The organism is Gemmiger sp. (assembly GCF_057431175.1).
The window spans coordinates 1-56508 of sequence record NZ_DBMDDV010000001.1; the positions used below are offsets into that span (position 1 = coordinate 1).

Sequence of the window (56508 nt, forward strand, 5' to 3'; positions counted from 1 at the left end):
GTCTGCCGGACGCATAACCGAGTATAACTTCAATATGCTGTCCGAGAAGTACCAGAACGAGCAAAAGGAGCTTGAAACAAAAATAAGACAGCTTCACGAAATGATGGAAGCCGCCGTACAGACCGCAGCGGATGCTGAAAAGTGGATTGCCCTAATGAAACAGTATGTCAACCCTGTGGAGCTGACCGCCGAACTTCTGAACACTCTAATTGAAAAAATAACCGTCCACGAAGCTGTCAAGGGCGAGGATGGAAGCCGTGAGCAGGAAGTAGAAATCTACTACCGCTTCATCGGCAAAATCGACTGACCTTTCTTTTTTTACCCAACAATATCTTTAATTAAGGGAAACGGGCAGCGCAGACCCCAGCACAACAAATTTGCTGGCTGTGGCAAAGTTATACGATGTGCCAGCAGAGGAGCTTCTGCGGGAAGTAGAAAGGTAGGGGGGCGTCCTCGACGCCCCCCTACGACTAAAGGATAAAGTTGTACTAAAGGCAAGATGCGGCGGCCAGGGGGCTGGCCGCCCTACAACTCTATATCTTTTACCGCAGCCCCAGATCCGCCAGAATATCCGTCCGTGCGTCCAGCGCCAGCGTCGCAATTCTGCGTATCCGCTCGGGTGTCATATAGGGCGCTAACCCGCTGATGGAAAACGCACTTTCCGCGCGGCCGTCGGCGCCGGGGATGGCCACCGCCACGCATCGCACACCGACTTCGTTCTCCTCGTCGTCGATGGCGTAGCCGTTGGCGCGCACTTCCACAAGCTGGCTGCGCAGCTCCTCCAAATCGGTGATGGTCCGGTCGGTCAGCTTCTGCACGTTGCTGTGGGTCCAGATATCCTCCAGCTCATCCCCTGGCAGCGTGGCTAAAATAGCCTTGCCCACGCCAGTGCAGTACAGCGGGCTGCGCAGGCCCACGCGGCTGGACATCCGCATGGGACCGCTCTCGGTCTTATAAATGTAGACGATGTCCCGCCCATCGCGGATGACCAGGTGCACGGCCTCGCCGGTGCGCTGGGAGAGGCGCTCCAAATGCGCCTTTGCCACGCCCATAATATCCATGCTGTCCACAATGCCGCTGGACAGCTCAAACATTTTTAAGGTCAGCCGGTAGTGGCCATTCTCGTCGTTCTGCGCCACATAGCCCAGCCCCACCAGGCTTGCCAGCAGGCGGTGCACGGTGCTTTTGGCAAGGCCGGTCTCCCCTGCCAGCTTTTGCAGGCTGACCCCCGTGGGGTGCGCCGCCAGCTGCTCGATCAGCTGAAAGATGCGCTCCACACTCTGCACGCCGGTCTTTTCTGCCATGATAAGGGCCTCCTGACGAAATTTAACAAAAATTTCATAAATTTAATTTGCGGGACGGAACGCATAATCGTTCCGTATTATGGAACGATTATAACAGAGTTGGCCGATTTTTTCAAGCTCTTTTCCGAATTGCGGAATCCTTGGCAGATACAACAAAAATCGTGCGCTTTCTTTCACATTTCTGCCCGATTGACGCCCACCGACCCAGTGGATATAATAAAAGTAACCAAGTGCGTGACCCCGCCGCAGTGTGTGAACTGGGTGGCCCGCACAGAATCAGTGAAGGAGAATTGCTATGAATTCTGTTTTGCAGCGTGTTTACGAGATCGGCATTATCCCGGTCATTGCTTTCAACAGCGCGGACGAGGCCCTGCCCCTGTGCAAGGCCCTGATGGACGGCGGCCTGCCCGCCGCCGAGGTCACCTTCCGCACCGCTTGTGCTGAGGAGTGCATCAAGAAGATCCACGAGGAACTGCCCGATATGCTGCTGGGCGCTGGCACTGTCCTGACCATTGATCAGGCTGACCGCGCTATGGCCGCCGGCGCTTCCTTCATCGTTGCCCCCGGCTTTGACCCCGAGGTCTGCCAGCACGTCATCGACAAGGGCGGCATCATGATGCCCGGCACCGCCACTGCAGGCGAGATGCAGCAGGCCATGAACATGGGCTGCGAGTGCGTTAAGTTCTTCCCCGCAGAGGCCAATGGCGGCGTGGACAAGCTGAAGAACATCGGCGCTGCCCTCAAGACCTGCAAGTGGATGTGCACCGGCGGCGTCAACGCCAAGAATGTCAACAACTACCTGGGCTACAACCAGATCATCGCCGTCGGCGGCACCTGGATGTGCAAGAGCGACAAGATCAAGGCCGGTGCTTGGGACGAGATCGCCGCAATGAGCCGCGAGGCCGTTGATGTCATGCTGGGCCTTGAGCTGGGCCACATCGGCATCAACTGCGAGAACGAGGCCGAGGCCGCCAAGACCGCTGAGACCATCGCCAGCCTGCTGAGCATGGCTGTCAAGCCGGGCAACTCCAGCATCTTCGTGGGCAAGAAGGAATTCGAAATCATGAAGAAGCCGGGCCGCGGCACCAATGGCCACATCGCGATCCTGACCAACAATGTTGACCGTGCTATCTATCACCTGGGCCAGCGCGGCGTCAAGTTCGACATGGACAGCAAGAATGTCAAGGACGGCAAGACCGTTGCCATCTACTTTGCTGACGAGATTGCAGGCTTTGCCTTCCACCTGGTCCAGCGCTGATTTGGCGTAATCCCAATGTAAATCCAGGGGGTGGCGTCCTCGACGCCCCACTCCCCTATCTTTAAAAAATATTGAATTAAAAGGAGTTCACCATGAAAGTCGTTACTTTTGGCGAATTGATGATCCGTCTGCAGCCGTTCAACTACGAGCGCTTTGTCCAGGCCAACAACCTGGAGTTCACCTTCGGCGGCGGCGAGGCCAACGTTGCTGTTTCTCTGGCCAACTACGGCATTGACGCTGCTTTCGTTACCAAGCTGCCCGCCCATGCCATCGGTCAGGCCGCTGTGAACAGCCTGCGCCGCTACGGCGTTGACACCAGCAAGATCACCCGCGGCGGCGATCGCGTTGGTATCTACTTCAACGAGAAGGGCGCTTCTCAGCGTGGTTCCGTCTGCATCTACGACCGCGCCAACTCCGCCATTCAGCTGGCTTCTACCGCCGACTTCGACTGGGATGCCATCTTCGAGGGCGTGGACTGGTTCCACTTCACCGGCATCACCCCGGCCCTGGGCGAGAATGTTGTTGAGATCTGCCGCGAGGCCTGCAAGGCTGCTAAGGCTCATGGCGTCAAGATCAGCTGCGACCTGAACTACCGCGGCAAGCTGTGGACCCGTGAGCAGGCCCGCGCTGCCATGACTGACCTGTGCCAGTACGTTGACGTCTGCATCTCCAACGAGGAGGATGCGAAGGACGTCTTTGGCATTGAGGCTGAGGCTACCGACATTTACGCCGGTGAGATCAACCGCGAGGGCTACAAGAGCGTTGCCAAGCAGCTGGCTGACAAGTTCGGCTTCGAGAAGGTCGCCATCACCCTGCGTGAGAGCCATTCCGCTTCCGACAACGGCTGGAGCGCTATGCTGTACGATGTCGCTTCCAACGAGTACTGCTTCTCCAAGAAGTACGAGCTGCGCATCATCGACCGCGTTGGCGGCGGTGACTCCTTCGGCGGCGGCCTGATCTATGCCCTGCTGAACGGCAAGAGCACCCAGGATGCTGTTGAGTTCGCTGTTGCTGCTTCTGCCCTGAAGCACTCCATCGAGGGTGACTACAACATGGTCACTGTCTCCGAGGTCGAGAAGCTGGCCGGTGGCGACGGTTCCGGCCGTATCCAGCGCTAAGTTTAGACTTTTCCCACTAAATCTGTTTGCATCATAGCAAAAGCCCCGCAGGCGAGAGCCTGCGGGGCTTTTGCCGTTCCCGCCTCCCCGGCGGGACATTTTTTGCTCTGATTGTCAACCATGACGCCGGGAAGGCGTTGACATTCCGGCCCCCGCCGCGGTATACTGGCTTACAGTCGGGCCTGAAAGGGGGGCGGCAGTATGGTCAAACAGGAAGTTCTCGCAGCGCTGGACGGCGCACGGGGACAGTATATCTCCGGTCAGGAGCTGGCCGCTCGGCTGGGCGTGAGCCGCACCGCCATCTGGAAGGCTGTGGCTGCCCTGCGCAGCGACGGCATTCCTATCGAGGCCGTGACGAACCGCGGCTACACCCTGTCGAAAAATGTCGATGTACTGAACACTGCCGCCGTAGCGGCCCTGCTGCACGAAGCACCCCTGCAGGCGCTGCAAATCGAGGTCGTTGACCGCTTACCCGGCACCAACAGCGTACTGCGTGCCCGTGCCGACAACGGTGCCCCCGAGGGGCTGGTGCTCATCGCCCAGGCGCAGAGCGCGGGGCGCGGACGCGGCGGGCATAGCTTTTATTCGCCGCCCGGGGGGCTGTATTTAAGCGTGCTGCTGCGGCCCGAGATCGGTGCCCGGCAGGCCGTGGGCCTGACCGCCATGGCGGCGGTGGCAGCGGCCCGCGCAGCGGAAAAGCTCTGCGGCACGCCCATCCGGATCAAATGGGTCAACGACCTGTGGAAGAACGGCAAAAAGGTCTGCGGCATCCTGACCGAGGCCGCGCTGAATCTGGAATCCGGGATGCTGGACTACGCCGTGCTGGGGCTGGGCTTCAACGTCATTGCCCCGGCCGAGGGCTGGCCCGACGACCTGCGGGACGTGGCGGGGGCACTGTATGATGGCACCCCGGCCCCCGGGGCGCGGGCTATGCTGGCGGCGGCATTCTTGAACGAGTTCTGGCCGCTCTACCGCGCCGGGCCGCGCAGCGGCTGCCTGGACGAGTACCGCAGCCGCCAGGCCCTTGTAGGGCGGCAGGTGCTCGTCACGCCGCGCCAGGGCGAGCCGCGTCAGGCCGCAGCGCTGGGCATCAATGACGAATGGAAACTGATCGTGCGCTTTACCGGCGAAAGCCGCCCCACCGCCCTGAACAGCGGCGAGGTCAGCGTACGTCTGTTATAAATGTAAGAGGGGTATTTTATCATGACAAAAACTTCCAACAATGTCCGCCGCATGGTGCTATGTGCCATGTTCACCGCGCTGGTCGCCGTGTGCAGCCAGATTGCCGTGCCGATGCCGTGGGGGGTGCCCATCAACCTGGCGCTGTTCGCCGTTTATATGGCGGGCACGATGCTTGGCCCCGTGTGGGGCACGGCCAGTCAGGTCGTGTTCATTGCGCTGGCAGCCATCGGTGTGCCGGTGCTGGCCAACTTCCAGGGCGGCCCGTCTGCCATCTTCGGCAAGACCGGCGGCTATGCCATCGGCTACATTCTGACAGCGCTCATCACGGCCCTGCTGTCCAAGGTGCTGGGCCGCAAGTTCTGGGCGCTCTGCGTCGCCATGGTCGTGGGCTGCGCTGCCTGCTACGTGCTGGGCACGATCTGGTTCATGATCCTGACGGGGGCTGATTTAGTCAGCGCTTTGGGCTGGTGCGTCCTGCCCTACCTGCCCGGCGACGCCGTGAAAATCGCCCTCGCCTCCGCTTTGACCATCCAGCTGGATAAGCGGCTGAAAGGCTCGCTGGTCTGAGTTCGTAGGGGGGCGGCGTCCTCGACGCCCCGCGGGTCGATGCAAGCATCGACCCCTACAGTACCCCAAGGGCTTCCCCCACGGGGGAAGCTGTCACCGAAGGTGACTGATGAGGGCAGAGCTGATCAGGCTGACCCGTTTACGGGCAACCGTAGCAAGCCCGCCCCTCATCCGGCCCTGCGGGGCCACCTTCCCCCCTCGGGGGAAGGCAAAGCAACAAGGCAAACAAAATCTCCCGTCCTGCTGGTCAGGGCGGTTTTTTTATGCTATAATAACCCTATACGACGAAATGTAAAGGAGCCTGCCCATGAAATGGCTTGCCGTTGACTATGGCGATTCCCGCACCGGGCTTGCCGGGTGCGACGCCGGGGAGACGATCACCTCCCCTATCACGCCGCAAATCGAAGAAAAAAGCATGAACAAGGTCGCTGCCGCTGTGACTGAGGTGCTGACCGCTCGCGGGGCCGAGGGCCTTGTCTGCGGTCTGCCCAAAAACATGGATGGCACCGAGGGCAGCCGCGCCAACAAGAGCCGCCGCTTTGCCCAGCGCCTTGCCAACACCGCCGGTGTGCCGGTTGTGATGTGGGATGAGCGCCGCACCACCGTGTCCGCCGCCGCCATCCTGGCCGATAACGATACCTTCGGCGCCAAGCGTAAGGAACGGCTGGATTCCGTGTCCGCCGCCGTCATTTTGGAGAGCTTTCTGAACTGGCGCGCCCACCACCCCGGCGAGGAACCGCCCGAGCTGGTGCGCCCCGAGCAATAAAAGGAGAACGATTATGCCGAATGCAGCTGAACCCCGCTTCCCCACCCATGTGGCTATCATTGTGGACGGCAACCGCCGCTGGGCCAAACAGCGCCTGATGCCGGTCAGCATGGGCCACAAGGCTGGTTTTGACCGCCTGCGCGAGATCACCCGCTACGCCGTTGGCGACCGCGGTGTCTATGTGCTGTCCCTCTATGTTTTCTCCACGGAGAATTTCAGCCGCGACGCAAAGGAAGTCGGTTATCTGATGGACCTGTTTGCCAACAACTTCCGCACCATTGCCGACGAAATGAACGAGCGCGGCTGTAAGGTGCTGTTCAGTGGCCGCCGCGAGGGGCTGCAGCAGCGCGTGCTGGATGCCATGGACTACATGATGAACCTGACGAAAGACAATGACAAGGGTATCGTCAACTTCTGCCTGAACTACGGCAGCCATGCCGAGCTGACCGACGCCACCCGCGCCATTGCCGCCGAGGTCAAGGCCGGTACGCTGGAACCCGAGGCCATCGACGAGAAGGTCATCGAAAAGCACCTCTACCGTGACCTGCCTCCGGTCGATCTGATGATCCGCACCAGTGGTGAGGAGCGGCTGTCCAACTTCCTGCTGTGGCAGTGCGCCTACGCGGAGTTCTACTTTACCCAGACGCTCTTCCCCGATTTCACGAAGAAATGCTTCGACGAAGCTTTGGCCGAGTATGCCCGCCGCGACCGCCGCATGGGCGGGAATACGAAGAAATAATTTCTGCAAAAACCACAACCCGCCCCCGCAAAGTTTGGTACATCTGCCAAACTTTTGCGGGGGCGGGCCTGCATATACTAGGGTATGTCAGCCGACATTATTCTCGCTGTCGGCGGTATCGGCACCCGGGCCGGGGTAGGTCGTGATGGTCACGCTGTTGATGGTAATAGCGGTCTCCTCCGTCGGGCGGAAGGTGTCGTTGCCGTCCTCGTCCTTGACGGTGTCCACGCAGGCCATGGCGTCCACGACGTCCATGCCCTGGTAGACCTGGCCGAACACCGTGTCTGTGTTGTCCAAATACGGCAGCCCGCCTACGGCGGCGTAAGCCGCGACCTGGGCGTCGGTGTAGCCGTTGGCGGTTAGCTCAGCCTGCTGGTCACCGGTGCTGACACTGTCCGGCAGGGCGGTCACAAAATAAAACTGGCTGTTGCCGCCGGTCACGTCGCCGCCCGCAGCAAATGCCGCACAGAGCGCCCCGGCGTAGTGCTTCAAATTGGCGTCGGCTTCCAGCGGGTAGGGGTTGTTGCTCCAGATCGTGGAGCCGTCGGTGCCTGTACCGGTGGCGTCGCCGCCCTGCACGGCGAAGCCGTACTCGCTGCGCCAGATGATCGTGTTATCGTAATATCCGCTGCGGGTCAGCCCCACAAAATTGTACACTGCCATCGGCGCGGCGTCCGGGTAGAGCACGGCGCGCACCTCGCCTAAGGATGTATCAAAAATCGCGATCGTGTCGCCGTCGCTGGGGGCAGTGAACTGCCGCTCGGTGCTGATAAGGTCAGCCGGGCGGGTGGGCGGCGTTTTTGTATCGGCTTTGCCGCAGGCACACAACAGCGCCAGGGCCAGTGCGGGCAGCAGGCAGAGTGATTTGCGCATAGCGTTTCCTCCGTGAAAAATCCAATTAAATTGATTATACCACAGAACTTCCCGCTTGAACACCCTTGACGTTTGGTAAAAAAAAGGGTACACTATAAGCATCAAATACGAACGACCACAGGAGGTCACTTATGTCTGACGAACTGAGCCCGGAAATGCTGGAAGAGGCAACCCCCGACCTGCTGACGCTGGAAGATGAGGATGGCAAGGAGGTCACGTTTGAAGTGATCGATGCTACCGAAGTCAACGGCACCCGCTATCTGGCTGTCATCCCCTACCAGGAGGATCCGGAGAGCCTGCAGGAGGACGCCGAGCTGATTTTGATGCGCATTGGCACCGACGACGAGGGCGAATATATGGACATCGTGGACGACGATGAGGAACTGATCACCGTCGGCAAGGTGTTCGAGGAGCGCCTGCGTGCGATGTACGACATCGACGACTCTGAATTGCAGTAAGAGGCTGCAAGGCCTCACACCCTGCGCGGTTCGATTTGTTGCGGCCTTATAAAATCCTACTAATCAAATTTAGGGAATCCGGGTCTGGGACTGGATTGCAAACCTTCCCGCCTTTGGGCTGAAGAAGGGAGCGTGAACGCCCCCGTAGGATACCCACCTGCCTATACCGGTAGGTTTTGATTGGCTGCAGACGGCTGTGCGGGGTTCTTACAGCACACATCCCGGGCAGGGCTTTTCCTGTCCGGTTTTTTGGGTTATAATTTTTGGGAAAGGGGTGTTTGACCATGGCGGATAGGATTCACGTCGGGGACAAGCTCCCCTTCTTTTTGTACGATACACCGTACAGCGCGAAGAACCGCTTCCGCGACCTGCTTTCGCAGCGCGCGCCGCTGGTGCTGGTGTTTATGGCAAACTTCGGCCACCCCATCACCCGCACCTTTGCCAGCCGCTACGCCAATACATACGCAGCCTTGCAGGACGGCGGCTTTGCGCTGGTGGTGCGCTCCCGCGCGGACAAGCTCTCCCGCAGTATCGGGCCGAACACCCTGCCCTATCCCCTGCTCTGCGACGCGGCCGGTGTTTTGTACGAGCATCTGAACATCCCCACGAGCAAAAGCACCCTGATGAGCTACTCGCTGGAAGGCTGGCGCATCCTGCGCGAAGCGAAAAAGCAGGGCTACAAGCCCACAAAAGGCGCAGAACAGCAGCTGCCGCTGACACTGATTCTGGATCGCGACGGCACGGTGCTGTTCTGCCACTACGGCGCAAGCCTGACCGACGTGCCCGAGGATTGCGCGGCCATCCAGAGCCTGTTGGAGGAACTGGAACTGACACCCGAACACAGGGAGGATGCGTATGAGGAGGAACTGCAGGCCGCCATGGCGGCGGCCCCCCGCCCCCGCTCCCACCATGGCCGCGGCGCCCCCGAGACGACCGACGAGTTCCAGCCTGTGCGCCCCGTGCGGGAGTACAACGCGCCTGATCTGGAGAAAACCTCGATGTTCGGACTGTTTGACGACCCTTATGATGAAAATTAGACCCCGTCTGCCGATGAAACAATCGGCAGGCGGGGTTTGTCTTTTTGACTGAATAAAATGGCTTCCCTCTCGTGGGAAGCTGTCCGCTAAGCGGACTGATGGGGGGGGCGGCTTTGCCGCTATCGCCCGTTAAAAGAGGCTGCTGCGTGAACCTGCCCCTCATCCGGCCTTCGGCCACCTTCTCCCTCGGCAGAAGGCTCGGAAAATCACCGCATCACCGCATCCTTCGCCGCTCTCACGGTCTCGGCGTCAGTCTGCTGGATGTGCCACTCGTCCAGGCCGGGCAGGCCCATGGGTACGCCCTCGCGGCGGAAGGTCATGCCGCTGTCCAACAGCGTTTTGCAGCTGGCGTGGAAAGCACGCGCCCCGGGCAGCGCAGCCCGCAGTTCGTCGATGATAGCAGCGTTGACGCCCGCGCCAATGAGCACTTCCGGGCCGTGCAGCTCGTCCCGCAGGCGCAGCAGCCCGGCCAGCTGGGATGCACCCTTGCGGCAGTTCTCGGCCCCGCCGCTGGTCAGCACTGTGTCGATGCCAAGGGCCGCCGCGGCACGGTAGGTTTCGCGCAAATCGCGGGAAACATCGATGCAGCGATGTAATGTGACCGGCGCACCGTCGCAGGCATCCAGCAGCGTGTGCATGGCGGGCAGATCCAGCGTGCCCTCCGGTGTCAGTGCGCCGATGACGAAACCGTCCGCCCCGGCGGCATGCAGCGTCTTGATTTGATGGCAGAGCAGGTCGATCTCCTCTTTTGTGTAGAGAAAATCCCCGGCACGGGGGCGCATCAGGCAGCGCACTGGCAAGGACATTTCGGCCTTGACCTGCCGCAAAAGGTCGGCGTAGGGCGTCAGACCGCCCACGGCCAGCGCACTGCAAAATTCCAGCCGGTCGGCCCCGCCCTGCTTGGCGGCGCGGGCGGAGGCCAGGCTGTCAACACAGACTTCCAACAACTTCATGTGTGGTCACATCCCCTTTGGCGTTTTCCTCATTGTAGCATGAAATTTTGGATACGGCAAGCCCCGCACAGCCGGAAAGCTGCGCGGGGCTTGCCGCAGTTATATGTGTATCACAACGAATAGGAGTAGGCAGAGTTTTACGCCGCGTGGCCGCCGCGCACGACGCGCAGTTGTACCGCAGGGTGTTTGCGCGGCGCGGGGGCAGGCTGGCCGGCCGATTCCTCCGGGTGGGGCAGGAGGATGCCGCAGACGGCGTTGAGCATGATGACCGCCGCAAAAAGCCCCAGAATGGCCGCCCAAAGCGGCATGGAGCCGGAGGCGGCAGCACTGAGCATAGCCCCTCCCAACAGGATAGCCGCCGTGGCGACAAGACGGCACAGCTTGTTTTTGATAAGTTCCCAGTTCATACCGATACCTCCAAATCAGTCGGCCCCGCGTGGCCGACTGCCGCAATTTTAACAACGGACAACAGCGTTTTGTTCGTTGCTCTTATCATAATACACCAGACGGTTGTTGTCAATGCCTATTTACAACTTATTTTTGAAAATGTTTGCAAAAAACTCTTTACAAAAACCACGGACAGTTGTATAATGAGACTAAAGAATCAGAGCCGCATACAAGATGTGGTTTACCCTACTATAAAAAGGAGATTTCCGATGTTTGCAGAGCGCTTGAAAGAGGCCCGCAAGGCCAAACGGTACAGCCAGGCCGAGGTTTCCAAAATGCTGGGTGTGACGCAGCAGGCTGTCGGCAAGTGGGAGACCGGGCGTTCCACCCCGGACCCACAGACCGTCGCGCGTCTGGCAGAAATTTTGGATACCCCCTCCGATGTGCTGCTGGGCCTGCGTAAGGAGCCGGGCGTTTCCGCTGCCGTGGGCCGCAACGCCTTCAGCCGCTATACCGAATCCCAGATCCCGGTGGTGGGCACCGTCCGCGCCGGGTATGGGGCCCTCGCCTTTGAGGAGGACTACGGCAAGGAGTACGCCTGCGTCAAGGATCCGAAGAACTACTTCTTCCTCGTGGTCAAGGGCGACAGTATGGAGCCGCGCATTTCCGACGGCGACCTGGCCCTCGTTCACCGTCAGAACACGTTGGACAACGGCGACCTGGGTGTGCTGGTCTATGGCGCAGACGGCGAGGGTACGCTGAAAAAGTATATCCAGCGCGGCAACTCGGTCGTGCTACAGCCTTTCAACCCGGCCTATGACGAAATGGTCATCAAGGGTGAGGAATTGGATCACCTCTACATCGCCGGCAAGGTCGTGGAAACCAAGGCAAAGTGGTAAAGCCCTTTCACGATTCTATTGTAGCATAAGCGAAGTCCTATAATTTGGACTTTCAATGTAGAAATTGAATTATTTCACAAAAATGCTGCCCGCGGCACACCTTGCAAAACAAGGATATGCGGCGGGCTGTATTTTTTATACCCTTTTTTAGGAGACAGGTGCGATGGACCTTGCGGAAAAACTGGAAATTCTGGCGGACAGCGCCAAATATGATGTGGCCTGCACGTCCAGCGGCGTTGACCGTCCGGGGCGGCATGGCAGCCTGGGCAGCTGTGCGGCGGCGGGCATCTGCCACGCCTTTACGCCAGACGGGCGCTGCGTTTCCCTGCTGAAGGTGCTGTACTCCAACGTATGCAGCTATGATTGCAGCTACTGTGTCAACCGCCGTACCAACGACCGGCCCCGGGCAACTTTCACCCCGCGGGAGCTGGCCGATTTGACTATCGGGTTTTACCGCCGCAATTATATTGAGGGGCTGTTTTTGTCCAGCGCGGTGCTAGGTACGCCCGACCGCACGATGGAGCTGATGATCGAGGCACTGCACATCCTGCGGGAGGAATACCACTTCAACGGCTACATCCACGCCAAGACGATCCCCGGCGCGGACCCGCTGCTGGTGGAGAAGATCGGGCGGCTGGCAGACCGCCTCTCGGTCAATATCGAACTGCCTAGCGAGACGAGCTTGACGGCGCTGGCCCCAGACAAGAAAAAGACCGCCATCCTGCGCCCCATGGGCCAGATCGCGGTGCAGAGCGCCCAGAGCAAAAAAGAGATGGTGCTCTACCGGGGCGCGAAGCCCTTTGCCCCGGCCGGGCAGAGCACCCAGATGATCATTGGCGCTACGCCGGAAACTGACCGGCATATCATGGACCTGACAGAAGGGCTATACAAAAAATATGCGCTGCGGCGTGTGTTTTACTCGGCCTATCTGCCAGTGGTAGCGGACAGCCGTCTGCCCGCGCCGCACACCGCCCCGCCCCTGCTGCGGGAGCACAGGCTATACCAGGCGGATTGGCTGCTGCGGTACTACCATTTTTCGGCGCGGGAACTGCTGACCGAGGATGAGCCGAATTTTGACCCCTACCTCGATCCCAAATGTACCTGGGCCGTGCGGCACCCGGCGTTTTTCCCAGTGGAGATCAATACTGCCGCGAAGGAGGAGCTGCTGCGGGTGCCTGGCATCGGCCCCAAAAGCGCCCTGCGTATCATTCAGGCGCGGCGCACGCAGAATCTGGGCTTGGCCGAACTCAAGCGCATTGGCGTGGTGGTCAAGCGGGCGCAGTATTTCATCACCTGCAAGGGCCGGGCAGCAGCTCACGCAAACCGTGCGGAAATTGCCAACGCCCTGCTCGACCCCAAGGCGTTCAGCGTAGGGATGCAGCAGCTTTCGCTGGACGATTTTGTACCCAAGGCCCTACCGGATGCAGCCCCGGCTGTGCAAAAACTGGCCGCCCGCGGTATGGCGGCTGACGTGGCCGCCAAAACCGTGCGGCAGGAGGCACTGCAATGCCTTACGAAGCGAATGTGACCGACGTTGCCTACCGCTATGACGGAAGTTTTGCAGGCTTTTTGTGCTGCGTGTTCGAGAGTTATGCCCGGCACGAGATACCGTCGGAGGTTTGCCCACCTGAAGAAGGCCAGCTGAACCTGTTCGGCACGCGGGAAATCCTCACTGACCGGCAGCGCGCGAAGCGGGTGGCGGTGGGGTTGGACCGGCTCGGGCCACAGGTCAAGGATCGCATTGTAACAGGGTTCCTCAGCACTGACCCGGGCAAAGATCTGACTCTGCTGCGGTTTGCGCGGCGCTGTTTTGCCCAGGGGCCGCAGGCCGTGCAGATGCTGGGCGACCCGGATGTGGCAGCGGCGTTCGCCATCGAGCGGGCCGTCAACAACGAGGCGGGCAAGTTCATCGAGTTCATCCGGTTTGAGGAGCGGGACGGGATGCTGGGCACGGTCATCCACCCGAAGCACCAAGTCTTGCCGCTGCTGCGCGGGCATTTTTGCAGCCGCCTGCCGGATGAGGATTTTCTGATTTTTGACGCGACCCACGGCACAGCGCTGGTGCGGCGCGGCGGGCAGGTGCAGTACCTGACGATGGAACACTACACCCCCGGCACAGACGAGGACGAACTGAACTGGCAGCAGTTGTGGAAACGTTTTTTTAAGGCGCTGACCATCGAGGAGCGCCGCAACGAGAAAGCCCAGATGAACCACGTGCAGAAGCGGTTCTGGAAAGACATGGTGGAGATGCAGGGCAGTGTATGACTACTCGTAATCGTACTCCGGGTTGGCAGCTTGGTACTCGGTCAGGAAGCGGAGCAGGCGCTCGGTGTCGGCGTAGCTCATGCGGCCGGTGTCAGCCAGCGCCCGCACCATGGCGCGAATGTCCCCGTCGTAGAGCGTCTGCAAATGCGCCTGGCTGACCGCGCCGCAGTAGGTCAGGCGGCGCACCAGCGGTGTGTAGAGGTTCTTGTTCCCCTGCTTCTCGGTGCGGACGAAGTTTTTCTTTTCAAGGCGAAGCAGAAAATTGAGCAGCGTCGAGTCTGCCCAGTGGCACTCCGGCGGCAGGTGTGACGCGATCTCGCGCCGGGTGGCGGCGCGATTGCAGGCCCAAAGTGCGGCCATGACCTGTTCTTCACTGCGGGAAAGTTGTTCCATGATAGGCTCCTTTTTCATAGGCGACGATGTAGGGGCCGGGCATGCCCGGCCCGGTCGTATAAGATAAGTAGACGATTGCGGGAAAACAGCGCGGGCGGAGCAAAGCCCCGCTCCTACGGGCTGCAATTTTACAAATGTGGAAGTAATATCTATATTTATTTTACATCTGTGGTAGATTGAAATGCAACAGGAAATATTGCACAAATCTCAGGGACTTATTTTGGCATAAACAGCAAATAACTTTTACAAATGTCGTGCATAGTGTCCTTGCAAAGAAAACAATTTGTCACTTTACAGAAACACTTGCCGGATTTTGGGCTTTTTTCGTAACTTTGCCCGCTTGCTGGGGCGGGGGCAAAATTCCTATAATATTGGCATACCGCAACGGCGCGGCAAGATGCGATCCGCCGTGTGCGGGTCGCATTTCATTTACTGCCAGGGAGGAAATTACGATGGCTAGAGTTTACAATTTCAGTGCCGGCCCTTCGATGCTGCCGGAGGCTGTTTTAAAGACCGCACAGGCTGAACTGCTGGACTACCATGGTTCCGGCATGAGCGTGATGGAGATGAGCCACCGCAGTAAATGGTTCGATGAAATCATCAACAATACCGAGGCCGCCATGCGCCGGGTGCTGAACATCCCCGCCAATTATAAGGTGGGCTTTTTCCAGGGCGGCGCGACCCAGCAGTTTGCCATGGTGCCGCTGAACTTTATGACCACCGGCACGGCGGATTACCTTGTGACCGGCAACTTCAGCAAAAAGGCTGCCGAGGAAGCCGCCAAGTTCGGCACGGCCCGCATTGCCGCCAGCAGCAAGGACAAAAACTTTACTTATATCCCCGACGTGAAGGCCATCGACTATGACCCCAACGCCAGCTATATCCACATCTGCCAGAACAACACGATTTTCGGTACGAAATTCGTCGATGTACCGCAGGTGGACGGCGTGCCGCTGGTCGCGGACATGAGTTCGATGATCTGCTCGGAGCCGGTGGATGTCAGCAAGTACGGTGTCATCTACTTCGGTGTGCAGAAGAACATTGCCCCCGCGGGCATGGCAGTCGCCATTGTGCGGGAGGATCTGTTGGGCAAGGCCGCCAAGGGCCTGACGCCCGACAAGATCCCCACGATGATGAACTACACCACCCTGCTGAACGCCGACAGTATGTACAACACCCCGCCGTGCTGGTGCATCTACATGACCGGCCTGGTCATGAACTACCTGGAGAACGAGATCGGCGGCCTGGAAAATATGCAGAAGATCAACACCGCCAAGGCGAAGGTGCTTTACGATTACCTCGACGGCCAGGACTTCTACAAGAACCCGGTGGAGAAAAAGTACCGCAGCATGATGAATGTGACCTTCACAAGCCCCGATGCCGACACCGACAAGGCGTTCTGCGCCGCAGCCACCGAGGCGGGCTTTGTGAACCTGAAAGGCCACCGCCTGGTAGGTGGTATGCGGGCGTCCATCTACAATGCCATGCCGCCGGAGGGCATCGATAAGCTGGTCGACTTTATGGAGAAGTTCCGCAAGGAGCATTGAACGGCCGCTTTGTAGGGGCCGGACATATCCGGCCCCTACAAAGCAGAATTAAGGGGAACAGGGAGTAATCTATATGTATACAATCAAAACTTTGAATGCTATTTCGCCGGTTGGGCTGGCCAAACTGCCTGCCAACCAGTTTGAAATCGACAATGAGGCCGCCGCGCCCCACGGCATTTTGGTGCGCAGCGCCGATATGCACGACGCGCCGCTGCCGGACAGCCTGCTGGCCATCGCCCGCGCGGGTGCAGGTACCAACAACATCCCGGTGGAGGAATGCACCAATGCCGGCATCGTCGTGTTCAACACGCCGGGTGCCAATGCCAACGCCGTGGCAGAGCTGGTCATCGGCGCGCTGGTGGCGGGCAGCCGCAACATGGTGGACGCTGTGAACTGGGCGCAGACCCTCAAAGGCCGCGACACCATCGCCAAGGATGTGGAGAAGGGCAAGAAAGCCTTTGTCGGCCCCGAACTGCGCGGCAAGACGCTGGGCGTCATCGGCCTGGGGGCTATCGGTGCCCGCGTTGCCAACGCCGCCGTGGCGCTGGGCATGGAAGTTCTGGGCTATGACCCCTACATTTCCATCGATGCAGCGTGGAGCTTGTCCCGCAGTGTGCAGCACTGCGTCACGCTGGGCGATATGCTGCCCCGCTGCGACTACCTGACCATCCATGTCCCCTACCTGCCCACGACCCGCCACACCATCAACGCGCAGACGCTGGCCATGTGCAAGGACGGTGTCCGCGTGCTGAACTTCGCCCGCGGTGAGTTGGTGGACAACGCTGCCCTGCTGGACGCGCTGAACAGCGGCAAGGTCGCGCAGTATTTCTGCGATTTCCCCACCGAGGAACTGCTGGGCGTCAAGGGCGTTTACTGCACGCCGCACCTGGGCGCCAGCACGCCGGAGAGCGAGACGAACTGTGCCGTGATGGCAGCCGCCGAGCTGAGCGACTACCTGAAAAACGGCAACATCACCCACAGTGTCAACCTGCCGGATGTCAGCCAGCCCCGCGTCAGCGGCCGCCGCATCTGCATCATCCACAAGAACGCACCGGGTGCGATCTCGGCCATCACCGGCATTCTGACCGAAGCCCACCTGAACATTGAGAACATGGTGAACAAGGGCAAAAAGGATGTGGCCTACACCCTGCTGGATGTGACCGGCAACGTCACCGACGACCTGGCCACGAAGCTGGGAGCTATTGAGCCTGCTATCCGCGTGCGAGTTTTGTAAACTGTAAAATGTGTGAAAAACACCCTCTGCCGTCATTTCGCGGCAGAGGGTGTTTTTGTGAAATTGGATGTAGGGAACATAATCGCTATGAGAGGTCAGACCTTATTGCACTGGACTGACGAATCCCTTATAAGGTACGGGTATGTGGAGAACTGCTGCGGCATACAAGGAAAATCAACCTCGACTGCGTACAGGCTCAGGCCGCTGTGCGCGGCTTTTTTGTGGTCTTTGCCCAAAAACCAAACAAATCGGGACAATCGACCCAATACGGCTTTTTTTGCGGCGGGTTTTATGGTAGAATCTATGAGAACTCAAAAAAGCGGGGAACGAGTGCTGACGGAAAAGCTCTCTCCCCCGGCCGCTGCGGCGGCAGCCCCAGAGGGGGCCGAGAAGGGAGGAACACGGCATGACCAACGCACCGAAAACCGTATTAGCCATCCACGACCTGCCGGGCTTTGGCCGGGCGGCGCTGTCGGTCATCGCACCGGTGCTCTCGACGCTGGGGGTGCAGACTGTGGCACTGCCCACGGCGGTGCTGTCCACCCATACCGGCGGACTGGGCGCACCGGCCAAGCTGGCCGACCCCAGCTACGGCCCTGCCGCGCTGGCGCATTACCACCGGCTGGGTGTGAAATTCGACTGCATCTACTCTGGGTATCTGGCGGACTCCGCCCAGGCCCGGCTGGTGGAACAGGCGTTCGAGCTGTGGCCGAAAGCGCTCAAGGTCGTGGATCCGGTGCTGGGCGACGGCGGGCGGCTGTACAGCGGGCTGGGGGCCGACATGGTCCCGGCTATGTACAATCTGTGCAGTAAGGCTGATTTGATCGTGCCCAATGTGACCGAGGCTGCCCTGCTGCTGGGCGACCCGCTGCCCGGTGTGGGCAGTGCTGAGCAGGCCGCCGCCCAGGCGGCACGGCTGGTGCGCATTGCGCCGCAGGTCGTTGTGACCGGTGTGACCGGGCTGAACGGCGGGCGGTACATAGGCTGTGTGGGCGCGGCCCGCGGCGGCGAGGGCTACACCGTCAAAACGCCGCTGCTGCCCCGGATGTTCCATGGCACCGGCGATATCTTTGCTGCTGTGCTGGTAGGGCGCATTTTGCAGGGCAACGTGCCCCAGGCTGCCGTGCAGGCAGCCGCCGCCTTTGTGGCCGAGTGCATCCGCCAGACCCCCGAAGGTGCGGATGAGCGCCTGGGTGTCTGGCTGGAAAATGCGCTGCCGAAGCTGCGGCAGGAGTGAAGCGGCAGACAGGCGGGGCGTCGGGGACGCCGCCCCTGCAACAGGGCGGCGATGTGGCGGCCAGAGGACTGGCCGCCCTACAAAGCTGCCACCACACAAAATTCAAACAAACAGGACTGTAAACATATGCCAACCTTAAACATTGTATTGGTCGAGCCGCAGATACCGCAGAACTCCGGCAATATCGCCCGGACCTGCGCGGTGACAGGTGCGCGGCTGCATATGGTGGGGCCGATGGGCTTTACTATCGACGATAAAAAATTGAAGCGCGCCGGGCTTGACTACTGGCACCAGCTTGATATAACATATTATAAAGACCTGGCGGACTTTTTCGCCCGAAACAAGGGTCCGTTTTTCTACTTCACATCCAAAGGCCCGCGCCGCCATGTGGATGTACACTATCCCGACGGCGCATACCTCGTCTTTGGGCGCGAGGACGCCGGCCTGCCTGAGGAACTGCTGGCGGCCCACGAGGCCGACTGCGTGCGTATGCCCATGCGCCGGGGCGAGCGCTGCCTGAACCTGTCCAACGCTGTGGCCGTGGGCGCGTATGAGGCCCTGCGCCAATGGGATTTTGCCGACTTAGAGACTCGCGGGCAGCTGACCCGCTACGAATGGAGTGAGGATGTAAAATGAGCAAGATCGGTTTTCTGACGGATTCCTGTTCCGACATTCCGCAGGAGCTTGCGGACAAGTACGGCATCGAGGTCGTGGGCTTCCCCATCAACCTGGACGGCGTGGAATACATGGAGCGCAAGGATTTCACCAACGACCAGTTTTACCAGATGATGCGCGACGCCCAGGGCGTGCCCACCACCGCCGCCATCACCCAGCTGCAGTGGTGCGAGATTTACGAGCGCTATGTGGACGAAGGCTATACCGACCTGGTGCATCTGTGCATCAACAGCGCGGGATCCAGTACCTACAACAACGCCGTCAAAGGTGCGGAGATGCTGGCCGAGGAGCGCCCCGGCCATAAGCTGAACATCCAGCTCATCGACAGCCACACCTACTCGATGCCCTACGGCTGGTATCTGTGCGAGTGTGCCCGCAAAGTGCGCAACGGCGGCGAGCTTGCCACCTGCGTGGAGGAGATGAAGCAGAGCCTGGACCGCGTGGAAATCTGCCTGGCCGCATACAGCCTGAAGCAGATGAAGAAGTCCGGCCGCGTCAGCGCCGCCGCTGCCGTGGTGGGTGACCTGCTGGGCATCCGCCCCATCATCAGCCTGAACGCGGGCGTCTCCAAGGTCGAGGCCAAGGTGCGCGGCGACGCTGCCGTGCCCGCCGCTATGATCAAATGGGTGGAGAGCCGCGTCGATTCCATGAAGGACACCCCCTATATGGTGGCTTACACGTCCAGCACCTCCAAGCGCGACGAGCTTGTCAAGGCCTGCAAAAAGGCATTCGGCCATGCGCCGGTCATTGTGTTCCAGCTGGGTGGCGTTGTCAGCGCCAACACCGGCCCCGACGGCATTGCCATCGTTTACCCCGGCCATCCCCGCCATCTGGAGGCCTATGCCCCGCAGCTGCCGTAAAAAAGACTTGCATTTTTTCAAGGGCTGTTGTATACTATAAACAGTTCTTATACCATACCAAGAACTATTATGGTTGCTATGATAAGGTCATGGGACCGTAAAGCTCTGACGCCCTGTCTTATGACAGGGCGTCATCTTTTTTGTCAAATTTTCGTGGAAAATGTCAGTTGCCGTGTGATTCTTTGTGCGGTATGATAATAGTAAAAAAGAAAAGGTGTGGTGAATATGAAGCACCCCTATGGAATTGGCCTGGATATTGGCATTGCGTCTGTTGGCTGGGCCGTGGTAGCGCTGAACGAAAATGCAGAGCCTTATGGACTGATCCGCTGCGGCTCGCGCATATTTGACAAGGCGGAGCAGCCCAAAACCGGAGAAAGCCTTGCTGCGCCGCGGCGGGAAGCCAGAAGCACGCGCCGCAGACTGCGCCGCCGCAGCTTGCGCAAGGCAGACTTGTATGAGCTGATGGCGCAAAACGGCTTGCCGGGCAGAGCGAAAATAGAAGAAGCGGTGCAGGCGGGCCACCTGCCGGATATCTATGCCCTGCGTGTGCAGGCGTTGGATGGCCCTGTAACGGCGACGGACTTTGCCCGAATTTTGCTGCACTTGATGCAGCGCCGTGGTTTCCGCAGCAACCGCAAGGCAGATGATGCCCAGAAAGACGGAAAGCTGCTGCAAGCAATCGATGCCAACACGCGCCGCATGGAAGAAAACCACTACCGCACGGTTGGCGAGATGATGTACCGCGACCCGGTGTTTGCAGAGCATAAACGCAACAAGTCGGAAAACTATCTTTCTACGGTCAGACGGGATCAAATCGTGGAGGAAGCGGTACAGCTTTTTGCTGCGCAGCGCCAGTATGGTGCGGCGTGGGCTTCGCCGGAAATGGAAGCGGAGTACCTTACGATTTTGACGCGTCAGCGTTCGTTTGATGAAGGCCCCGGCGGAAACAGCCCCTACGGCGGCAACATCGTTGAAAAGATGGTGGGAACCTGCACGCTTGAAGGACAAGCCGAACCGCGTGCAGCCAAAGCAACTTGGTCGTTTGAATATTTTACGCTGCTGCAAAAAATCAATCATATCCGCATTATAGAGAGCGGTGCGGCACGTATACTGACGGCAGAAGAACGGCAAGAATTACTTTCCGTATGCTATCAAACGGACAAGTTGGATTTTGCCAGGATACGCAAGGCTCTTGCCCTGTCGGAACAGGCAAGATTCAATATGGTGCGATATCGGGACGGACAAACAACTGAGGATTGCGAGAAAAAAGAGAAAATTGTATGTCTCCCCTGTTACCACAAAATGCGCAAAGTGCTCAATACCTTGCGGAAAGACTACATCCGCAGTGTCAGCCGCGATAGGCTGGATGCAGCGGCAACGGCGCTGACAATGTATAAAAATGAAGCTACGCTCAGAGCAAAGCTGGAAGAAGCGCAGTTTGAACCGCTGGAAGTTGATGCTTTGATGACGCTGCCCAGCTTTAGCGGGTTCGGGCATATTTCTGTCAAAGCGTGCCGAAAACTGATCCCCTATTTGGAACAAGGACTGAACTATAACGACGCTTGCAAAGAAGCGGGATATGACTTTCAGGGAAATTACCGTGGTGAAAAATCGCAGTTCCTGCCTGCGTCCACAGAGGAAATGGAGGACATCACAAGCCCGGTGGTGCGGCGTGCGGTGGCGCAGACTATCAAAGTTGTCAATGCAATCATCCGCGAGCAGGGAGAAAGCCCGGTCAATATCCACTTGGAGCTGGCGCGGGAGATGAGCAAAAACTTCCAGCAGCGCAATGACCTTGACAAGGCCATGAAAGGCAATAACGCCGAGAACGAGCGTTTGATGAAAGACCTGCATGAACTGTTCCCAGGGAGAAATATCACAGGTCAGGATCTTGTAAAATACAGGTTGTGGAAAGAACAGGATGGGCGGTGTGCGTATTCGCTGCAGCCGCTGGAACTGGAAAAGGCCATTACTGTTTCAGGTTATGCGGAAGTTGACCATATTGTTCCGTACAGCATCAGCTTTGACGACCGCCGTGCGAACAAAGTATTGGTGCTGGCGTCGGAAAACCGCCAGAAAGGCAATCGCCTTCCGCTGCAATATCTGCAAGGAAAACGACGGGATGATTTTATTGTCTACACAAAAGCAAGTGTAAAAAATTACCGCAAGCGTCAAAATCTGCTAAAGGAGAAGTTGAGCGAAGAAGACAGCAAAGGTTTTATGCAGCGTAATTTGCAGGACACACAGTATATTGCAAGTTTTATGCTGAACTACATTCGCAGCCACCTTGCGTTTGCAGATTTCCCTGCGGCAGGTAAGAAGCGTGTGGTTGCTGTAAACGGCGCAGTTACAGCGTTTTTGCGCAAACGCTGGGGGCTTGGCAAGGTGCGTGCTGACGGCGACCTGCACCACGCCGTAGATGCGGCGGTCATTGCCTGCACGACGGATGGGATGATCCAACGGGTGTCGCGGTTCTACACGCATATCGAAACCTCGGACACCCGGGGCGAGCGCTTCCCGGAGCCGTGGCCGCGATTCCGGGATGAGCTGATGCAGCGTTTGTCGGCCTGCCCGCAGGAAAATTTAATGCAGATCAACCCGGTATATTATCAAAATGTGGATATAGCAAGCATCCAGCCGGTGTTTGTGTCGCGTATGCCGCGGCATAAGATGACGGGAGCGGCACATAAGGAGACGATAAAGGGCCGCTTGGATGATGCGCATACGGTTCAGCGCCGGTCGATTACAGATTTGAAGCTTGACAAAGAGGGAGAAATTGCAGGATATTTTAATCCGAGCAGTGATACCCTGCTGTACAATGCTTTAAAGGAACAGCTGACAGCTTTTGGCGGCGATGGGAAAAAGGCATTTGCAGAACCGTTCTTTAAACCGCGTGCCGATGGAACGCCGGGAGCACAGGTGCGCAAGGTTAAAGTGTATGATAAAGCCACCAGCATGGTTGCAGTCCATGAAGGAAAAGGTGTGGCCGACAATGATACGATGGTACGCATTGATGTCTATTTTGTGCCGGGCGACGGCTATTACTGGGTGCCGATCTATGTGGCAGATACGGTGAAACCGGAATTGCCCAATAAAGCCGTAGTCGCATACAAAAATTACGATGAGTGGAAGGAAATGGACGAAGAAAACTTTTTGTTCTCACTTTGTCAGAATGACCTGATTCGTATTGAAAGTAAGCGCACAATGAAATTCAAAGTGCAAAACAGTGACAGTACACTGGAAAAAGAAACACAGATGAATTGCGGCTTGACCTATTTTGAAGGCGGAAATATTTCGTCAGGTGCCATCACGGTAACTACGCATGATAACGCGTATATTGTAGGAAGTCTTGGTTTTAAAACCCTGCAAAAGGTTCAAAAGTATCAGGTCGATGTCCTCGGTAACTACACCCTAGTCAAAAAAGAAAAGCGTCAGAACTTCCCTGCACAACGGAGGTGACCTATGTCCTACCGCTGCCTGATGATCGTAAACCCGGCGCGTATCCGCTGCAAAAATGAGCAGCTTTTGATTGAAACCGAAGAAGTTCATTCTGTGCCAATCGAGGATATCAGCGCCATTGTGCTGGAAAGCCGGCAAAGTACGATAACAACGGCTGCGCTGGCGGCACTGGCGCAAAACGGCGTGGTGACGTTCTGGTGCGATGAAACACACTTGCCGTGTGGTATCTCGCTGCCATTTGCACAGCATAGCCGCCAGTTGGGCGTGCTGCGCTGGCAGATGGAGCTGACACTGCCGACGAAAAAGCGGATGTGGCAGCAAATCGTGACGGCAAAAATCAAAAACCAGGCGGAATGCCTGGCCCTGTGCGGCAAAACACAGGCGGCGGCGTTCCTGTTTGGCCGTGCCAAGGCAGTGACAAGCGGCGATAAGGACAATTTGGAAGCCAGTGCGGCGGCCTACTATTTCCCCGCCCTTTTTGGGGCAGGCTATACCCGCCGCAATGAGGATACCCGGAATGCGGCGCTGAATTATGCTTATGCAATTTTGCGCGGGTACATGGCACGCTGTTTGGCGGTATACGGATTTTTGCCCTGTTTAGGGCTGCACCATGACAGCGAACTGAACCAGTTCAATCTGGCGGATGACCTGATGGAACCGTTCCGTCCGGTAGCTGATTTGTACGTGGCCGCGAATGTTGCCGAGGATGCAGCCATGACAACCGCTTTGAAGGGGCAGTTGGTGAACCTGTTGAATGCAGATGTTCTTTCCGGGAATCAGCACCACAGCGTTGCTTATGCGATGGAACGAATGGTGCAAAGTCTGCGTGGGCAAACATTGCAGCTGCCAAAACTGCTGGAATATAAGCAGCACAGCTATGAGTAAATTTATGAGGATGATCGTTTTCTTCGATTTGCCGGTGCAGACAAAGACGGAACGGCGGTATGCAACGACTTTCCGGAACTTTTTGCTGAAAGACGGCTACCATATGCTGCAATTTTCTGTGTATGCGCGTGTATGCAACGGCAATGATGCAGTCAAGAAACACGAAAGCCGCCTGAAGGCATCTCTGCCGCCAAACGGCTCAATTCGATTGCTTGTTGTGACAGAAAAGCAATACCAATCTATTCAAATACTTCTAGGAAATTATCAGCCGGAAGAAGCACCGTTTGTGTGCGAACAGCTGAGTTTTTTCTAAAACAAAAAGCGCATCGGACCGCAATCCGATGCGCTTTTTGCATAGCCTATTATACCATACCAAGAGCTATTAGGGAACTATGACGTCTCCAGGGCAGTCTGCGATGCAATGCCTATTATACCATACCAAGAGCTATTAGGGAACTATGACAGCGTAGCGTTCTGGATGAATACGCTGTACATTATACCATACCAAGAGCTATTAGGGAACTATGACTATATAGCTTTGCGACAGCGGAGACAAGGAATTATACCATACCAAGAGCTATTAGGGAACTATGACTTATGAGTAGGGTCAAAACGATAAACGGAAATTATACCATACCAAGAGCTATTAGGGAACTATGACTCTGAAGCTGGCCTCGATGTGGATCGGCCTATTATACCATACCAAGAGCTATTAGGGAACTATGACGCGTGATGCAGTCCGTGCCGAGCTGTACGAATTATACCATACCAAGAGCTATTAGGGAACTATGACCCTGCAACGGCTGCGCCTGCTAAAACCGAAATTATACCATACCAAGAGCTATTAGGGAACTATGACATTGAGGTTTCGCTGGGCTTCTCGGTTGCTATTATACCATACCAAGAGCTATTAGGGAACTATGACAACAGAGAAATCACCAGCGGCGAAAAGCTAATTATACCATACCAAGAGCTATTAGGGAACTATGACATCCGCCTTGCAGCAGCTCACGATCTCGCCATTATACCATACCAAGAGCTATTAGTAAATCACAACACCCCCAAATAAAATCCCGCTAGTCCCAAAATTTCTTCCCCGCAGGCCTTGAAACGGTCTGCGGGGTTTGCTATAATTTAAATTTGTTGAGCAACTTAGGATTTTAGGCTCCACCGCGGCTTGCTGCGGTGCAAACCCCGCAAGCCTGGCGGTCTTGCGCGCGGTCAAAATCTATCCGCCGGAGTATTGTATGAATCAGAAAAAACTGTCCGTTCACAGCCTTGTGCGCTGTGCTGTCATTGCCGCAGTGTATGTGGTCGTCTGCCTGGTGCTGGCCCCCTTCAGCTATGTGGCTGTCCAGGTGCGCGTGGCCGAGGCCCTGTGCCTGCTGCCGGTTTTCGGCGCGGAGTACATCGTCGGCGTTACGCTGGGCTGCTTTTTGGCCAACCTGCTGGGCTCTACCGTCATTGACGTGGTGTTCGGCACGCTGGCTACCCTGCTGGCCTGCCTGCTGACTTACAAGCTGCGTGATATCCGCGTAAAAGGGCTGGCAATTCCGGCATCCCTGCCGCCTGTTGTTTTTAACATGATCATTGTGGGCGCGTTCGAGATCACCTTCTTCTTCTCGGACGGCGCACCCACGGCGGCCCTGGCGGCGTTCAACGCCGTTACGGTGGGCATCGGAGAGCTGATCAGCTGCACGATTTTGGGCGTGGCCCTCGTTAAGCTGATTGAGAGCAACGCGGCCCTGCACAAGTTCTTTACAGAAGAATAACGAGGTAACTTCTATGCGCCCGGAACTGATTTTGTGGGATTGGAACGGTACCCTGCTGGATGATGTCGAACTCTGCGAAAACGCGCTCAACCGTCTTTTGCAGCGCTACGGCTACCCCCAGCGGTACGACCACGAGCAGTACCGGGCGATTTTTGGCTTCCCAGTCGAGGATTACTACGTCCGCGCCGGGTTCGACTTCACCCGCCACAGCTTTGCCGAGCTAGCGGAAAGCTACATGGAGGATTACATCCCGGCCAGCGCCACCTGTCCGCTGATGGCAGGGGCCGTTGACGCGCTGGAAGCGTTCAAAAATGCCGGGCTGCGGCAGGTGATTCTGTCGGCAAGCCCGGTCACAACGCTGACCCGCCAGGTGGAAGAACGCGGTGTGACGCCGTATTTTGACCGTCTGCTGGGACTGGGCGATATCTATGCCAAAAGTAAGGTGGAGGTCGGGCTGGCCTATTTGCAAGAGGAAGGCTTCGACCCGGCGAAGGCCGTGATGATAGGTGATTCCGTCCATGATTTTGAGGTGGCCCAGGCGCTGGGTGTGGGCTGTGTGCTGCAATCGAGCGGCCACCAGCCGCCCGAGACATTGTGCCAGACCGGTGCATCGGTGGTGGCAGGGCTGCGGGAAGCGGCGGAGTTGATTTTGAAAAAGTGAGCCGTGCGGCGCGGGGCGTCAAGGGCGCCGCCCCCTACAACCGTAGAGAGGCATTGGAAATGATAGGCAGAGAGGTACAAAAATGTCTGACCGTGTAAAAGGCGCCTACCTGACGATGGGCGGCGCGGCGTGCTGGGGCGTTTCGGGCTGCATGGGGCAGTACCTGTTCACCCGGGAAGGGATGGATTCCACCTGGCTGGTGCCCATCCGGCTGTTTCTGGCGGGGCTGATTTTATGTGCGTTCTTTTTTGTCAAAAACCGCAAAATGCTGTTTGACCCATGGAATTTCAAGAAAAATCCGCGCAACGTCGTTGATCTGCTGATTTACGGCCTGGCGGGCGTCAGCTGCTGCCAGTTCACCTATTTTCTGACGATCCAGCTGTCCAGCGCTGGCATGGGGACGATCTTGCAGGACCTCTCCCCTGTCATTATTCTGCTGGTGGTCTGCATCCAGCAAAGGCGCGGGCCGCGGGTGTTTGAGATTTTCTCCATCCTGCTGGCGCTGGTGGGGGTGTTCCTTATCACGACCCACGGCAGCCTGACCGACCTTGCTATCAGCCCGGCGGCGCTGGCGTCGGGCGTTGTCAGCGCCTGCTGCGTCGCCATCTATACGATGTGGCCCAAGAAATTGCAGGAGCAGTACCCCACCCCGATGCTGCAGGGCTGGGCGTTCTTGATGGGCGGCACGATGTTTTCCCTGATCTTCCGCCCCTGGACGATGAATTATGTGCCGACGCCGATGGGCGTGTTCGGTATTTTCACGGTCGTGGTGCTGGGCAATGTGCTGGCGTTCAGCCTGTATATGTCGGGTGTGCCGCTCATCGGCCCGCAGAAGTCCAGCCTGTACAGCTTTGCTGAGCCGGTCACGGCGGCTATTATCAGCACCTTGGTGTTGGGCTCACCGTTTACGCTGTGGGATGCCCTGGGCTTTGGCTGCATCTTTTTGATGCTGGTGCTGTTGAGTCTGCCGGCGAAAACAAAAGCGTAATAGATTCGAGAGGCTGTCCGCAATGGGCAGCCTTTTTTGCTGCCGTGTAGGGGCCGGACATGTCCGGCCCTCAACCTGCCCGCGAACGACCGTCCGCCTTTATGCTGCGGGCCGGACATGCCCGGCCCCTACAACGCTATAATAAAATAAACCCATCCTAACTATGAATTGACATATCCCCCTCCCTGGGTGTATTATAGTATCATGTGTAAAACTATATAGCCGCACCTCTACACGCGGCGGAAAATACAGGGGAACTGTTATGTCTTTTTTTGAAAAACTGTTCGGCTCTTTCTCGGACAAGGAACTTAAGCGCATCAATCCCATCAAGGACAAAGTCCTTGCCCTGGAGCCGGAAATGGCTAAGCTGACCGATGAGGAACTGCAGGCCAAGACCACCGAATTCAAAGAGCGCCTGGCCAAGGGCGAGACGCTGGACGATATCCTGCCGGAGGCGTTCGCCGTCTGCCGTGAGGCCGACTGGCGTGTGCTGGGCATGAAGCCCTATCCGGTGCAGATCATCGGCGGTATTGTGCTGCACCGCGCCTGCATCGCCGAGATGCAGACCGGTGAAGGCAAGACGCTGGTTGCCACCATGCCTACCTACCTGAATGCCCTGACCGGCGAAGGCGTCCACGTTGTCACCGTCAACGATTACCTGGCCCGCCGCGACTCTGAGTGGATGGGCAAGGTCTACCGTTTCCTGGGTCTGACTGTTGGTCTGGTCGTCCACGGCGTGGAGTCCATCGACCGCAAGAAGGCCTACGAGGCCGACGTCACCTACGGCACGAACAACGAGTTCGGCTTCGACTACCTGCGCGACAACATGGTCGTCTACAAGGCAAACATGGTCCAGCGCGGCCACGCCTTTGCCATCGTGGACGAGGTCGACTCCATCCTCATCGACGAGGCCCGTACCCCGCTGATCATCAGCGGCAAGGGTGAGGATTCCAGCGTGATGTACAAGCGCGCCGACGACTTCGCCAAGACGCTGAAAAAGAGTGTCATCGTCGAGCTGGACGACAAGGTTGAGGCTGAGGAACAGGTCGACGGCGATTACGTTGTGGACGAAAAGCGCAAGACCGCGACCCTGACCGAGTCGGGCGTCAAGAAGGCCGAGGCGTTCTTCCACGTGGATAACCTGGCCGACGCCGACAATATGTCGCTGCGCCATTATATTGACGGTGCCATCAAGGCCCGCGGCGTTATGCACCGCGACACCGACTACATCGTCAAGGACGGCGAGGTCATCATCGTTGATGAGTTCACCGGCCGTCTGATGTACGGCCGCCGCTTCAATGATGGTCTGCACCAGGCTATTGAGGCCAAAGAGGGCGTCACCGTCGCCGCCGAGAGCAAGACCCTGGCGACTGTTACCTTCCAGAACTACTTCCGTATGTACAAAAAGCTGTCCGGCATGACCGGTACGGCCTCCACCGAGGCCGATGAGTTCAGCGAGATCTACGGCCTGAACATAGTCAGCATCCCCACCAATAAACCCCGTGCCCGTAAGGATCTGCCCGACAGTGTCTACAAGACCGTCAACGGCAAGTACAACGCCGTCATTGAGCAGGTCGCCGAGTGCCACGCCAAGGGCCAGCCGGTTCTGGTCGGCACCGTCAGCGTCGAGAAGAGCGAGGCTTTGTCCAAGCTGCTGAAAAAGAAGGGCATCGAGCATAACGTGCTGAACGCCAAGCAGCACGAGCGCGAAGCTGAGATCGTTGCCCAGGCCGGCAAGCAGGGCGCTGTGACCATCGCCACCAACATGGCTGGCCGTGGTACTGATATCATGCTGGGCGGCAATGTCACCTACATGGCTAAGGCCGCGCTGAAGAAGGAACTGTCCAAGGAACTGACCGCCGACCTGGCCCAGCTGAAGGACGAGTACGAGCACGCCAAGGCCCGCGCCAAGGCCAACGGAACCGAACTGCCCATCCCGCCGGAGGCTGGCATTGACGCGAAATTGGAAATGCTGATGACCGAGTGTGACGGCCACGCCGAAACCGAGGACGCCGAAATTCTCCACGCCCGCAAGCGCTTTGAGGAACTGTGCGAGGAGTTTGCCCCCGAAGTCAAGCGCGAGGCCGAAGTCGTCCGCGAGGCGGGCGGCCTGTTCATCATCGGTACCGAGCGCCACGAGAGCCGCCGTATCGACAACCAGCTGCGTGGCCGTGCAGGCCGTCAGGGCGACCCCGGTGCATCCCGCTTCTTCCTGAGCCTGGAAGATGACCTGATGCGTATTTTCGGCGGCGAGCGCGTGCAGAACCTGATGGACTCCCTGGGCCTTGACGAGGATGTCCCCATCGAGAACAAGCTCATCACCAACACGATTGAGAGTGCCCAGAAAAAGCTCGAAGCATCGAACTTTGCAATTCGTAAACAGGTGCTGCAGTATGACGACGTCATGAATCAGCAGCGCGAGATCATCTACAAGCAGCGCCAGATGGTGCTGGACGGCGAGGATATCTCCGGCAAGCTGCACGAGATGATGCGTCAGTCCATTGACGATGCCTGCGCGAACTACCTGAACGGCGAGACCGCCGACGATTGGGATTTCGCGGGCCTGCGCCGCCACTTTATGAACTGGCTGTGCCTGCCCACCGACTTCAACTACACCACCGAGCAGCTCGGCGACCTGACCAAAGATGGCATCGCCGACGAACTGTACAAGCGCGGCATGGATATCCTGACCGCGAAGGAGAAGCGCTACGGTGCCAAGACGATGCGCGAGTTGGAGCGTATCTGCCTGCTGCGCAATGTTGACTCCAAGTGGATGGAGCACATTGACAACATGGACCAGCTCAAGCAGGGCATGGGCCTGCGCGGCTACGGCCAGCATGACCCGGTGGTCGAGTACCGCATCGAAGGCTTTGCCATGTTCGATGAGATGATCGCCTCCATCCGCGAGGATGCCGTGCATATGCTGCTGACGATCGAAATCCGCCAACAGAACGCCGAGCCGAAGCGTGAGCAGATCGCCAAGCCCACCGGCGAGGGTGCCCCGAACCAGGCCGGTGCCAAGGGTGCCGCCCCGGTGCGCGTGACAAAGATCGGCCGCAATGACCCCTGCCCCTGCGGCAGCGGCCTGAAGTGGAAGAAGTGTACCTGCAAAGAGTACCACCCCGACCTGTAATTCATCATCAAGGCGCCGCCCGGAACAAGGCGGCGCCTTTTTGTAGGGGGCGGCGTCCTCGACGCCCCGCAGCTTTCCCGCAACGACCGTTAATGGGGGAGGCCGCGGGCCGGGCATGCCCGGCCCCTACACCATTTCCTGTCGGTTTCTTGGGGCTGATTCCATATCCGCCTGCCCGTTCCCGTGACCACCCCTTCCCTTTCAATGAGGTGAATTTCTATGAAAGCCAGAATCATCCGTGAACCCCGGTGCGCCCTGCTGTGGCGCATTGATGAAAGCTACCCCAACTACGCCGCCATTGAGCGCGCGGCCAAGCGATATGAGGTGAAGCTGCGCCGTGTGGCAGATGGCGACCTCGGCGGCATTGTGGGTGACCTCTGCGCGGGTAAGCCTGCCCCGGTGTTTGCCCCGCTTATCGCCGTGCCGGACCGCCCGGCTATCATCATCAGCGGCCTGCGCCACGACAATGGCGAGCTGGGTGCGTTCCTCGACCTTGTCAAAATAGGCGGTGCATCCATCCCGGTGCGCAGCATGGTCACGCCCACCAGCAAGCAATGGACGCTGGCCAACCTGTTGCTTGAATTAAACACGGAACACGAAACTGTGCAGGGAGACAAGGCGTGAAGCGCTGTCTTGCCGCGTTGGCGCTGGCCGTGCTGCTCTGCCTGCCGCTGACTGCCTGTCAAAAACAGCAAAATTTGTACAGCGCGACCTGGTTTGATCTGTTCGATACGGTCGCCATCGTGCAGGGGTACGCCGCCGGCCAGGACGAGTGGAACGCTCAGGCTGCCGCCGTGCAGGAAGATTTGTCGCGCTATAACGAACTGTTTGATATCTATAACCACTACGACGACGTTGTGAACCTGTACGACGTCAACGCCGGGGCCGCTGCCGCGCCAGTGGCTGTTGATGACGAGCTGTACGCATTCTTGCGCTGGTGTAAGGACACCGTTTACCCCACCACCGACGGCGCGACGAACATTGCGGCGGGCGCGGTGCTGCGGCTGTGGCATGACGCGCGGGAAAGCGACTCCCCTGCCCCGCCCGATGCAGAGGCCATTGCGGCGGCGCTGGAACATATCGACATAGAAAATCTGGTGCTCGATGATGATGCCCAGACCGTCTATTTCGCCGACCCCGCTATGACGTTGGACGTCGGCGCGGTGGGCAAGGGTTACGCCGTGGAGCAGGCCGCCCAAGCGGCCCAGGCCCGCGGCCTGACAAGCGCTCTGCTGAACATCGGCGGCAACGTCCGCGCCATCGGCACCAAGCCCGGCGGCAAGCTGTGGACGGCGGGCGTTGAAAACCCATGGGGCGACGACCCGGCGTACATCCAGGCTGTGGAGCTGGCCGACGGCGACAGCCTGGTCATCAGCGGCGACTACCAGCGCTATTTTGAGTACGGCGGCGTGCAGTACGCGCATTTGATCGATCTGACCACCGGCTGGCCCGCCCGCTATGTCAGCAGCGTGGCCGTACTGGCCCACGCTGACACCGGCGGTCTGGCGGACGCTCTGTCCACCGGCTTGTTCTGCCTGCCAGAATCCACCGGCCAGACCCTTGCTGCCCAGAACCACTACGCCGTCCTCTGGATGCACCCCGACAAAACCACCCAAAAAAGCAACGATTGGCCGCAATAAAACAAGAGCCACCGACCTTTTTAAGCCGGTGGCTCTTATGATATCATGATATAATACAAAACGTATGAAAGGGCACGCGAAAAATTCAAAAGGGGCACAGCCAAAATCAAGAAAATTCAAGGGAGAAAAACGGAGAAACGAGTCAATTAAGGCTCGCTCCACTCCGTTCCGCTCGCCGCCCATTATTCCTCAATGCTTTTCCAAAAATCACTCTAAAACGCGGGAATCCAAGATTTTTTCTTATAGATTTCTTCGATTCCTCTCAAAAATGGCAAACAAAAAAGACCCCAAACACCCGGAGGTGCTGGGGTCTTACAATTATTTACCTGTGGTTGTCCTTTTTGATTTCTTGTTGTGCCCTACATCAAAAACGTATAATTCACCGCTGCGGATTGATGATTTCGCGCCAATCCAAATCGCCGTGCTCCAGGCCGTGAATCAGGACCTCGGCGGTGGCAATGTTGGTGGCGACCGGGACGTTGTGTACGTCGCAGATGCGCAGCAGGTTCATCTCGTTCGGTTCGCTGGGTTTGGCACTGATGGGGTCGCGGAAGAAGAGCAGCATGTCCACTTCCTCGCAGGCGATGCGCGCCACGATCTGCTCGGCACCGCCGTGACCGCCGGGCAGAAACTTTGTTACCTTCAGCCCAGTGTTCTCCTCAATCAAGCGGCCGGTCGTGCCGGTAGCCAGCAGACGGTGCTGCTCCAAAATATGGCGGTAGGCCATACAAAACTGCACCATCAGCTCCTTTTTGGAGTCGTGGGCTATCAATGCGATCGTCATAGAAAATGCCACCATCCTTCGCAGCAGAATTACAAGTTAAAAGGTAAGCGGAACGCGCTGTCCGCACAAACGTTTTGCCATAGCCTGTCCGGCCGCCACGGCGGGGTCGCCCGCGGGCGGCACGGTGCCGTTGGCCCCGGCCAGCTGCAGTACGCGGCTTTCGGGTATCACGGCCAGCAATTGGGCACCCACGGTGTCAATGCACTCATCCAGGTCAGCCACAGCGGCGTTTTTGCCAAAGCTCTCGCGCCTGACGCGGTTCATCACCAACCGCACGGCGCTTTGGGGGCGTGCCCCGGCCAGCAGCCGGTCCGCCACAATTTTGCCGTCGCGCAGGGCGACCGGGTCGGGGGTCAGCACCAGAAGGGCCTTGTCCGCCACGGCGGCGGCCGCCGTGAACGGCGCACCCATCCCGGCGGCGGTGTCCAAAATCACAAAATCGAAATAGGGGCGCATGGCGACCAGAAGCCGCCCCAGGGGTGCAGCATCCACCGCGCCGCCCTCATAGGGGGCGCTGATGACCGACAGCCCAGGGTAAAGCGGGCTGGGCACAACGGCCTTGGCCCCCTCGCATCGGCCGCAGAGGACATCCTCAATGTCATAGACGGTGCGGCCGTAGACGCCTGCAATAATGTCCACGCTGCGCAGACCCGAATCCAGTTCAATGAGCAGGACCTTCCGTCCCAGCCGCGCCAAACAGGCCCCCAGCAGCACCGAAACCGTGCTTTTGCCGGTGCCGCCCTTGCCGGAGCAGACCATGATACACTGTGCGTTCATGTCGGCTCCCTTCCGCAGTTGTGCAACACTATCTCTCGTATATTCTAGCACATTTCCGGATGAACTGCAACTGGCTTTTTGTCAGAAAAGGACACCTTCTTTTTGAAGAAAATCACGATAAGGTATACTTTTTAATGCACAAATATGGACAAAATGCACAAGAAATAGCGATGGGCTGCGAAAAAATGGAAACGTTTCATATCCCGAACACGGCGTCCAGCACCGCCCGCAGGATGGGCGCGGCGTTGGCCCCGCCCCCACCGTATTCCAGCACGACGGCCACGGCGATCTGCGGGTCGTCGGCGGGCGCGTACCCGATGAGCACCGAGTTGACATAGTGGCTGCCGCCAGGTAAAGTGTCAGCCAGCTGCGGACTGCCCGTTTTTGCAGCGCAGACGACCGGGGCCTCCCGCAGCACGCGGGTCGTCTGGGCCATCCGCTTCATGCCGTCCCGGATGGGGCCAAACACGGCCTCGCCGCCCGGCACGGCGGTGAAGGTCGGTGTGTACTGCCACAGCGTCTCGCCGGTGGCGGCGCTCACGGCGCGGTCGGCGTAGTGCAGTGCGGGGCGCTGGCCGTAGTTGGCCAGCGTGGCGGCGTAGGCGGCCAGCTGCAGCGGCGTCACGGCGGTGTTCCCCTGCCCGATGGCTGCCATCAGCGTAAGCCCGGCCTGGTAGTTTCCGTCGCTGGACCAGGTCAGACGGCCCCGGGCTTCGGCAACCTCAACACCGGTGGGGGCGGCCAGGCCCAGCTGCTGCGCCATGGCGGAGAAAGTATCCACCCCCAGCCGCCGCCCGACATCGTAAAAAAAGATATTGCAGCTGTGTTCCAGCGCGGTGCGCAGATCGACCAGACCGCTGTGGCCGTATTGCAGGCAGCCGGGCTGGTAGCCGCTGTAAAAGCCGTACCGCCCGGTGCAATTCACGGTGGCGGCAGGGTCAATGCCTGCAGTCAGCGCGGCGGCTGCCACGGCGGGCTTGAAAGCCGAACCCGGCGCATACAGCCCCTGGGCGGTGCGGTCCAGCAGCGGCGCGGCGGCATCGGCGGCAAGGGCCGCGTAGTCCGCACGGCAGGCGTTCAGGTCAACCCCCGGCACGCTGGCGGCGGCCAGGATGCCGCCGGTTTTCACGTCTACGACCACGGCGGCCCCGGCGCGGCACTCCCGCCCGGCCCCAGCGGCCTTGGTGGTTTGTAGGGTGTGGATTTGCGAAATCAGTGCGTCTTGCAGTGCTTTTTGCAGGGAGCTGTCCACCGTCAGTACCAGCGCGGCCCCGGGCACGGCCTGCCGCAGCTGCGCGGTGCGGCGCACGGCCCCGTCAAAACCGGTGTTGATGAGCACCCGCCCATCCTGCCCGCGCAGCAGGTCGTCGTAGGCGGCTTCCAGCCCGCTCTGGCCGATGACGGCATCCATGGCCAGGCCCCGCGCTTTGGCGGCGGGCCATTGCGCGGCGGTGATAGGGCCGGTTAGGCCCAGCGCGTGGGGCAGCAGCGTACCGCCCGGCCAGCTGCGCACGCCCCGGGCGGCGGGCCGCACCGCGCCGCTCTGCACAAGGCCCGCCGTGTAGAAGGCGGTCAGCATATCAGCATCCGCGCCCCGGGCCACGGCCAGCTCCCCCGCCGAGGCGGCAGAACAAAAGGCAGCAAGCTGTGTTTCCACATCCTTGCTGCCTGTCAGGGTCTCTATGTTTTTTACAGTCTCGCGCAGGTCGGTCCCCGGCGGGGCCGGGATACGCAGGTATAAATCGTACACGGTGGTGTCCCGGGCCAGTACCACGCCGTTTGCGTCGGTGATGACGCCCCGCGCGGCGTGCTGGGTTATGGTGTAGCTGGCCGAACTGGCCTCGGCGGCTTTGTCGGCGTAGTAGTCGGCGCGGGCAAACTGCATCCAGGCCAGCCGGGCAAAGAACGCCGCAAACACCGCGCCGCACACGACGGCCAGCACCGCCACGCGCAGACGGCGGCGGTGGGTATTTTTGCGGTTGGACATGGAATCACCTCGAAAAATATAGATGGATTTATGGGGCATTAGCCCGCGAAAAATACATATTTATTGTACGCAATTTTCGACGAAAAAGCAATTACTTTTTCACGAAATAGACGCTGGCGCACAAATCGGCGGTATCGGCCAGGGCAGCGCTGGCGGTCAGGCCATCGGCGCCGGGCATAGGTGCGACGGCCAGCGTGCCCAGCCAGTCGCCGCTCGGCGTTGTCACGACGTCCCCCGCCGCTAACCCGCAGTCGGCGGGCAGACCGGTCAGCTGCCATATCCCCGGTGTGACCAGCCCGGCATAAGCCCCACACAACCCGGCAGTCCGGACCAGCGCCACGGTGCAGGTGTCGCCGTCCACGGCGGTGACGATGCCCGCATACCGCCCGCCTGCGTCCAGCACGGCGGCCCCGGACACGGCCCCCGGACAAGCCAGCGTGAAGCCGCCCACACCCCGGGCAAGGACCCGCGCCGGGGCCACAGCGGCGCTGACCCGCCCGCACCCGGCCAGCCGGCGCAGGGCATCGTTCTCGGCCAGGGCATCGGCACTGCGGGCAAGCTGCTGGTGCAGCGTGAAATTTTCGGTTTGCAGCGCGTCGATCTGCGCCGTATACCGCGCCCCGACGAATCGGTCGATAGAAGCAGCCGTGCCCGGTACAACAGCGGCCAGCCACGGCCCAGCCAGCAAAACGGCGGCCAACACCAACGGCAGAAGCCACCACCGCCGACGCCTGTGGGAATGCGAAAGATCCAGCTGCACAAACATCACCCCAAAGCAGAATATGCCTTGCGGGAGGGGGTTAGACTTTGGTATAATAGAAAACAATGATAAAAGGATGTGGGAGCGATTCCATGAAACCAAGTGAGGTCAACCCTATGAAATATAAACTATTATTACTCGATATCGACGGTACGCTGCGGCCGGGCAGCTGTGAGCGTGTACCCAGGGAAAATGCCGAGGCCGTCTGCGCTGTGCAGAAGGCGGGCGTTAAAATCGCTATTGCCACCGGGCGCGGGCGCATCGGTGTGGGCAAGGGTCTGCTGCGCAGCATTCGGCCGGACTACTGGGTCTGCGCGGGCGGTGCCCAGCTGGTGGACTACAAGGGTGCGGATCTGGCCTTGCACCGTCTGACGACCGAGGAAATGTACGCCCTGGTGGACTTTTTTGAAAATTACGACCTGCCGCTGCGGTTCACCTTCCACGATGCGAACCACGCCTATATTGGCTACGAGGAGTTCGCCCGGCGCGAGCGAGAGAAAAACCTTGCGCTGAACATCGTGGACGGAGAGGATCAGGACCATCACCTGACGGAAATGCCCTTCGGCGCGTTCGGCTTTTTGCCGCAGGCGATGGCCGAAAAATTCCAGGAACAGTACGGCTACCTCGGGCTGAACTTCCTCTTCTCCTACCCCGGCAGCGACGGCTGCGATATCCTGCAAAAGGGCATCGACAAGGGTACCGGCCTGTTGGAACTGGCCAAGCTCGCAGGGCTGGACCCGGCGGACTGTGTGGCCGTGGGTGACGGCGATAACGACGTCGCTATGTTGAAAGCGGCAGGCCTGGGCATTGCCATGGGCAACGGCAGCGCCGCCGCCAAGGCTGCTGCGGATCGCACCGGCCCAGACGCTGAACCCCACGGCATTGCCGAGCTGTGCCGCGAACTGTGGCCGGAGGCGTTCTAAGATGGCCGGGTACACCCACGTCGGCCCCGGGCTGCCGCCGCTGCACGGCGCTCGCGCCAATGCGCTGATTTTAGGCAGCTTCCCCAGCCCCAAAAGCCGGGAGCAGGGCTTTTTCTACGGCCACAAGCAGAACCGCTTCTGGCCGATGATCGCCGCTGTGACCGGGGAGCCTGTACCCGATTGGGCCGACATCGAGGCGAAGAAAGCTATTATTTTGAATCACGGCCTGGCCGTGTGGGATACCATCGGTGCCTGCGATATCAAAGGCGCGTCGGATGCGTCCATCCGCAACGCGGTTCCCAACGATGTAGCTGCGCTGATACGCAAGCTGGGCGTGCAGGCGGTGTTCTGCAACGGCGCGGCGTCGGGGCGCATCTATACAAAATATGCCGAGCCGCTGACCCACCTGCCCGCTACCGTGCTGCCCAGCACCAGCCCCGCCAATGCCGCATGGTCCCCCGCCCGCCTGCAAGCCACCTGGGGCGCAGCATTGGAACCATTTTTGCAGCTAACCGGTTGCAAGTGAACGGATTTTGTTCTATAATAGGTATATATTATATTGGAGGGACTGTTGCATGACCAACTGGCTGGAAAAAACCAAACGCCCGGTGCTGCCCATCTATCTGGCGGCGCTGGTCTGGCCCATTATGGCGCTGGTGCTGCCCATCTACACGCTGGGCGGGCTGATCGCCACGGCGGTCATCAGCGCGGGCGTGTATATCGCGGGCACAAAACTCTGCCCCGTGCGCGTCGTGCGGGTGCCGGTCGCTTACGCCACCGGCAGTGAGGACGTGGACGCCTTGCTCAACGGCGTCACCGCCAACCTGGACGCCCTGCACAAACTGAATGACGAAATTCCCGACAAGCAGCTTTCCGACGCGATGGACCGCATGGAAAAAGCGGGCCGCAGCATTGCGGACACCGTGGCAAAGACCCCGGACAAAGCGCGCAATATCGATCGTTTTGCCCGCTACTACCTGCCGGAGATGGTCAAGCTGATGGGCGCTTACGCCGAGCTGGAAAAGCAGGGCGTCAAGGGCGAGAATGCTGACCAGATCGAAGCTGACCTGCGCCGCAACGCCGATACCACCGCCGCCGCCTTTGAAAACCTGCTGGACGCGCTGTACAGCGCCGAGGCAATGGATATTTCGACCGACATCGAGGTACTGGACAGCATCCTGAAAAGCCAGAACCTTACGAAATAAAAGTATATGCAGAAAGGACAAACGACCATGGCTGACCTGAACAATGAACTGGATCTGAACGCCCCTGTTGCCCCTACCCTGACCCTGGACTCTGCCCCCGCCGCCCCGACGCTGACCCTTGACCCCGTCGCTGATGAAAAAATCGTCGAGGAAAGCAAGAAGGCAACTCCCGTGCAGGTGGAGGATACCCCCCTCTCCCCTGAGGAGCAGAAGATGGTCAACGATTTTGCCGAAAAAATCGACCTGACTAACTCCCAGATGGTCTTGCAGTACGGTGCCGCCAGCCAGAAAAAGCTGAGCGACTTCTCCGAGACGGCGCTCTCCCGCGTCAAGACCCAGGATATGGGCGAGACCGGCGAGCTTATCACCGGCCTGATTGCCGAACTGCAGGGCTTTGACGCCAACGCCGAGCAGCCCAAGGGTATTCTGGGCTTTTTCAAAAAGACGTCCAACAGCATCGAGCAGCTCAAGACCCGCTATGACAGCGCCGACAAAAACGTCGAGCGCATCAAGGCGAAGCTGGAAGATCACCAGGTCGTCCTGATGAAGGACATTGCCATGCTCGATAAGATGTACGAGTACAACCTCGTCTACTTCAAAGAGCTGACGATGTACATTCTGGCTGGCAAAAAGAAGCTGGCTGATGTGCGTGCCAATGAGCTGAAAGCCGCCCAGGAGAAGGCCCAGCGTACCCAGCTGCCTGAGGATGCCCAGGCCGCCCGCGACCTGGCCGATATGTGCGACCGCTTTGAGAAAAAGCTCTACGATCTGGAGCTGACCCGCAACGTCTCCATCCAGATGGGCCCGCAGATCCGCCTGATCCAGTCCAACGACACGATGATGGCCGAGAAGATTCAGACCACCATCGTGAACACCATCCCCCTGTGGAAGAACCAGATGGTGCTGGCCCTGGGCATCGCCCACAGCCAGCAGGCTATGGCCGCCGAGCGCGCTGTGACGGATGCCACGAACGAACTGCTGAAGAAGAATGCTGCCACGCTGAAACAGGGCACCATCGATATCGCCAAGGAGTCCGAGCGCGGCATCGTGGATATCGAGACCCTGCAGCAGACGAACAAGCAGCTGATCGAGACGCTGGACGAGCTGAACAAGATCCGCGCCGACGGTAAGGTCAAGCGCGCCAACGCCGAGCAGGAGCTTGGCCGCATTGAGGGTGAACTGCGCCAGAAGATGCTGGAGATCAACGGCTGAGAAGCTGCGTTGTAGGGGGCGGCGTCCCCGACGCCCCGCAAATTGGCACACGATTTCCGGGTGGTTGCAGGGCGGGCCAGCCCTCTGACCGCCGGGGAGGGGGCAAGACCCCTCCCTATATGCACAGCCATCCCGGGGCAGAGTATGTAGGGGCGAACATGGTTCACCCGCGCCGAGAATGGCAGACGACCGTTTTCCATAACCGTGCGGGCCGGGCATGCCGGCCCCTACGGTGCAATACAGGTATTTGCAATGCAACTTGAACAACAGGAAACCTTTACCATCCATGGCCCGCAGCTGGAAGTGCTGGGCGAGGTCGAGTCAAAACTGCCCGCCCCGGCCAAAAAGCGCAGCATGGCATCGGTCGTGCTCGTCGCGCTGGCGCTCGTGTCGGTGTTTGGCATCGGCGGGGCAAAGCTGAAAGGAAAATACAACGATACAGCGAAGCTCTACACCGCCATCGACAAGTACAACAACAGTATCCAGACCGATTTTGGCACCCAGGCGGACGCGGCGGCTAACCTCATCAAGCAGGTCGGCTACCTGGAAAACGTCCCGACAGAGGCCCTGCAGGACGCCCGGGTCGCGCTGGAAGTCTGGAACAACACGGCAGCTGACCCCGCCGCCCAGTACAACGCCAACCGCGATTTGTATAACGCAGTGGATGCACTGTACGCGGCGGTCAATAATAAAGTGGACGCCAGCACCCAGCAGGCCATCAACAACCAGTACAACGCCTTTGTCTCGGCCCAGGCCACCATTGAACGCGCGGCTGCGGCCTACAACCAGTCGGTGGAGAGCTACGAGACGACGACCGCTCAGTTCCCCGCCAATGTGATTTCCGGTATATGGGGCGTGCGGGAAATTTCCCAATTTGCACCCCAATAAACCACGATAACAAGGGAAAATTATGAAACTGAAAACATTTGCCAAACGCGCGGCGGCTGCCGGTGCGGTGGCGGCGGCGCTGGTGCTGACCGCACTGCCCGCCCTGGCTGCGCCCGCCGTGGATGTGGATGCCAAAAACCCGGTGGCCGACCACGCAAATATTCTCTCGGCGGATACCGAGGAATACATCTACGCTATTTCCAGCCAGCTGTCCGATGCCTGCGGTGCGCAGATCGGCGTCTACACGGTGGAGGAAGCGCTGGGCAACACGACGATGGAAGGCTTTGCCTACAACGTCTTTACGGCCTGGGAGCTTGGCTCGGCTGACCAGGACAACGGTGTGTTGCTGCTGCTGGCCCCTTATGAGGCGGACGGCGGCGACTACTACATCATGCGCGGCACCGGGTTGGAAAGCCGCCTGAGTGTCAGCACGCTGGGTTCGCTGCTGGATGAATATCTGGAACCCTACTGGGCAAAAGGCGATTATGACACGGGTACGCAGAAAACCGTGCGGGCGCTGGCCGATAGGCTGTGCAGCATCTATGGCGTGACGCTGAGCAGCGATACCGGCAGCACGACGTACCGGACAGGACCGAACATTATGAGCATGATTCTTGTGATTCTTGCCGTTATCCTGATTTTGTGGATCGTCTCGGTGCTGCTGCGCCCGCGCCGTCCACGCCCGCCGCGCGGCCCCGGATATGGCCCCGGCCCCGGCGGCAATGCGGCATTCTGGTACGGCGTGGGCCGTGCCTCCCGGCGTCCGCGCCGCCCGCCGCCCCCTCCCCCGCCGCGCGGTGGTGGATTTGGCGGCCCTGGCCCGGGCGGCCCGCGTCCCGGCGGCGGACCCCGTCCCGGTGGCGGCCCCAGGCCCAGCAGCCGTCCTTCGGGTGGGTTCCACTCGGGCGGCGGTTTCAGCAGCGGCGGCGGTGTAGGCCGCAGTCGTCCTTCCGGCGGCTCGCGTCCCTCGGGCGGCGGGTTCCGTTCCGGCGGCGGTTCCACCCGCGGCGGCGGCGTGGGACGGCACCACTAATGTAAAAAGCTTTTCCCCGAGGGGCTGCGCCCGCAGGCGCGTGTCGGAGCGCAACCGCCGTAGGCGGCTCTTGGCGCGTAGACTGAAGGTGGCCTGCAGGGCCGGATGAGGGGCGGCTTCCCCGCGAACGAGGTGTAACGGCAAGGTTCGCCCTCATCAGTCGCCTTCGGCGACAGCTTCCCCCTCGGGGGAAGCCTTTTTTGTAAATGAAGGAGGTTTCCTATGCCCAAATTTGCAGTCATCACCGGGGCAAGCTCCGGCATTGGGGCCGAGTTTGCGCGCCAGCTTTCGGCACGCGGGTATAACCTGCTGCTGGTGGCCCGCCGCGCGGATCGGCTGGAAAAACTGTCCGACCAGCTGACGACGGTCTGCGAGATCATGACCGCTGACCTCTCGAAGAAAAGCGAGTGCCTGCGGCTGGTCAAGGCGCTGGACGACCGCCGCGTGGATCTGTTCATCAACAACGCAGGCTTTGGCGACTGCGGGCCGTTTTTGCAGACCGATTTAGACAAAGACCTGGATATGCTGGCGGTCAACATCCGCGCGGTACACATCCTGACGAAAAAAATCGGCCAGAAGCTTTACAAACAGGGCTTCGGTGCGCTGCTGAACGTCGGATCCTGCGCGGGGCTGATGCCTGCCGGGCCGTATATGGCGACCTACTACGCCACGAAATCCTACGTTGTCAGCCTGACCAGCGCCTTAGCCCAGGAGTTGCGCGAGGCCCACAGCCCGGTGTACGCGGGCTGCCTCTGCCCCGGGCCGGTGGATACCGAGTTCAACGCCGTAGCCAACGTGGAGTTTGCGCTGCGGGGCATCACGCCGGAATACTGCGTGCGCTGTGCGCTGGACGGCATAGCCCGCCGCAAGACGGTCATTGTGCCCAGCCCGCTGGTAGCCGCCGGCATGACGCTGGGCCGCTTCCTGCCGCGGCCGGTGTATATCAAGATCGCCGCCCACCAGCAGCGGAAAAAATTGTATAAGCGATAAAAAATCGCGGCTGCCCGGGAAAAGGACAGCCGCAATTTTTGTTTTGGTGTAGGAACCGATGCTTGCATCAGCCCGCAAAGGCTCCCCCCTCGGGGGAAGGCTTAGTTCAGTTTCTTCCCAAAGAACTCCAGCTCCGGTTTGATGATGCTCATCAGGTCGTCGAACTGGTCGGGGGTCAGGCTCTGGGCACCGTCGCTCTTGGCCTTGGCCGGGTCGTTGTGCGTCTCGATCATCAGACCATCCGCGCCGACGGCCACGGCGGCCTTTGCCAGATCGGGCACCATGAACGCGATACCCGCCGCATGGCTCGGGTCGATGACGACGGGCAGATGGGTCATCTTTTTAAGCATAGGTACGGCGGAAATGTCCAGCGTATTGCGCATGCTCGTCTCAAAGGTGCGGATGCCGCGCTCACACAAAACAACATTGGGGTTGCCCTCGGCCATGATGTACTCGGCGCTCATGACCAGCTCTTCCAGCGTCGAGGATAGGCCGCGCTTCAGGAGCACCGGCACATTCAGCTTGCCGACGGCTTTGAGCAGCTCAAAGTTCTGCATATTGCGTGCGCCGATCTGGATCATGTCCACCTTGGCGTCCAGGAACAGCGGAATATGCTCGTTGTTCATGAGTTCGGTCACGATGGGCTGGCCGGTGACCTTACGGGCTTCCTGCAAAAGTTCCAGACCCTCGGCGCGCAGACCCTGGAAGCTGTACGGGCTGGTGCGGGGTTTGAACGCACCACCGCGCAAAATGCTGGCCCCGGCGGCCTGCACGCGCTGGGCCACATAGGTGATCTGCTCTTTGCTCTCGACGCTGCAGGGACCGCTCATCACGGCAAAGTAGCCGCCGCCCATTTTGTGCCCGCCCACATCGACGATCGTGTCGTCCGGATGGAACTTGCGGTTGGCCTTTTTGTACGGCTCAGACACGCGGCGGCAGGTCTCGACGACCGGGTTTGCAAGCACCCAGCTTTCAGCAAGGGCCTTGGTGTCACCAATCAGGCCCAGGATGTGAGTGTCGCTGCCGACGGAGTCGTTGATTTCATAGCCCATGCCGTTCAGTTCTTTGCAGAAGGCTTCGACTTTTTCGGCGGGTGCGTGCTGTTTCAATACGATGATCATGGTGGGTTCTCCTGTCTTTCCTATCTATTACGAAGATGATTTCTTTCAATGACGGTATTCTAACACTTTAAAGCGCTAAAGTCAAGCCCCCTTGCGAAATTTGTTTAGGGGTTATATAATAGGAACGCAAAGGCTTCCCCATTTGGGGAAGCTGTCCGCGAAGCGGACTGATGAGGGGCGGCCTTGCCATTATTGCCCAACAGAGGGTTGCCAGGAACACGCGCCCTTCATCCGGCCCTGCGGGCCACCTTCCCCCAAGGGGGAAGGCAAAGAGAAGATAAAGAGGTTGCCAATATGCCAAAAGAAGCAAAAACCAATGCAATGCGGATGCTGGAACGGGCGAAGGTCGCCTACTCCGCACATGAATACCCCCATGAGGAAGGCCAGGCTGTGGACGGCGCGAACGTGGCGCGGCTGACCGGGCAGGATCCGGCCAAGGTGTTCAAAACGCTGGTCACCCAAGGTGCGGACCGCAATTATTACGTCTTTGTCGTGCCGGTGCTGGCCGAGTTGGACCTGAAAAAGGCTGCCAAGGCCGCAGGCGTCAAGAGCGTGGCGATGATCCACGTCGCCGACATCAACAAAGTCACCGGCTACATCCGGGGCGGCTGCAGCCCGGTGGGCATGAAAAAGCAGTTCGTCACCGTGTTTGACGAGAGCTGCCTTGCCCAGGACACGATGCTTGTTTCCGGCGGGCGCATCGGCACGCAAATTGAGTGCTCCCCCGCCGACCTTATCAAGGTCACGCGCGGCAAGACGGCGGCCATCACTCAGGAGCACGACGCATGATGCGGCTGGACAAGTACCTGGCCGAGCGCACCGGAATGACCCGCAGCGAGAGCCGCAAGGCCGTGACGAAGGGCCGCGTGATGATTGACGGCGCAGTCTGCCGCAAGGCGGACACCCAGCTGGACGAGCACACCGCCGCCGTGGCGCTGGACGGTGTACCGCTGGCAGGCGCGTACCGGAAATACGTCTACATCATGCTCAATAAGCCCGAGGGCGTCGTCAGCGCCAGCCGCGATAAGAAAGATACGACGGTGGTCGATTTGGTGGCGGCGGACTTCCCCCGGCGGGAGTTGTTCCCGGCCGGGCGGCTGGACAAGACGAGCACCGGCTTTGTGCTGTTGACCGACGACGGCGCACTGGCGCATGATATCCTCTCCCCTGCCCACCATGTGAAGAAACAGTACGTTGTAACGCTGGATACCCCGCTGACCGACGCTATGCGGCGTGGCTTTGCCGAGGGTGTGACGCTGGCCGACGGCGAGACGATGGCCCCGGCAGACGTGGAACCGCTGACCGACGACGGCCTGACCGTGCGTGTGACGCTGCGGCAGGGCGTGTACCACCAGATAAAAAGAATGTTCGGCGTGTATGCCGCGGGCGTGAACGCCCTGCATCGCGAGAGCATCGGCGGCGTGGCGCTGGATGCTGCACTGGCCCCCGGCCAATGGCGGGAGCTGACGGAGGAAGAAGAGAAAAAATTGCGGCAGAAAGTGTGATTTCCGCCACACGGTAGGGGTATGCCCGCCCCGCGGCTTTCCCATGAACACCTGCTTGCCTTACACGGCAGGGCTGGATATGTCCGGCCCCTACAACTCTATAAAAACAAAAACGGCCACTCATTTTTGAGTGGCCGTTTTTTTATTCATGCACATACACCGTTTCACTGGGGGTCAGCGTTACGGTAAAATCCATATCGCTGTAGTTGGAGAGCGTGACCTCGGTGTCCTCGGTCAGGGTGATGTGGCGGAGCGTATCGACATAGTCGGGGTCGCCGTAGAGCCATGCGCTGCAGTACATCGTGCGGGTATTTTCCATCGGCAGGACAAAGGAAAAATATCCGGTGCCCGCCGTGCAGGTCACGTCGTAGACGCCGGGTTCGATGTCCTCGCCCACAAGCAGATACAGGCTGTCCTCGCTGTCGCTGAGGGTGTACGCCGCATCGCTGACCAGCGGATTGGGTGCGGTCTCGGTGGGCAGCGCATCGACCTGGGCGTTGCTGCTGTGGAAGTACAGCGTGCCATTGCCGCTCAGAAACAGCACGGTGCCTGTCGGCAGAGACACATCGTCCCGCTCACTGTCGATGGTGTCATAGCCGTTGGAGGACAGATCCTCGTAGATTTCAACACCGTGCTCATCGCTGACGATGTGCAGGTCAATGGATGTATTGCTCTCGGCACATTGGATGGTGTAGGTGCCCTCGGGCAGATCCTGCCCTACGGTGTACAGGCCCGCCGTCAGGTCGCCGTCCCAGTCCGCACCCGCGGCGGGCACAGTGCCGCGCAGGTCGTCGTAGGCATTGCTGTCGGCCTCTATGGCCTGTTCTTCGGAGAATTCGGGAACGGGCTCGGAAACCGAGGAACCGATTTCACGCTGCAGCAGGACCTGCAGCATGGGCAAAATCAAAAACAGCGCCACAACGATGATAATCCACGCGGCATTGGCACTGCGTCTGCGTCTGGAGGGTGCCTCGATGTGGTGCTCCACCCGGGCCGTGCGCACCGCGGGGCGCGGTGCATTGTGGCGGTCTGTGCCGCTCTCGTGTACATGGGCGGTGCGCTCTTCCTCGTCGTAGCCTTCCACCTTGGGGCGGCTGCCGGTGGGCCGCACGCGGTGCAGCACATCCTCGCCGTTGACGCGGTGGTAGTGGGCGCTTTCGCCCCGCAGGGTGTAGGTATGTTCGGGCGGGATGGGCAGACCGCATTCCTCACATCGGCCATTGACGACCCGCCCGCCGCACAGGCTGCATTTTTGCATGGTATCGCCTCCTCTTTCCACCATTATACAGGATAAAAGCCTCCCTTGTCAAAGGGAGGTGGACGCCGTAGGCGGCCGGGGGGATTCTGACGGGCCGTGCCATAGCTGCTCGTCACACCCGCAGCCGGGCAGGAATCCCTCCGCCTTCGCTAACGCTCGGCACCTCCCTTTGACAAGGGAGGCTTTATTTAGACCTTCCCCGCCCGACTCGCGGCTGTCTTTTTGTGCAGCTGTTCCGACAGTACCACCATCAGCAACAGCATGGCGAGCAGTGCCCACGGGTAGAGTTGCATCGTGATATTCTGCGCTAACACGCCGAAAAACGGCGACAGCAGCGTCACGCCAACGTAGGCGGCGGCCATCTGGATGCCGGTCATCGCCATGCTCAGGTTTTTGCCGAAGTTGGCGGGCGTCTCGTGGATGATGCAGGGGTAGATGGGCGCGCAGCCCAGTCCGATGACCACAAGGCCCACCGGCAATACAGCGCTGCCCGGCAGAAGCAGCAGCGCAATACCCACGGCGATGAGTGTCTGCCCCAGACGGATCATCTGCTGGTCGTTGAATTTCATCGTCAAAAAGCCGCTGAAAAACCGCCCGACCGTGATGCCCAAGTAAAACAGGCTCGCCCAACTGGCGGCGGTCGTCGCGTCCAGCCCGCGCACCAGTGTGCAGTAGCTGGCCGCCCACATGCCGGCCACGGCCTCCAAACCGTTGTATAGCGCGAAGCAGCACATCACCTCCGGCACGCCGGACACTTTCATCAGCTGCGGAAAGGTGCGATGCTCAGGGGTAAAGTCCTCCCCTGCCCCGGCATTGACGGGGGTCTGCCACAGCGGCAGGCTGAATAGGAGCACAGCGGTCAAGACGATTTGCAGAATCGAGATGATGCGGTAGCCGCTCTGCCAGGTGCTGCCCGCCAGCGCCCAGCCCATGATGACCGGGCCGCCCGCTGCGCCGATGCCCCACATGCAGTGGAGCCAACTCATGTGGCGGCTCTCATAGTGCAGGGCCACATAGTTGTTCAGCGCGGCGTCTACGCTGCCCGCGCCGAGGCCGTAAGGAATGGCCCACAAACACAGCTGCCAGAACTGTGTGCAGGTTGAAAAGCCGAACAGTGCCACGGCGGTGGTGGCCACGCTCAGCGCCGTGACCCGCCCAGTGCCGAGGCAGGTGTTGAGCCGCTCGCTGGCAAGGCTGGACACGATGGTCCCGGCGGAGATAATCATTGATACACCGCCCGCCCAGGCGACGCCCGCGCCCAGCTGCGGGTACATGCTGGGCCACGCCGCACCCAGCAGCGCGTCCGGCAGGCCCAGGCTAATGAAGGCCAGATAGATGATGGGCAGAAGCAGAGAAACCATAGTAAATACCTCTTGACTTTTTGTGATTGCGATACTATGATGATATCATCAAACAGCAGGAAATAAAGGCACTATTCCCGTGAAATTCCGGTATAATTTCGCCAAAAATGGAGATGAACAGAAGATGGCACTGTCTGTATGCAGAACGGTCATAGACGATTTTGCCCGGGAACTGCTGAAACACGGCACGGCAGCGTTCCCCATCGCCTGCTACCATGACGATTTGCAGACCGAGCCGGTCCCTTGGCATTGGCATGAGGAATTGGAAGTGCTGGTGGTCAGCGAGGGCACGATCCTGGCCACTGCCGCCGGGGAAAAATACCGCCTGGAAAAGGGCGAGGGGCTGTTTATCAACGCAGGCGTGCTGCACGGCGACTGGCCGCTGAACGCTGGGCCATGCCGCCTGCACAGCATGGTGTTCCACCCGCGGCTGGTGGGCGGCAGCCCGGACAGCGTTTTTTGGCAGAAATATTTGCAGCCGCTGCTGACCGACCCCAGCCGCCCCTGCGCCGTGCTGCGTCCCGGTGTGGAATGGCAGCGTGAGGCGATGAACCAAATGGAGCGGGCGTTCCGCGCGGTGGTCAACGAGCAGCCCGGGTACGAGTTCAAGGCCCGCGCGGCGCTGTCGGAAATGCTGTTCCAGCTGGTGAGCCACGCCCCGGCAGTGCAGGCGCTGCCGAAAAAAGCCCTGCGCAGCGCCGACCGCATCAAGACGATGCTGCAATTCATCCAGGAACATTACGCCGAGGACGTGTCGGTGGAGCAGATCGCGGCCAGCGCGGCCATCAGCCCCAGCGAGTGCCTGCGGTGCTTCCATGACATGATCGGCACAACGCCGAACCAATACCTGAGGGACCAGCGCACCCAGCGAGCCGCTGAGCTTTTGTGCGGCACGGGGTTACAGGTATCGGAAATCGCGGCGCAGTGCGGTTTCCAGGATGCCAGCTATTTTGCCCGCGCGTTTCGGCAGGTCTACGGCTGCGGACCGACGGAGTACAGGAGAAAGGCAAGGAGAGCGGGAGCGGTGTAGCGGGAAAAGCCCCTCAGGCCGGTTTCGCGGCCGAAGGGGGCTTTGGCACATTGCCGCTGTTACCAATAAAAAATACCGCTGTCAATTTCCTGACAGCGGTATTTTTATAAACCGATATTAGCCGTTATTCACGCGGTTCTTGATTTCATCAACAACCTTGGCGATGAAGGCATCCAGCTCCATCGTCGTGGTCTCGCCCTTGCGGTCGCGGACGCTGATGTTGTTGGCCTCGACTTCCTTCGCGCCCAGAACCAGCATATACGGTACGCGGTCGACCTGCTGGGCCTGGCGGATCTTGTAGCCAATCTTCTCGTTGGACTCATCCAGCACAACGCGGACACCGGCGGCCTGCAGCTTGGCGGCCACGTCCTTGGCGTAGTCCAGCGTCTTTTCGCTGACCGGCAGCACCTTGACCTGCGTCGGGGCCAGCCAGGTCGGGAAACGGCCCTTCGTCTCCTCGATCAGGTAGGCCATGAAACGGTCAAGAGAGCCGAGGATGGCGCGGTGCAGCACGACGGGGGTCTTTTCGCTGCCGTCCTTGTCCACATAGGTCAGGTGGAACTTGGCGGGCAGGCAGAAGTCCAGCTGGCAGGTGGACAGCGTGTACTCGGCACCGACGGCGGGCTTGACGTTGACGTCCAGCTTCGGGCCGTAGAACGCGGCCTCGCCGATCTCCTCGGTGAAGTGGATGCCCAGCTCGGTCAGGACCTCGCGCAGGGCGTTCTCGGCGTGGTTCCACATAGCATCGTCGTCATGGTATTTCTTCTTGTCAGCGGGGTCACGCAGGGACAGAACACAGCGATAATCCGTGATGTTGAAGTCCTTGTAGACGTCGAAAATCAGGGCGCAGACGTTGGCAACTTCGCTCTTGATCTGCTCGGGCGTGCAGAACAGGTGGGCGTCGTTCTGGCAGAAGTGGCGGCCGCGCTCGATGCCCTTCAGCGTGCCGGAGGACTCATAGCGGAAGTCGTGGGCAATCTCGCCGATGCGGATAGGCAGCTGGCGGTAGCTGTGGGGCTGGTTGGCGTAAATCATCATGTGATGGGGGCAGTTCATGGGGCGTAGCACGTAGCTCTCGCCCTCCATCTCCATGGCGGGGAACATATTCTCGCGGTAGTGATCCCAGTGACCGGAGGTCTTGTACAGGTTCACCGTGCCGATGCAGGGGGTCATGACGTGCAGGTAGCCGCGCTCGCGCTCCTTGCCCTTGATATAATCTTCCAACTGCTGCCAGACGGTGTAACCGTTGGGCAGGAACATCGGCAGGCCGCGGCCGACGAGGTCGTCGGTCATGAACAGGCGCATTTCCTTGCCGATCTTGCGGTGGTCGCGCTCACGGGCCTCCTGCTGCTGCTTCTCCCAGGCATCCAGCTCCTCCTGATTGCGGAAGGCCACGCCGTTGATGCGGGTCAGCATCTTGTTCTCTTTGTCGTTCTTCCAGTACGCGCCGGACTGCTGGGTGATTTTAAAAGCCTTCAGCGCCTTGGTGTAGGTCAGGTGGGGTCCGATGCACATATCAACGTACTCGCCCTGCTGGTAGAAGCTGAACTCGGTCTCGTCGGCCAGATCGGCCATATGCTCGATCTTGTAGTGCTCCTGGCGCTCCTCCATCAGCTTGACAGCCTCGTCGCGGGGCAGGATGAACGGCTTGATGGGAAGATTCTCTTTGCAGATTTTCTTCATCTCTTTTTCGATGGCGGCCAGGTCCTCGTCGGTCAGCTTGGTGTCGCCAAGGTCGACGTCATAGTAGAAGCCGTTCTCGGTGGCGGGGCCGAAGGCAAAGTCCGCCTGCGGGTAGAGGCGCTTGATGGCCTGGGCCATGATATGGGCAGCCGTGTGGCGCAGAACGTGCAGTTCTTCTTCCTGCGGACACTCGGCGACGGTGCCGTCCTTGTAGATGATCTTCATGATTGTACGCTCCTTTTGCATTTGTGCAATAAAAAACGCTCCATCCCTCACATTCAAAAAGGGATGAAGCGGTAAGCTCCACGGTTCCACCCAAATTGCGCTTATATAAGGTAAGCGCCGCTCGTGTCGGCTGTAACGGGCCGTACCCGGCGGGGGTTCGCCCCCGCGCTCGGCAGTGGTAAGGCTGCGGGCCGCTGCAAGACCGCTTGCACCACGCAACGTTTGCTGCGGCGGTCGTCTCTGATACAGGACCCTGCATCCCGGTTGTCTGCCTCATGGCTTTGTACAGGATGAAGTTAAGTTATTTATAGCACAAGTGCGGCTTTAAGTCAAGTAGAAAAATTTGGAATGTTGAGGCTGTAGGGGCCGCACATGTGCGGCCCGCAACGTAAAGGCAAGCAGGCGTCTGTCATAAAGCTGCGGGCCGGGCATGCCCGGCCCCTACATTTGTACCTCCGCCAGATTGCACAAAAAACTTTCCACTCCCCTGCTCTGCCCATGTAAAACGCCGAAGTTATTAAATATACATTGACTTTACATATTTATGCAGTTATACTGTATACATCAACCAAGTGAGGGCTTGGGAAGGTACAAACATTTGAGATACAATGAATCGAGGAGATCATCATGAAAAAAATCACTGCTCTGATGCTCAGCTCCGCTATGATGCTGAGCCTGGCCGCCTGCGGCGGTTCCGCTTCTACCGATACTGCCTCCTCCGAGGCTGCATCTTCTGAGGCTGTTTCCAGCGAGGCCGCTTCCACCGAGGAAGCTGCTTCCTCCGACGCTGCCGAACTGACCACCGTCACCGCCGGCAAGCTGACGATGTCCACCAACGCCGCCTTCCCCCCGTATGAGATGACCACCGACAGCGGTGACTTTGAGGGCATCGATGTTGAGGTCGCCGGTGCTATTGCTGGGAAGCTCGGCCTGGAGCTGCAGGTCGATGACATGGACTTTGACGCCGCCCTGCTGGCTGCCCAGAACGGCAAGAGCGACATCGTCATGGCCGGTGTCACCGTCACCGACGAGCGCCAGAAGGTCATGGACTTCTCCGACACCTACGCCGAGGGCATCCAGTCCATCATCGTGCCCGAGGATTCCGACATTGCCTCTGCTGACGATCTGACAGGCAAGGCCATCGGCACCCAGCGCGGCACTACCGGTTACATCTACTGCACCGACGACTTCGGTGAGGACAACGTCATCGCCTACGACGACGGTCTGACCGCTGTGCAGGCCCTGAACAACGGTCAGGTCGACGCCGTCGTTATCGACAACGCCCCGGCCAAGTCCTTCGTGGAGGCTAACCCCGGCCTGAAGATCCTGGACACCGCTTACGCCCAGGAAGACTATGCCATCGGCGTTGCCAAGGGCAACACCGCTCTGCTGGACGCCATCAACAGCGCCCTGGAAGAGCTGCAGGCTGACGGCACCCTGCAGGCCATCGTGGACAAGTACATCACCGCTGAATAAGCGCTTTTGTATCGCACAGAAAGGCACGCCGGGCCCCGGCGCGCTTTTCTTTTATTTAGTGTGATTTTTCCCGGAAATATGGTATAATACAAATATCGCGCTGTAGGGGCCGCATATATGCGGCCCGCAACCTTCCCGCAGGCAAGAGTTTGCCGGAAAGCCGCGGGCCGGGCATGCCCGGCCCCTACAGGTGTGCTGAATTCAAACAGAAAGAAAGGTTGTGTTGCGGATGGAAGCACAGTTTGAAGCGCTCTCTGAGCTGGCAAAAAGCGGCGAGAAGCTGAACTTCGGGCAGGACTTCTTCGTAAAATTCTACCAGGCATTTCTCTACTCGGACCGCTGGCAGCAGTACATCAAGGGCGTGGGCACCACCCTGCTGGTCACGGCCATTGCGCTGGTGCTGGGCGTGCTGCTGGGGGCCATCGTGGCTATGATCCGCGTGGGCCACGCCCAGCAGAAACCCCACCACCGCAACCCCATCCTTGGCGTGCTGAACGCTGTGTGCAAGGTGTATGTCACGGTCATCCGCGGCACGCCTATGATGGTGCAGCTGCTCATCATGAGCATGGTCATCTTCGCCAGCAGCCGCAACTTTACGATGGTCGGTGCGCTGGCGCTGGGTATCAACTCCGGCGCGTATGTCTCCGAAATCATTCGCGGCGGCCTGATGGCCGTTGACCCCGGCCAGATGGAAGCCGGCCGCAGCCTGGGTCTTAACTACATGACCACGATGTTTGAGATCATCATTCCCCAGGCCATCCGCTCCATCCTGCCGTCCCTGGGCAACGAGTTCATCATGCTGCTGAAGGACTCTTCCCTGATTACCGTCATCGGCGGCAAAGAGCTGTTGTACGCGGCCCAGGGCATCATGAACCGTACCTATGAGCCTATGTTCCCGCTGCTGGGCGTTGCGGCTGTGTACCTGGTGCTGGTCATGCTGTTTAGCGCATTGCTGGCAAAATTTGAGAGGAGGCTGGCGCAAAGTGATCGACGTTAAAGGACTGAAAAAGAACTACGGCGGCCTGCAAGTCTTGAAAGGCGTAGATTTGACCATCAACAAGGGTGACTGCGTTGTATTGGTCGGCCCCTCCGGCTGCGGCAAATCCACGTTCCTGCGCTGTTTGAACCGGCTGGAAGAGCCGGATGGCGGCCACATCATCTTCAACGGCAAGGAAGTCACCGATCACGACATTGACCATGTGCGCCAGAAGATGGGCATGGTGTTCCAGCATTTCAACCTTTTCCCCCACCTGACGGTGAAGAAGAACATCACGCTGGCCCCGGTGCGTCTGGGGCTGATGAAGCAGCCCGAGGCCGACGCCAAGGCCATGGAGCTGCTGGAGCGCATCGGTCTGGCCGATAAGGCGGACACCTACCCCAACATGCTGTCCGGCGGCCAGAAACAGCGCATCGCCATCGTGCGTGCGCTGGCCATGAACCCCGACGTGCTGCTGTTTGACGAGCCGACCTCCGCCCTTGACCCCGAGATGGTCGGCGAGGTTTTGGAACTGATGAAGGAGCTTGCCCGCGGCGGCATGACGATGGTCTGCGTCACCCACGAAATGGGCTTTGCCCGCGAGGTGGCGAACCGAATTATCTTTATTGATGAGGGCGTCGTCAAGGTCGACAAACCCCCGAAGGAGTTCTTCGCCAACCCCGAAAACGAGCGCTTGAAAGCATTCTTGTCGAAGGTGCTGTAATTGCATAGAAAAAGCGGTCTGCCGATAGATTTTCGGCAGGCCGCTTTTCGCTTTTATTATGTTGAGTTGTAGGGGCCGCATATGTGCGGCCCGCAGCCTTCCGGGAAACGCCCATTGCCTTTCACGACCGGGCCGGGTATGCCCGGCCTCTACTATTATTATAAACGCTTTGGCAAGTTGATTCTTTGCGCATAATGTGGTAAAATAGCACTATTACTATGGATAATTGTGCGACTACGACTTTACACATAAGGAACAGGTATTTTTATGGCTGAAAATCTGCAAACCACCCGCCCGGCCGAGGAGGGCTGGACCACCGTTATACGGCCCAAAACAGGCTGGTTCGATATTGATTTGAACGAGCTGTGGCGCTACCGCGACCTCATCACGATGTTTGTCAAGCGCAACTTTACCGTGCTGTACAAACAGACGATTCTAGGCCCGGCGTGGATCATTCTGAATCCGCTTATCACCACTATCATCTTCAATGTTGTGTTCGGCGGCATGGCCAATATGCCCACCGACGGCGTACCCGGCTTTTTGTTCTACATGGCGGGCAACACGGTCTGGACGTTTTTCGCCAACTGCGTCAACAACACGGCCAATACGTTTGTAACAAACTCGCAGGTGTTCGGCAAGGTCTACTTCCCCCGCCTGACCATGCCCATCAGCCAGGTGCTGACAAGCCTTATCAACTTTGGCATCCAGGCGGCCATGTACCTGATTTTCTGGGGCTATTTCTTCGCCACGGGCAGCGGCATCACCTTTACGCTGTGGGCGCTGGCGATTCCCTTCGTCATGCTGGAAGTCATGCTGCTGGGCCTCGGCGTCGGCATCATCGTTTCCTCTTTAACGACGAAATATCGCGATTTGGCCATCGCCGTGGGCTTCGGCGTGCAGCTTTGGATGTACGCTTCCCCGGTCGTCTACCCGCTGTCGATGCTGGACAATTCCCCGCGTCTGAAAGTGCTGGTCCAGCTAAACCCCATGACGTCGCCCATCGAGATTTTCCGCATGGCGACCTTAGGCACCGGCACGGTCACGGTGTTTGGCATCGTGTACAGTCTGATTTTTACCGCCGCGGCGCTGGTTTTGGGCGTCGTGCTGTTCAGCCGCATTGAAAAAACGTTTATGGACACGGTGTAAGAAAGGGGCGCTTGAATTATGTCTGCAACAGAAAAACGCCCGGTCATCGAAGTTTCGGGGCTGAAAAAACAGTACAAGCTCGGCCAGATCGGCGGCGGCACGCTGACGCATGACCTGCAAAGCTGGTGGGCCCGCGTGCGCGGGAAGGAGGACCCGAACACCGTCATCGGCACCGACCAGCGGCTGTTTGGGCAAACCTTTATGGCACTGAACGGCGTTGACCTGACCGTCTACCAGGGCGAGGCGCTGGGCATCATCGGCCGCAACGGCGCGGGCAAATCTACGCTGTTAAAGCTACTCTCCCGCATCACGGCTCCCACCGAGGGCGAAATCAAAATCCGCGGCCGCGTGGCGTCGATGCTGGAAGTCGGCACCGGCTTCAACAACGAAATGACAGGCCGCGAGAACATCTATATGAACGGCGCAATTCTCGGCATGACCCGCGCCGAAATCGATGCAAAACTGCCGCAGATCATCGAATTTTCCGAGTGCGGCGATTTTATTGACACCCCCGTCAAGCGCTACTCCAGCGGTATGTTCGTGAAACTTGCCTTTGCCGTGGCCGCGCACCTCGACAGTGAAATTATGGTCATGGACGAGGTGCTGGCCGTCGGCGACATGAAATTCCAGCAGAAATGCTTAGGAAAAATGAGCGACGTTGCCAACCAGGACGGCCGCACGGTGCTGTATGTCAGCCACAATATGTCAACGATCCGTCAGCTTTGCACCCGCTGCGTCGTGCTGGACAAGGGCAAGGTCATCTTTGACGGCGACGTCGAGCAGGCTATCGCGGTCTACATGGACACCACCGACGTCAACGTCGTCCACTACGATTTGGCCGATGTGGCCCGCATGACCGGCAGCGCCGGCAAGCGGTTCCGGTTGGAAACGCTGGACTTCGTCGGGAAAGAATCGAGCGTCTTTGCCGACACCGAGAAGATGCGCGTGAAAATCACCTGGCGCGTGTCGGAGCCGTTCGCGGGCATCCACATGAAGATGAACCTCCACGCGCGGGACTCGACGCCGGTGGGCATCACCCACCCGGTGAATCTCGGCCCTGCCGAGCCGGGCAAGGTCTACACCTCGGTGTTTGAGTTTGACCCGAGCCTGCTGGGCGAGGGACAGTATTTCTTCTACCTGGATATTTTTGACGG

Annotated in this window: 54 protein-coding genes, 1 other RNA gene, 1 CRISPR repeat array and 1 riboswitch (1 of these 57 only partly in view); of the genes, 42 read left to right on the plus strand and 13 right to left on the minus strand. The window is 59.2% G+C overall.

The window, feature by feature from the left end; genetic code table 11:
- The coding region (locus tag ACZO0A_RS00005; protein WP_486845892.1) for a DUF4368 domain-containing protein at positions 1–307 on the plus strand (307 nt) is incomplete at its 5' end.
- A gap of 235 nt (positions 308–542) precedes the next feature.
- Here the strand turns inward: ACZO0A_RS00005 and ACZO0A_RS00010 are convergent.
- Positions 543–1304, minus strand: a complete 762-nt coding sequence (locus ACZO0A_RS00010; RefSeq protein ID WP_291211629.1) for an IclR family transcriptional regulator — start codon at positions 1302–1304, stop codon at positions 543–545.
- 295 nt (positions 1305–1599) lie between these two features.
- On the opposite strand from ACZO0A_RS00010, the gene eda reads away from it, so the two are divergent.
- The 6 genes from eda (at position 1600) to uppS (ending at position 6934) form a co-directional block, all read left to right on the plus strand.
- On the plus strand, positions 1600–2562 hold the full coding sequence (gene eda, locus ACZO0A_RS00015) for a bifunctional 4-hydroxy-2-oxoglutarate aldolase/2-dehydro-3-deoxy-phosphogluconate aldolase (RefSeq protein WP_291211632.1): 963 nt from the start codon (positions 1600–1602) through the stop codon (positions 2560–2562).
- A 92-nt stretch (positions 2563–2654) separates the two neighbouring features.
- The gene (locus ACZO0A_RS00020; protein WP_215692408.1) at positions 2655–3680 is read left to right on the plus strand and encodes a sugar kinase; all 1026 of its coding nucleotides are present in this window, start codon (positions 2655–2657) and stop codon (positions 3678–3680) included.
- A 201-nt stretch (positions 3681–3881) separates the two neighbouring features.
- A complete protein-coding gene (locus tag ACZO0A_RS00025; RefSeq protein WP_291211635.1) occupies positions 3882–4862 on the plus strand; it encodes a biotin--[acetyl-CoA-carboxylase] ligase in 981 nt (326 codons plus the stop codon).
- 21 nt (positions 4863–4883) lie between these two features.
- Positions 4884–5429, plus strand: a complete 546-nt coding sequence (locus tag ACZO0A_RS00030; protein WP_302375029.1) for a biotin transporter BioY — start codon at positions 4884–4886, stop codon at positions 5427–5429.
- Between the two features lie 307 nt (positions 5430–5736).
- Positions 5737–6195: a Holliday junction resolvase RuvX gene (gene ruvX / locus ACZO0A_RS00035; protein WP_215692406.1), complete on the plus strand. Its 459-nt coding sequence runs from the start codon at positions 5737–5739 to the stop codon at positions 6193–6195.
- A gap of 13 nt (positions 6196–6208) precedes the next feature.
- Positions 6209–6934 (plus strand): polyprenyl diphosphate synthase, encoded by a 726-nt coding sequence (gene uppS, locus ACZO0A_RS00040; protein WP_215692405.1) that lies wholly within the window; start codon positions 6209–6211, stop codon positions 6932–6934.
- Positions 6935–7021: 87 nt separating this feature from the next.
- On the opposite strand, the gene ACZO0A_RS00045 is transcribed toward uppS, so the two are convergent.
- The gene (locus tag ACZO0A_RS00045; protein ID WP_302375032.1) at positions 7022–7807 is read right to left on the minus strand and encodes a peptidylprolyl isomerase; all 786 of its coding nucleotides are present in this window, start codon (positions 7805–7807) and stop codon (positions 7022–7024) included.
- Positions 7808–7938: 131 nt separating this feature from the next.
- On the opposite strand from ACZO0A_RS00045, the gene ACZO0A_RS00050 reads away from it, so the two are divergent.
- The 3 genes from ACZO0A_RS00050 (at position 7939) to ACZO0A_RS00060 (ending at position 9302) form a co-directional block, all read left to right on the plus strand.
- Positions 7939–8265 carry a DUF1292 domain-containing protein gene (locus tag ACZO0A_RS00050; RefSeq protein ID WP_215692403.1) on the plus strand — a complete coding sequence of 109 codons (327 nt, stop codon included), beginning with the start codon at positions 7939–7941 and terminating at the stop codon, positions 8263–8265.
- 15 nt (positions 8266–8280) lie between these two features.
- Positions 8281–8474, plus strand: a non-coding RNA gene (ssrS, locus tag ACZO0A_RS00055) — 6S RNA.
- A 75-nt stretch (positions 8475–8549) separates the two neighbouring features.
- Positions 8550–9302, plus strand: coding sequence for a thioredoxin domain-containing protein (locus ACZO0A_RS00060; RefSeq protein WP_302375034.1), 753 nt, complete (start codon positions 8550–8552; stop codon positions 9300–9302).
- Between the two features lie 206 nt (positions 9303–9508).
- Here ACZO0A_RS00060 and ACZO0A_RS00065 read toward each other — a convergent pair whose 3' ends face one another.
- Both ACZO0A_RS00065 and ACZO0A_RS00070 read right to left on the minus strand, forming a co-directional pair.
- Positions 9509–10255, minus strand: a complete 747-nt coding sequence (locus ACZO0A_RS00065; protein WP_302375036.1) for a copper homeostasis protein CutC — start codon at positions 10253–10255, stop codon at positions 9509–9511.
- Between the two features lie 137 nt (positions 10256–10392).
- Positions 10393–10662: a hypothetical protein gene (locus ACZO0A_RS00070; RefSeq protein ID WP_294827210.1), complete on the minus strand. Its 270-nt coding sequence runs from the start codon at positions 10660–10662 to the stop codon at positions 10393–10395.
- 249 nt (positions 10663–10911) lie between these two features.
- On the opposite strand from ACZO0A_RS00070, the gene ACZO0A_RS00075 reads away from it, so the two are divergent.
- The 3 genes from ACZO0A_RS00075 to ACZO0A_RS00085 all read left to right on the plus strand — a co-directional run bounded on the left by ACZO0A_RS00075 (position 10912) and on the right by ACZO0A_RS00085 (position 13806).
- Positions 10912–11541: a LexA family protein gene (locus ACZO0A_RS00075; RefSeq protein WP_215692399.1), complete on the plus strand. Its 630-nt coding sequence runs from the start codon at positions 10912–10914 to the stop codon at positions 11539–11541.
- A gap of 163 nt (positions 11542–11704) precedes the next feature.
- Positions 11705–13069, plus strand: coding sequence for a putative DNA modification/repair radical SAM protein (locus ACZO0A_RS00080; protein WP_302375040.1), 1365 nt, complete (start codon positions 11705–11707; stop codon positions 13067–13069).
- Positions 13048–13806, plus strand: a complete 759-nt coding sequence (locus ACZO0A_RS00085) for a TIGR03915 family putative DNA repair protein (protein WP_302375042.1) — start codon at positions 13048–13050, stop codon at positions 13804–13806. Before ACZO0A_RS00080 ends, ACZO0A_RS00085 begins: the two co-directional genes overlap by 22 nt.
- Here the strand turns inward: ACZO0A_RS00085 and ACZO0A_RS00090 are convergent, their stop codons facing one another.
- Positions 13807–14199 (minus strand): BlaI/MecI/CopY family transcriptional regulator, encoded by a 393-nt coding sequence (locus ACZO0A_RS00090; protein WP_291211656.1) that lies wholly within the window; start codon positions 14197–14199, stop codon positions 13807–13809.
- 452 nt (positions 14200–14651) lie between these two features.
- Here ACZO0A_RS00090 and serC point away from each other — a divergent pair, with 452 nt between their 5' ends.
- The 14 genes from serC (at position 14652) to ACZO0A_RS00160 (ending at position 32290) form a co-directional block, all read left to right on the plus strand.
- Entirely contained in the window at positions 14652–15746 is a 1095-nt protein-coding gene (serC, locus tag ACZO0A_RS00095) for a 3-phosphoserine/phosphohydroxythreonine transaminase (protein WP_302375045.1), read from the plus strand.
- 73 nt (positions 15747–15819) lie between these two features.
- On the plus strand, positions 15820–16980 hold the full coding sequence (locus ACZO0A_RS00100; RefSeq protein ID WP_215692394.1) for a phosphoglycerate dehydrogenase: 1161 nt from the start codon (positions 15820–15822) through the stop codon (positions 16978–16980).
- A 406-nt stretch (positions 16981–17386) separates the two neighbouring features.
- Entirely contained in the window at positions 17387–18217 is an 831-nt protein-coding gene (locus ACZO0A_RS00105; protein WP_291231595.1) for a PfkB family carbohydrate kinase, read from the plus strand.
- A 126-nt stretch (positions 18218–18343) separates the two neighbouring features.
- Positions 18344–18853 carry a tRNA (cytidine(34)-2'-O)-methyltransferase gene (locus tag ACZO0A_RS00110; RefSeq protein ID WP_294718197.1) on the plus strand — a complete coding sequence of 170 codons (510 nt, stop codon included), beginning with the start codon at positions 18344–18346 and terminating at the stop codon, positions 18851–18853.
- Positions 18850–19752 (plus strand): DegV family protein, encoded by a 903-nt coding sequence (locus tag ACZO0A_RS00115; RefSeq protein ID WP_215692391.1) that lies wholly within the window; start codon positions 18850–18852, stop codon positions 19750–19752. Before ACZO0A_RS00110 ends, ACZO0A_RS00115 begins: the two co-directional genes overlap by 4 nt.
- 225 nt (positions 19753–19977) lie before the next feature.
- Positions 19978–23211 carry a type II CRISPR RNA-guided endonuclease Cas9 gene (gene cas9, locus ACZO0A_RS00120; RefSeq protein WP_302375047.1) on the plus strand — a complete coding sequence of 1078 codons (3234 nt, stop codon included), beginning with the start codon at positions 19978–19980 and terminating at the stop codon, positions 23209–23211.
- Positions 23212–23214: 3 nt separating this feature from the next.
- Positions 23215–24096: a type II CRISPR-associated endonuclease Cas1 gene (cas1, locus tag ACZO0A_RS00125; protein ID WP_302375049.1), complete on the plus strand. Its 882-nt coding sequence runs from the start codon at positions 23215–23217 to the stop codon at positions 24094–24096.
- 4 nt (positions 24097–24100) lie between these two features.
- On the plus strand, positions 24101–24409 hold the full coding sequence (gene cas2 / locus ACZO0A_RS00130) for a CRISPR-associated endonuclease Cas2 (protein WP_291210713.1): 309 nt from the start codon (positions 24101–24103) through the stop codon (positions 24407–24409).
- 48 nt (positions 24410–24457) lie between these two features.
- A CRISPR array of direct repeats spans positions 24458–25153; the repeat unit is 36 nt; unit sequence ATTATACCATACCAAGAGCTATTAGGGAACTATGAC.
- 88 nt (positions 25154–25241) lie between these two features.
- Positions 25242–25337: riboswitch (PreQ1-III riboswitch) on the plus strand.
- Positions 25338–25343: 6 nt separating this feature from the next.
- On the plus strand, positions 25344–25868 hold the full coding sequence (locus tag ACZO0A_RS00135; RefSeq protein WP_302375050.1) for a QueT transporter family protein: 525 nt from the start codon (positions 25344–25346) through the stop codon (positions 25866–25868).
- A 13-nt stretch (positions 25869–25881) separates the two neighbouring features.
- Positions 25882–26529, plus strand: coding sequence for an HAD family hydrolase (locus tag ACZO0A_RS00140; protein WP_294779850.1), 648 nt, complete (start codon positions 25882–25884; stop codon positions 26527–26529).
- 82 nt (positions 26530–26611) lie between these two features.
- Positions 26612–27517, plus strand: coding sequence for a DMT family transporter (locus tag ACZO0A_RS00145; protein ID WP_294779853.1), 906 nt, complete (start codon positions 26612–26614; stop codon positions 27515–27517).
- Between the two features lie 262 nt (positions 27518–27779).
- A complete protein-coding gene (gene secA, locus ACZO0A_RS00150) occupies positions 27780–30650 on the plus strand; it encodes a preprotein translocase subunit SecA (RefSeq protein ID WP_215692384.1) in 2871 nt (956 codons plus the stop codon).
- Between the two features lie 219 nt (positions 30651–30869).
- Positions 30870–31274 carry a DUF3783 domain-containing protein gene (locus ACZO0A_RS00155; protein WP_302375053.1) on the plus strand — a complete coding sequence of 135 codons (405 nt, stop codon included), beginning with the start codon at positions 30870–30872 and terminating at the stop codon, positions 31272–31274.
- Positions 31271–32290: an FAD:protein FMN transferase gene (locus tag ACZO0A_RS00160; protein ID WP_302375054.1), complete on the plus strand. Its 1020-nt coding sequence runs from the start codon at positions 31271–31273 to the stop codon at positions 32288–32290. The genes ACZO0A_RS00155 and ACZO0A_RS00160 overlap by 4 nt, the downstream gene beginning before the upstream one ends.
- Positions 32291–32669: 379 nt before the next feature.
- On the opposite strand, the gene mgsA is transcribed toward ACZO0A_RS00160, so the two are convergent.
- From mgsA to ACZO0A_RS00180, 4 genes are all read right to left on the minus strand, one after another.
- On the minus strand, positions 32670–33074 hold the full coding sequence (mgsA, locus tag ACZO0A_RS00165; protein ID WP_215694045.1) for a methylglyoxal synthase: 405 nt from the start codon (positions 33072–33074) through the stop codon (positions 32670–32672).
- Between the two features lie 36 nt (positions 33075–33110).
- Positions 33111–33851: a nucleotide-binding protein gene (locus tag ACZO0A_RS00170; protein ID WP_252261672.1), complete on the minus strand. Its 741-nt coding sequence runs from the start codon at positions 33849–33851 to the stop codon at positions 33111–33113.
- Positions 33852–34047: 196 nt separating this feature from the next.
- Complete coding sequence (locus ACZO0A_RS00175; RefSeq protein WP_302375074.1) at positions 34048–35838, minus strand: peptidoglycan D,D-transpeptidase FtsI family protein; 1791 nt, start codon at positions 35836–35838, stop codon at positions 34048–34050.
- Between the two features lie 91 nt (positions 35839–35929).
- Positions 35930–36598, minus strand: a complete 669-nt coding sequence (locus ACZO0A_RS00180) for an MreC domain-containing protein (protein ID WP_302375075.1) — start codon at positions 36596–36598, stop codon at positions 35930–35932.
- Between the two features lie 116 nt (positions 36599–36714).
- On the opposite strand from ACZO0A_RS00180, the gene ACZO0A_RS00185 reads away from it, so the two are divergent.
- The 7 genes from ACZO0A_RS00185 to ACZO0A_RS00215 all read left to right on the plus strand — a co-directional run bounded on the left by ACZO0A_RS00185 (position 36715) and on the right by ACZO0A_RS00215 (position 42849).
- Positions 36715–37521 carry an HAD-IIB family hydrolase gene (locus tag ACZO0A_RS00185; RefSeq protein WP_291210698.1) on the plus strand — a complete coding sequence of 269 codons (807 nt, stop codon included), beginning with the start codon at positions 36715–36717 and terminating at the stop codon, positions 37519–37521.
- A gap of 1 nt (position 37522) precedes the next feature.
- Positions 37523–38047, plus strand: coding sequence for a DNA-deoxyinosine glycosylase (locus ACZO0A_RS00190; RefSeq protein WP_291232321.1), 525 nt, complete (start codon positions 37523–37525; stop codon positions 38045–38047).
- 49 nt (positions 38048–38096) lie between these two features.
- Positions 38097–38726, plus strand: a complete 630-nt coding sequence (locus tag ACZO0A_RS00195; protein WP_291232322.1) for a 5-bromo-4-chloroindolyl phosphate hydrolysis family protein — start codon at positions 38097–38099, stop codon at positions 38724–38726.
- Between the two features lie 27 nt (positions 38727–38753).
- Positions 38754–39938, plus strand: a complete 1185-nt coding sequence (locus tag ACZO0A_RS00200; protein ID WP_291232323.1) for a toxic anion resistance protein — start codon at positions 38754–38756, stop codon at positions 39936–39938.
- A 252-nt stretch (positions 39939–40190) separates the two neighbouring features.
- Positions 40191–40826, plus strand: a complete 636-nt coding sequence (locus ACZO0A_RS00205) for a LemA family protein (RefSeq protein WP_291232324.1) — start codon at positions 40191–40193, stop codon at positions 40824–40826.
- Between the two features lie 22 nt (positions 40827–40848).
- Positions 40849–41859 (plus strand): TPM domain-containing protein, encoded by a 1011-nt coding sequence (locus ACZO0A_RS00210; RefSeq protein ID WP_302370556.1) that lies wholly within the window; start codon positions 40849–40851, stop codon positions 41857–41859.
- Between the two features lie 222 nt (positions 41860–42081).
- On the plus strand, positions 42082–42849 hold the full coding sequence (locus tag ACZO0A_RS00215) for an SDR family NAD(P)-dependent oxidoreductase (protein ID WP_291210093.1): 768 nt from the start codon (positions 42082–42084) through the stop codon (positions 42847–42849).
- 101 nt (positions 42850–42950) lie between these two features.
- On the opposite strand, the gene aroF is transcribed toward ACZO0A_RS00215, so the two are convergent.
- Positions 42951–43970, minus strand: coding sequence for a 3-deoxy-7-phosphoheptulonate synthase (aroF, locus tag ACZO0A_RS00220; protein WP_294720424.1), 1020 nt, complete (start codon positions 43968–43970; stop codon positions 42951–42953).
- A gap of 294 nt (positions 43971–44264) precedes the next feature.
- On the opposite strand from aroF, the gene ybaK reads away from it, so the two are divergent.
- Together ybaK and ACZO0A_RS00230 are read left to right on the plus strand one after the other, a co-directional pair.
- Entirely contained in the window at positions 44265–44759 is a 495-nt protein-coding gene (gene ybaK, locus ACZO0A_RS00225; protein ID WP_215694024.1) for a Cys-tRNA(Pro) deacylase, read from the plus strand.
- Entirely contained in the window at positions 44759–45475 is a 717-nt protein-coding gene (locus tag ACZO0A_RS00230; RefSeq protein ID WP_302375180.1) for a pseudouridine synthase, read from the plus strand. Before ybaK ends, ACZO0A_RS00230 begins: the two co-directional genes overlap by 1 nt.
- A 142-nt stretch (positions 45476–45617) precedes the next feature.
- Here the strand turns inward: ACZO0A_RS00230 and ACZO0A_RS00235 are convergent, their stop codons facing one another.
- Positions 45618–46733: a zinc ribbon domain-containing protein gene (locus ACZO0A_RS00235; protein WP_302375079.1), complete on the minus strand. Its 1116-nt coding sequence runs from the start codon at positions 46731–46733 to the stop codon at positions 45618–45620.
- Positions 46734–46921: 188 nt separating this feature from the next.
- Complete coding sequence (locus ACZO0A_RS00240; protein WP_302375080.1) at positions 46922–48094, minus strand: MFS transporter; 1173 nt, start codon at positions 48092–48094, stop codon at positions 46922–46924.
- A 124-nt stretch (positions 48095–48218) separates the two neighbouring features.
- Between ACZO0A_RS00240 and ACZO0A_RS00245 the strand changes: the two genes are divergently transcribed.
- Entirely contained in the window at positions 48219–49124 is a 906-nt protein-coding gene (locus ACZO0A_RS00245) for an AraC family transcriptional regulator (RefSeq protein WP_302375082.1), read from the plus strand.
- 117 nt (positions 49125–49241) lie between these two features.
- On the opposite strand, the gene thrS is transcribed toward ACZO0A_RS00245, so the two are convergent.
- Positions 49242–51032, minus strand: a complete 1791-nt coding sequence (gene thrS / locus ACZO0A_RS00250) for a threonine--tRNA ligase (RefSeq protein ID WP_215694016.1) — start codon at positions 51030–51032, stop codon at positions 49242–49244.
- A 627-nt stretch (positions 51033–51659) separates the two neighbouring features.
- Here thrS and ACZO0A_RS00255 point away from each other — a divergent pair.
- The 5 genes from ACZO0A_RS00255 to ACZO0A_RS00275 form a co-directional block, all read left to right on the plus strand.
- Entirely contained in the window at positions 51660–52508 is an 849-nt protein-coding gene (locus ACZO0A_RS00255) for an ABC transporter substrate-binding protein (RefSeq protein ID WP_418760539.1), read from the plus strand.
- A gap of 229 nt (positions 52509–52737) precedes the next feature.
- The gene (locus ACZO0A_RS00260) at positions 52738–53505 is read left to right on the plus strand and encodes an amino acid ABC transporter permease (protein ID WP_294779919.1); all 768 of its coding nucleotides are present in this window, start codon (positions 52738–52740) and stop codon (positions 53503–53505) included.
- Positions 53492–54208 carry an amino acid ABC transporter ATP-binding protein gene (locus ACZO0A_RS00265; protein WP_215694009.1) on the plus strand — a complete coding sequence of 239 codons (717 nt, stop codon included), beginning with the start codon at positions 53492–53494 and terminating at the stop codon, positions 54206–54208. The genes ACZO0A_RS00260 and ACZO0A_RS00265 overlap by 14 nt, the downstream gene beginning before the upstream one ends.
- 267 nt (positions 54209–54475) lie before the next feature.
- A complete protein-coding gene (locus ACZO0A_RS00270) occupies positions 54476–55354 on the plus strand; it encodes an ABC transporter permease (protein WP_291210120.1) in 879 nt (292 codons plus the stop codon).
- A gap of 18 nt (positions 55355–55372) precedes the next feature.
- On the plus strand, positions 55373–56508 hold the 5' portion of the coding sequence (locus ACZO0A_RS00275; RefSeq protein ID WP_302149966.1) for an ABC transporter ATP-binding protein. 142 nt of this gene lie beyond the right edge of the window; only the first 1136 of its 1278 coding nucleotides appear in the window; it begins with the start codon at positions 55373–55375; its stop codon lies beyond the right edge, outside the window.

Bases quoted from the DNA above. Each gene is read 5' to 3' on its own strand.
- eda (WP_291211632.1), top strand. From the start codon at position 1,600: ATGAATTCTGTTTTGCAGCGTGTTTACGAGATCGGCATTATCCCGGTC.
- ACZO0A_RS00270 (WP_291210120.1), top strand. From the start codon at position 54,476: ATGGCTGAAAATCTGCAAACCACCCGCCCGGCCGAGGAGGGCTGGACC.
- aroF (WP_294720424.1), bottom strand. From the start codon at position 43,970: ATGATCATCGTATTGAAACAGCACGCACCCGCCGAAAAAGTCGAAGCC.
- ACZO0A_RS00065 (WP_302375036.1), bottom strand. From the start codon at position 10,255: ATGAAGTTGTTGGAAGTCTGTGTTGACAGCCTGGCCTCCGCCCGCGCC.
- cas9 (WP_302375047.1), top strand. From the start codon at position 19,978: ATGAAGCACCCCTATGGAATTGGCCTGGATATTGGCATTGCGTCTGTT.
- ACZO0A_RS00010 (WP_291211629.1), bottom strand. From the start codon at position 1,304: ATGGCAGAAAAGACCGGCGTGCAGAGTGTGGAGCGCATCTTTCAGCTG.
- thrS (WP_215694016.1), bottom strand. From the start codon at position 51,032: ATGAAGATCATCTACAAGGACGGCACCGTCGCCGAGTGTCCGCAGGAA.
- ACZO0A_RS00235 (WP_302375079.1), bottom strand. From the start codon at position 46,733: ATGCAAAAATGCAGCCTGTGCGGCGGGCGGGTCGTCAATGGCCGATGT.
- ACZO0A_RS00080 (WP_302375040.1), top strand. From the start codon at position 11,705: ATGGACCTTGCGGAAAAACTGGAAATTCTGGCGGACAGCGCCAAATAT.
- uppS (WP_215692405.1), top strand. From the start codon at position 6,209: ATGCCGAATGCAGCTGAACCCCGCTTCCCCACCCATGTGGCTATCATT.
- ACZO0A_RS00105 (WP_291231595.1), top strand. From the start codon at position 17,387: ATGACCAACGCACCGAAAACCGTATTAGCCATCCACGACCTGCCGGGC.
- ACZO0A_RS00185 (WP_291210698.1), top strand. From the start codon at position 36,715: ATGAAATATAAACTATTATTACTCGATATCGACGGTACGCTGCGGCCG.
- ACZO0A_RS00060 (WP_302375034.1), top strand. From the start codon at position 8,550: ATGGCGGATAGGATTCACGTCGGGGACAAGCTCCCCTTCTTTTTGTAC.
- ACZO0A_RS00170 (WP_252261672.1), bottom strand. From the start codon at position 33,851: ATGAACGCACAGTGTATCATGGTCTGCTCCGGCAAGGGCGGCACCGGC.
- ACZO0A_RS00200 (WP_291232323.1), top strand. From the start codon at position 38,754: ATGGCTGACCTGAACAATGAACTGGATCTGAACGCCCCTGTTGCCCCT.
- ACZO0A_RS00155 (WP_302375053.1), top strand. From the start codon at position 30,870: ATGAAAGCCAGAATCATCCGTGAACCCCGGTGCGCCCTGCTGTGGCGC.
- ACZO0A_RS00050 (WP_215692403.1), top strand. From the start codon at position 7,939: ATGTCTGACGAACTGAGCCCGGAAATGCTGGAAGAGGCAACCCCCGAC.
- ACZO0A_RS00100 (WP_215692394.1), top strand. From the start codon at position 15,820: ATGTATACAATCAAAACTTTGAATGCTATTTCGCCGGTTGGGCTGGCC.
- ACZO0A_RS00190 (WP_291232321.1), top strand. From the start codon at position 37,523: ATGGCCGGGTACACCCACGTCGGCCCCGGGCTGCCGCCGCTGCACGGC.
- ACZO0A_RS00210 (WP_302370556.1), top strand. From the start codon at position 40,849: ATGAAACTGAAAACATTTGCCAAACGCGCGGCGGCTGCCGGTGCGGTG.
- cas2 (WP_291210713.1), top strand. From the start codon at position 24,101: ATGAGGATGATCGTTTTCTTCGATTTGCCGGTGCAGACAAAGACGGAA.
- ACZO0A_RS00255 (WP_418760539.1), top strand. From the start codon at position 51,660: ATGAAAAAAATCACTGCTCTGATGCTCAGCTCCGCTATGATGCTGAGC.
- ACZO0A_RS00240 (WP_302375080.1), bottom strand. From the start codon at position 48,094: ATGGTTTCTCTGCTTCTGCCCATCATCTATCTGGCCTTCATTAGCCTG.
- ACZO0A_RS00140 (WP_294779850.1), top strand. From the start codon at position 25,882: ATGCGCCCGGAACTGATTTTGTGGGATTGGAACGGTACCCTGCTGGAT.
- ACZO0A_RS00245 (WP_302375082.1), top strand. From the start codon at position 48,219: ATGGCACTGTCTGTATGCAGAACGGTCATAGACGATTTTGCCCGGGAA.
- ACZO0A_RS00230 (WP_302375180.1), top strand. From the start codon at position 44,759: ATGCGGCTGGACAAGTACCTGGCCGAGCGCACCGGAATGACCCGCAGC.
- ruvX (WP_215692406.1), top strand. From the start codon at position 5,737: ATGAAATGGCTTGCCGTTGACTATGGCGATTCCCGCACCGGGCTTGCC.
- ACZO0A_RS00020 (WP_215692408.1), top strand. From the start codon at position 2,655: ATGAAAGTCGTTACTTTTGGCGAATTGATGATCCGTCTGCAGCCGTTC.
- ybaK (WP_215694024.1), top strand. From the start codon at position 44,265: ATGCCAAAAGAAGCAAAAACCAATGCAATGCGGATGCTGGAACGGGCG.
- ACZO0A_RS00110 (WP_294718197.1), top strand. From the start codon at position 18,344: ATGCCAACCTTAAACATTGTATTGGTCGAGCCGCAGATACCGCAGAAC.
- ACZO0A_RS00030 (WP_302375029.1), top strand. From the start codon at position 4,884: ATGACAAAAACTTCCAACAATGTCCGCCGCATGGTGCTATGTGCCATG.
- ACZO0A_RS00025 (WP_291211635.1), top strand. From the start codon at position 3,882: ATGGTCAAACAGGAAGTTCTCGCAGCGCTGGACGGCGCACGGGGACAG.
- mgsA (WP_215694045.1), bottom strand. From the start codon at position 33,074: ATGACGATCGCATTGATAGCCCACGACTCCAAAAAGGAGCTGATGGTG.
- ACZO0A_RS00145 (WP_294779853.1), top strand. From the start codon at position 26,612: ATGTCTGACCGTGTAAAAGGCGCCTACCTGACGATGGGCGGCGCGGCG.
- ACZO0A_RS00045 (WP_302375032.1), bottom strand. From the start codon at position 7,807: ATGCGCAAATCACTCTGCCTGCTGCCCGCACTGGCCCTGGCGCTGTTG.
- ACZO0A_RS00115 (WP_215692391.1), top strand. From the start codon at position 18,850: ATGAGCAAGATCGGTTTTCTGACGGATTCCTGTTCCGACATTCCGCAG.
- cas1 (WP_302375049.1), top strand. From the start codon at position 23,215: ATGTCCTACCGCTGCCTGATGATCGTAAACCCGGCGCGTATCCGCTGC.
- ACZO0A_RS00260 (WP_294779919.1), top strand. From the start codon at position 52,738: ATGGAAGCACAGTTTGAAGCGCTCTCTGAGCTGGCAAAAAGCGGCGAG.
- ACZO0A_RS00090 (WP_291211656.1), bottom strand. From the start codon at position 14,199: ATGGAACAACTTTCCCGCAGTGAAGAACAGGTCATGGCCGCACTTTGG.
- ACZO0A_RS00175 (WP_302375074.1), bottom strand. From the start codon at position 35,838: ATGTCCAACCGCAAAAATACCCACCGCCGCCGTCTGCGCGTGGCGGTG.
- ACZO0A_RS00075 (WP_215692399.1), top strand. From the start codon at position 10,912: ATGTTTGCAGAGCGCTTGAAAGAGGCCCGCAAGGCCAAACGGTACAGC.
- ACZO0A_RS00135 (WP_302375050.1), top strand. From the start codon at position 25,344: ATGAATCAGAAAAAACTGTCCGTTCACAGCCTTGTGCGCTGTGCTGTC.
- ACZO0A_RS00215 (WP_291210093.1), top strand. From the start codon at position 42,082: ATGCCCAAATTTGCAGTCATCACCGGGGCAAGCTCCGGCATTGGGGCC.
- ACZO0A_RS00205 (WP_291232324.1), top strand. From the start codon at position 40,191: ATGCAACTTGAACAACAGGAAACCTTTACCATCCATGGCCCGCAGCTG.
- serC (WP_302375045.1), top strand. From the start codon at position 14,652: ATGGCTAGAGTTTACAATTTCAGTGCCGGCCCTTCGATGCTGCCGGAG.
- ACZO0A_RS00070 (WP_294827210.1), bottom strand. From the start codon at position 10,662: ATGAACTGGGAACTTATCAAAAACAAGCTGTGCCGTCTTGTCGCCACG.
- secA (WP_215692384.1), top strand. From the start codon at position 27,780: ATGTCTTTTTTTGAAAAACTGTTCGGCTCTTTCTCGGACAAGGAACTT.
- ACZO0A_RS00195 (WP_291232322.1), top strand. From the start codon at position 38,097: ATGACCAACTGGCTGGAAAAAACCAAACGCCCGGTGCTGCCCATCTAT.
- ACZO0A_RS00085 (WP_302375042.1), top strand. From the start codon at position 13,048: ATGCCTTACGAAGCGAATGTGACCGACGTTGCCTACCGCTATGACGGA.